This is a genomic window from Rhodococcus sp. C26F, assembly GCF_053345925.1.
On the sequence record NZ_JBKFBA010000003.1, the window covers coordinates 134,724 to 190,695 of the forward strand.

Here is a 55,972-nt window from a genome sequence, read left to right on the forward strand (position 1 = left end):
TTCGTGTACCACTGTCAGTCGCATCACCGTAGGGCCCGGGAGGAGGACGGCCGTGACCACCGCTGCCACCGACTCCGAAGCCCGCGGCGGAGCGCACGCCCGCCGGCGGTTCTGGACCCGGGTGTGGATGCTGATGTTCGGCTCGGCGCTGGCCTACCTGCCCGTCGCGCTCGCGCCGAGTCTGATCCACGCGATCGCCCGCCGCACCGACGAACTGGCCTACGACCGGTCTACGCCGGTGCGCAGCGGCGTGCTCACCACCCTCACGATGGGTGAGGCCGCCGCCGTCCTCGGGGTGCTCGCCGCCCTCGTCATCGCGCTCAATCTCATCGCGTGGTCGCTCGGACCGGCCATCGCCGCCGAGGGTTCGTCCCGATCGACCGAGGCGTTGCGCCTCGAACACCTCGAACTGTGTGGGTCGGTGTTCGGTGTCGGGGCGACGATGACCTTCGTCGCAGCGCTGCTCGACGGTCTCCCGCACTCCGTGGATCTGGCGGCGCTGCTGCTGTTCCCGGCGGTCTTCGTGATCGTGGTACTCAGCCAGGACCTGTTCCTCGCGACCCAACGCGGCGTCGGTGCCCGCCGTCGTCTGCGCCGGGAGGCGTCGCTGCTGCGCCGACGTGAATTGCTCGCCACGGCAGCGAGGCTGCGACCGGGCGACCCGCGGGTCGCCGGCCACCCCTTTGCGGCGCTCGCCGTCGAACTCGCGATCCTGGCCGTCGTCACGGTGGTGACGGGGCTCCTCATGATCGTGGTGTTCGACGACGAGTCGGGTTCCGGGCCCCTCCTGGATTCCTCGGACGTCCTCTTCGTGGTGGTCACGTCCGCGATCACGATGTTCACGGCCGTCGTCCTCGTGCTGTGGACGGTCCGCTGCTGGTTGCTCCGCCGATACGTCGGCGCCGTCCTGGCCGCGGCCCTGGGCGGCACCCTCTACGTCGTGGTCGGCGCGGGAATCGTGTGGGCGGCACTCGACGAGGACGCCGTCGCCGAGGCGATCGCCTCCGCCGCCGTCCTGTATGCCTGGATAATCCTGCCGGCCGCTGTCCTGCTCCTCGGCACCGTCGGGGTGGGCCGTCGGGGTCGCTTCCCGGGTGTCACCGCCGCCCTGCGCGCCGCGGTGCTGCGCGAGCGATACCGGGTGCGGCGCGCCGAGGTCGACGGTGGCCGGAGGAACGGTCGACCGGAGGGTTCCGTCCCGCCGCTCCGTCATCTGATCGTGCGGGCCCGCACCGTCGCCCGCGTCGCTACGGCGGACCGGACATGACGATGGGGACGTCCTCCTCGAAGGACGTCCCCATCGACCCACTCGTCTACCGGTGTGCGCCCACCGGTTCGGGCTCCGTTGCCCGCTGCCGCTCCGTCTGCTCGGTCAGCAGGTGGCCGAACAGACCCCCGGCGCGCAGCCATTCCCACTCGAGGGGAGTGTCGATCCGGCAGATCGCCGTGCCCTCCCACACGATCTCGCCCGCACGGCGGACCCGGACGGTGATCTCGGTGGTCGATCCGAGATCGGCCAGTCCGAGCAGGTCGATCTCCTCACTGCCGTCGAAGGTTTCCGGGGCAGGTCCCTGCCACTGGATCGGCAGGACGCCCATCGCGACCAGATTGGTGCGGTGGATGCGTTCGAAGCTGCGGGCGAGAACGGCGCGGATGCCGAGCAGCCGAGTGACCTTCGCAGCCCAGTCCCGCGCCGATCCGGCGCCGTAGAGTTCACCGGCGACCACCACGACCGGAGTGCCCTGCCGGCGGTGGTACTCGGCGGCCTCGTGGACGGGCACCGGCTCCTCGCCGGGTGCCGTGCGCGTCCAGCCACCCTGCTTCTCGGGCACGAGCAGGTTCGCGAGGCGGGTGTTGGCGAAGCCACCCCGGATCATGACGTCGTGATTGAGTCGCCGGGAGCTGAAGGTGCCCAGCGCCCGGTCGCTCACACCGCGCTCGCGGAGCCAACGCCCCGCTGCGGAGTCGGGCAGGACCCGTGCGACCGGCGAGATGTGGTCGGTGGTGACCGCATCGCCGAGGACCAGCAGGGGGCGGGCGGTCAGATCCCCGGTGAGGGTGGGAGACGTCAACTCCGGGTCGGTGAAGGGTGGCCGGCGGATGCTGCCGGCCTCCCCGTCCCAGCGGTAGTGCTCGCCGCGGGGGTACTCGAGTTCCTGCCAGCGCGCGGTGGTCAACTCCCGGTGCGCGTCGCGCCCGAGTGCGGTGGCCTCGTGCTCGGCCAGCAGCGCGTCGATCTCCTCGTCGGAGGGCCACAGGTCGGCGAGGGTGACGTCGGTGCCGTCCTCGGCCCGCCCGATCGGTTCGCTCGTCACGTCGATGCGGACGTTGCCGGCGAGGGCGTAGGCCACGACCATCGCGGGGGAGGCGAGGTAGGCGTGCGCGACGGCCGGATGGATACGTCCGGTGAAGTTGCGGTTGCCCGACAACACCGCCGCGAGCGCGGTGTCCTTCGCCCGGTCGCTTCCGGACAGGGCCGGGCTGAGCGGCCCGGAATTGCCCATGCACGTGCCGCATCCGAATCCCGCGACCTGGAAGCCGAGCCGGTCGAGGTGCTCCTGCAGACCCGCCGAGGCCAGCAGATCGGCGGNCGGCCGCCCGCGAGCCGGGCGTGAACGACGTCTTCGTCCAGGCCGGTGGACGCAGACCGGCCGCGACGGCGTTGCGCGCCAACAACCCCGCCGCGACCAGCGACCGAGGATTGGATGTGTTGGTGCAGCTGGTGATCGCGGCGATCGCGATGTCGCCGTTCCGTGGGGACACGGTGTCGCCGTCCCGGAGGGACGCAGTGTCGCCGTCCCGGAGGGACACAGTGTCACCGCCGAGCGGTCCGCTCTCGCCGCGGGAGGCCGGAACCTCGGCGGGCGACAAGGCGTCGTGGGGCCGGGACGGGCCGGCGAGGATGGTGGTGATGCTCCCGAGGTCGATCGACAGGCCGGTCTCGAACCGGGGTGCCGGGCTGCTCGGGGTGCGGAACAGGCCCTGGGCCCTCAGATACTGCTCGGCGAGACGGACACGCTCGGGGGAGCGGCCCGTCGCGGCCAGGTACTCGATCGTCCGGCGATCGGCGGGGAACCACGCCATCGTCGCCCCGTATTCGGGTGCCATGTTGGCAACGGTCGCGCGGTCGGGCACCGACAGTGCCTCCAGGCCCGGACCGTGGAACTCGACGACGGCGCCGACGACGTTCAGTGCGCGCAGCTTCTCGGCGAGGGTGAGGGCGAGATCGGAGGCGAACACCCCGGGGGCGAGACGTCCGGTGAGTTCGATGCCGACGACGCGGGGCACGCGGATCATGACCGCCTGCCCGAGAGCCGCGGCGGTGGCCTCGATGCCGCCGACGCCCCAGCCGGTGACGCCGAGTGCGTTGATCATCGTGGTGTGCGAGTCGGTGCCGACCAGGCTGTCCAACGCTGCGACGTGACGGCCCTCGGATTCGGTCGTGGTCACCACCGGCGCGAGGACCTCGAGGTTCAACTGGTGACAGATCCCGAGCCCCGGCGGCACGACCCGAAGACCGGGAAGCCGGTCCTGCGCCCAGCGCAGGAAGCGGTACCGATCGCGGTGACGCTCGTATTCCAGATCGATGTTGCGAAGTGCCGCTTCGGGATTCGCGTACTCGTCCACCTCGAGTGCGTGATCCACGACCAGGTCGAGGGGCAGCGCCGGTTCCAGTGCGGACGTGTCCAGCCCCTCGGCCCGGGCACGTTCGAGCAGGGTGATCATGTCGGCCAGCACCGGGATTCCGGAGGCGTCCTGGAACAGCACGCGACCCGGGAAGAACGGGATCGCGGCCGTCTCGTCGCGGCGGGTGACGGCGTGGACGTGCTCGGACAGCGCCTGCGGATGACCCTGGTGACGCAGGATTCCTTCGACGAGGGTCTTCAGCGACCACGGCAGGTCGGAGATCGATCCGGCGCCGTGCGCTTCGGCCTCGGCCAGGCTGTAGTAGTGCAGGGGAGTGCCGGCCTCGTCCGCGACCGGCAGAGCGGTCAGAGAGCGGAAGGGATCGGTCGTCATACCGCGCCTTCTTCCCGGAAGCGGGTGATCTGCTCGTCACTGAAACCGATCTCGCGGAGGATCTCGTCGGTGTGCTCTCCGAGCGTCGGCGGTGCAGTATCAGGACGGACCGCCTCACCGTCGACGTGCGTGGGCAGACCGAGGACCTGGACCGTGCCGGATCCGGCCGCCACGTCCAGTTCGGAGATCAACCCGCGGTGGCGGATCTGATCCGAGCGCAGCGCTTCCGACACCGGAGCGACGGGCGCAGCGGGAACGCCGGTGTCGAGCAGGATCTCGTCCCACTCGGCCGCCGTCTTCTCCTTGAGGGAGATCTCGAGTTCGTCGCGCAGGATCTCGCGGTTGCGCTTGCGGTCCTCGCGGGTGACGAAACGGGGGTCGGTGACGAGCTCCTCGCGGCCGAGCACCTTGCACAGGATCTCGTACTGTTCCTGCTTGTTCGCAGCGATGTTCAGGACGCCGTCGGCAGTCCGGAACGCGCCCGACGGCGCCGAGGTCATGTTCTCGTTGCCCATCGGCACCGGATCCTTGCCGGTCACCAGATGGTTGGAGACCACCCAGCCCATCGACGTGATGGCCGCGTCGAGCATCGACGTGTCCAGATACGCGCCCTGTCCGGTCTGTCGCTGGCGGACGATGGCGGCGCACACCGTCATGGCCGCGGCCATACCGCCGAAGCTGTCGCAGACGGGATAGCCGACGCGCAGCGGCGCGGATTCGGTGTCGCCGGTGACGCTCATGATGCCGGACAGTCCCTGGACCACCTGGTCGTAGGCGGGTCGGCTGCTCATCGGACCGGTGGCGCCGAATCCCGAGACAGCGCAGTAGATCAGCCGCGGATTGAGTTCGTGCAGACGTTCCCGGTCGAAGCCCAGGCGGGCGAGTACGCCCGGGCGGAAGTTCTCGAACAGCACGTCGGCGTCCGCGAGCAACTGCTCGAAGACCTTCTTGCCGCCCTCGGTCTTGAGGTTGACCGTGACCGAGCGCTTGCCGGCGTTCTGGGCGAGGAAGGACACCCCCATGTACTCGGCGCTGAGGTCGGGGTCGGCGCCGAGCTGGCGGGCCAGATCGCCGCTGCCGGCGGTCTCCACCTTGACGACATCCGCGCCGAGCAGGGCCAGTTGGTAGCCCGCGAAGGGTCCGGCCAGGACGTTGGTCATGTCGAGGACGCGCACGCCCTCGAGAAGGTTGGTGGTCACAGGAAGGCCTCCACGGTTCCGAGCCCGGCAGCACTGATCTGCCGGGCGGTGTCGGTTACGGCATCGACATAGGCGGCGACCCGGTCGGCGGTGAAGCGCGACGTGGGGCCACTGATCGACAGGGCTGCGATGACACGGCCGTCGGCGGACAGGATCGGCGCGGCGACCGCGGAAGCGCCCAGCTCCCGATCGCCGTGGGTGATGGCGTAACCCGCCTCCCGCGCTCCGGCGGCCTCGGACCTCAGGTCTGCCGTGCTCGTCGTGCCCTCCTGCTCGGCGAGAGCCTGAAGGACGTCGTCCGGGCAGCCACCGAGCAGGATCCGGCCGGCGGCGCCGACGACGAGCGGGTACTGCGCGCCCACCTGGACGACGCTGCGGACCGTCGTCGTGCCCTCGACCTGAGCGACGGAGAGTCGGTGCAGGTCCTGGCGGATGTAGATGTTGACGGTCTCTCCGCAGCGATCGCGCAGTTCCGTCATCGATCGCCGTGCCTCGGCACCGATCTCCCACATCGCATCGGCCAGACCGATCCAGCGCAGGAAGGCGGGGCCGACGCTGTAGGTCGTCGAGTCACCGCGGGTGGCGACGATCCCCTGCACGGTGAGGGTGCCCAGCAGGCGCACCACCGTCGACTTGGGGAGCCCGGTGATCCCGGCGAGTTCGCGCAGCGTCCGGATCGGGTGCTCGGCGTCGAATGCGTTGAGCAGATCGAACGCGCGGGCGACGCTCCGCACGCCGCCGTCGGCTCCGGTGACCGTCGATGCCTGTGTCATGCGAGTCACTCTAGGTCCACAGAACGGTTCGAACAATCCGCAGAATGGATCAAATGAGTGTTTTCCCAGGAAGACTCTCGGGACGTTCCGCTGAATGAGAGAAAGTGGTGAATTTGTTCCGTCTTGTGGAACTCCCGGTCGTGGGGTGAGCCACTCTCACGGCAGGCTCCTTCCACGGTGGAGCAGTGGCGTCGCCGGCGTCGGCTACGGTGACCCGGTGCCTCTCGTGATCACCACCGTGAACGTCAACGGCGTGCGCGCAGCCGCAGCCAAGGGTCTCGTCGACTGGCTCGCCTCGTCGGCCGCCGACATCGTGTGCCTGCAGGAGGTGCGGGCCACCGAGAAGCAGTTCCACGCCGCGATCGCCCCGGCACTGGAGGCCGGATGGCACTGTGTCGGCGCGGAGTCCTCGGCCAAGGGCCGCGCTGGGGTGGCGATCCTCTCGCGTGTACCGGCGGACGCCGTCCGCGTCGGATTCGACGTCGACGAGTTCGCCTCGGCCGGCCGCTACATCGAGGCCGACTTCGGCGACGTGACGGTGGGAAGCCTCTATCTGCCGACCGGTGAAGCACAGACGCCGAAGCAGGACGAGAAGGAACACTTCATGAAGAGCTTCGCGACCTACCTCGCCGAGCGGTACGCCGCGGTGGCGGCCGCAGGTCGCGACATGGTGGTGTGCGGCGACTGGAACATCGCCCCTACCGAGCGGGACATCAAGAACTGGAAGGGCAACGTCAAGAAGTCCGGCTTCCTGCCCGAGGAGCGCGCGTGGGTCGGCGACCTCCTCGAGGCCGGTTGGCGCGACGTGGTGCGCGACCTCCACGGCGACGTCGCGGGCCCCTATTCGTGGTGGTCGTACCGCGGCAAGGCATTCGACACCGACGCAGGCTGGCGCATCGACTACCACCTCGTGACCCCGGGCCTGGCGGCCCGCGCGAGCGAGGCCCGCGTCGAACGCGCAGCGAGCTACGACCAGCGCTGGTCCGACCATGCACCGGTGACCGTGACCTTCGATCGCTGACCGCTTCTGCGGATCGGCGCAGAAGTGCCCACCTCGGTCGCAGCGCGGCGTGGCCTGCGTGGAATCATCGACGGCATGTCGAGCACTGCAGAACAGAACGCCACGAAGCCGAAGGCCCGCCCCCGTGTGCTGTCCGGCATCCAGCCCACCTCGGATTCGTTCCACCTCGGGAACTTTCTCGGGGCGCTGGCGCAGTGGGTTCCGGCGCAGGACGAGAACGACGCCTTCTACTTCATCCCCGATCTGCACGCGATCACCGTTCCGCACGAGCCGAAGCTGCTGCGCAAGCGAGTGCTCGTCTCCGTGGCGCAGCTGCTCGCGATCGGTATCGATCCGGAGAAGTCCGTGCTGTTCGTGCAGAGCCAGGTGCCCGAGCACGCCGAGCTCGCCTGGGTCCTGAGCTGCATCACCGGTTTCGGTGAGGCCAGCCGGATGACGCAGTTCAAGGACAAGTCGGCCAAGCAGGGCACCGAGCACGCCGGCGTCGGCCTGTTCACCTATCCGATCCTCATGGCCGCCGACATCCTGCTCTACCGCGCGAGCCACGTGCCGGTGGGGGAGGACCAGCGTCAGCACCTCGAACTCACGCGAGATCTCGCGCAGCGCTTCAACTCCCGCTTCGGCAAGACCTTCGTCGTCCCCGAGCCGACGATCGTGAAGGAGACCGCGAAGATCTACGACCTGCAGGATCCGACGTCGAAGATGAGCAAGTCCGCGGCGACCGACGCGGGCCTGATCAATCTCCTCGACGATCCGAAGGTGTCGGCGAAGAAGATCCGCTCCGCGGTGACCGACAACGAGCGCGAAATCCGTTTCGACCGGGAGAACAAGCCCGGGGTGTCGAACCTGCTCACGATCCAGTCTGCGCTGTCGGGTCGCAGCGTCGACGAACTCGTCGCCGGCTACGAGGGCAAGGGTTACGGCGATCTGAAGGCCGACACCGCAGAGGTCCTCACCGAGTTCGTCACCCCGATCCGCACCAAGGTCGACGAGTACCTGGCCGACCCGGCCGAACTGAACCTCATTCTCGCGGGCGGCGCGGACCGCGCTCGCGAGGTCGCATCCCGCACCTTGGCGCAGGTCTATGACAAGGTGGGTTTCCTGCCGCGGACCTAGACGAAGGAGCACCCGGATGGCCGGCGAACCCGACGAGAAGCCGGGATTTCTCGAGCGTCAACGCGCGGCCCATCCGGTGCTCGACCGCATCCTCCGGGCCGGGGTTCGGTACCAGGAGAACAAGGGCGACTACTACGCGGCCGGTCTGACCTACTTCACGGTGCTGGCGATCGTCCCGATCATCATGGTCGTGTTCTCCCTGGCAGGTTTCGTGCTCGCCGGGCGGCCGGAACTGCTCGACCAGATCCGGCAGGTCATCTCCGAGAACATTCCCGGTCAGCTCGGCGGCACCGTGCAGAGCCTGATCGACTCGGCGATCGAATCCCGCGGCGCGGTCGGCCTGATCGGCCTGCTCACCGCCTCGTATGCCGGTCTGGGCTGGATCACGAATCTCCGCGAAGCCCTCACCGCCATGTGGGAGCACCCGCGCGACAAGGGCAACTTCTTCGTGGTGAAGCTGCGCGACGGGGGCGCACTTCTCAGTCTCGGACTCGCGATGACCGTGTCGTTGGGGCTCTCGGCGCTGAGCAGCGGGCCGATCGCACGCAGGATCGTCGAGCTGCTCAACATGGAGAATCTCGTCGGCATCGGCGTGGGTCTGCGAATTCTGGCTCTGGTGACGGCCACTGCCGCCACCGGTCTGGTGTTCACCTGGGTGATCGCTCGCCTGCCCCGCGAACCCGTTCCGTTCCGCAGCGCGCTCGTCGCGGGTGTGATCGCCGGGATCGGTTTCGAACTGCTCAAGCAGACGGGTTCGATCTACCTCGAACGTGTGCTCAACGGGCCGGCGGGCGTCGCCTTCGGCCCGATCCTCGGCATCCTCGTGTTCGGTAACCTCACGGCACGCCTGGTGCTCTTCTGCACCGCGTTCGCAGCGACGTCCCGAGCGAGCCTCGCACTCGCACACCATCCCGCGCCCACGGGGGCGGTCATCACGCCTCGCCTCGAGGTGCACGAGGGTCTCGACGCGCGCCGCGGCGCCGCACTCCTCGGTGCGGGCGTGGTCGGTGGACTCCTCGCCGGGCTGCGCTTCCGGAGGAAATGAGCGAACTCCCGGGGTGAAAACCCGGTTCGGGGGTGCCGATCGTGCCGCGGACGGGCGACGATGGAGGCGTGGCAAAACAGACGCGATCCGCCGCGCCCCAACGCTCGTTCCGGGTGACTCCGCGCAGAGTGCTCGCGGCCGTCCTGGTCCTGCTCGCTGCGCTGTTCGTTCTCCAGAACCGCAACAGTACGAGCATCGACCTCTTCTGGATCTCGCTGCAGGCACCGCTGTGGCTGGTGCTCGTCATCATCTTCGCGATCGGGTGGGTCGCGGGCTTCCTGTTCGCACGCGGACGCTGATCCGCATCAGTGCGGCCACCGGCAACAGAGCACAGGGGAGTGGGCACAGGGGAGTGGGCACAGACGACAGCAGGCCCGTCCCCGAAGGGACGGACCTGCTGTCGTGCGAGGTGATCAGCGAGCGAACATGAGCGCGCGCTTGACCTCCTGGATCGCCTTCGTCACCTGGATGCCACGGGGGCACGCGTCGGTGCAGTTGAAGGTGGTGCGGCAGCGCCACACGCCTTCCTTGTCGTTGAGGATGTCCAGCCGCTCGGAGGCACCCTCGTCACGCGAATCGAAGATGAACCGGTGCGCGTTGACGATCGCGGCGGGGCCGAAGTAGCTGCCGTCGCTCCAGTACACCGGGCACGAAGTGGTGCAGCACGCGCACAGGATGCACTTGGTGGTGTCGTCGAACCGGGCACGGTCGGCCTGCGACTGGATACGCTCGCGGGTCGGCTCGTTGCCGGAGGCGATGAGGAACGGCTTCACGGCGCGGTAGGCGTCGAAGAAGGGCTCCATGTCGACGACGAGGTCCTTCTCGACCGGAAGGCCACGGATCGGCTCGATCGTGATCGTGACGTCCTTGCCGTTCTTGTCCAGCATGTCCTTCATGAGGATCTTGCAGGCGAGACGGTTGACGCCGTTGACACGCATCGCGTCCGAGCCGCACACGCCGTGGGCGCAGCTGCGACGGAAGGTGAGCGTGCCGTCGAGGTAACCCTTGACGTAGCCCAACAGGTTGAGCAGACGGTCGGACGGCAGCGCCGGCACCTGGAACGAATCCCAGTGCTGACCCTTGTCGTCCTCCGGGTTGAACCGGGCGATCTTGAGGGTGACCATCGTCGCGCCCTCGGGCACGGGTGGCAGTGTCGACGCGCCCGTGTCGGTCTTCTCGATGGTTGTCATCAGTACTTACGCTCCATGGGCTCGTACCGGGTCTGGACCACCGGCTTGTAGTCCAGGCGAATGTCGGAGATCAGTTCCTCGCCCACCTTGTACGCCATGGTGTGCTTGAGGAAGTTCTCGTCGTCGCGCTTCGGGTAGTCCTCGCGGGCGTGTCCGCCACGCGATTCCTTGCGGTTCAGCGCGCCGACGACGGTGACCTCGGCCATCTCGAGGAGGAAGCCGAGCTCCAGCGCCTCGAGCAGGTCGCTGTTGTAGCGCTTGCCCTTGTCGTGGACGGTGATCTCCTTGTAGCGCTTCTTCAGCTCGTGGATGTCGTTGAGCGCCTGCGTCAACGTCTCCTCGGTGCGGAACACCGACGCGTTGTTGTCCATCGTCTGCTGCAGCTCGGTGCGGATGTCGGCCACCCGCTCCTTGCCGCCCTGGTGCAGGATCAGATCGAGCCAGTCGTCGACGTACTTCGTCGGCTGCTCGGGCATCTCGACGTGCTTCGTGCTGTTGGCGTACTCCGCGGCGGCGATGCCGGCGCGACGACCGAAGACGTTGATGTCGAGCAGCGAGTTGGTGCCGAGACGGTTGGCGCCGTGGACGGACACGCACGCGCACTCGCCGGCCGCGTACAGGCCGGGCACGACGTTCTCGTTGTCCCGGAGGACCTCGCCGTCGACGTTGGTCGGGATACCGCCCATGACGTAGTGGCAGGTCGGGAACACCGGCACGAGCTCGGTGACGGGGTCGACACCGAGGTAGGTGCGGGAGAACTCGGTGATGTCCGGGAGCTTCTCCTCGAGGACGTCCTCGCCGAGGTGGGTCACGTCGATGTAGACGTAGTCCTTGTTCGGTCCGGCGCCGCGACCCTCGAGCACCTCGAGCACCATCGAGCGGGCGACGATGTCGCGGGGCGCGAGGTCCTTGATGGTGGGGGCGTAGCGCTCCATGAACCGCTCGCCGTCGGCGTTGCGGAGGATGCCGCCCTCACCACGCACGGCCTCCGAGATGAGGATGCCGAGACCGGCCAGGCCCGTCGGATGGAACTGGTGGAACTCCATGTCCTCGAGCGGCAGGCCCTTGCGGAAGATGATGCCGAGGCCGTCACCTGTGAGGGTGTGGGCGTTCGACGTCGTCTTGTACATACGGCCCGAGCCGCCCGTCGCGAAGACGATGGCCTTGGCGTGGAAGACGTGGATCTCGCCGGTCGCGAGCTCGTACGCGATGACACCCGTCGCGACGGGACCGTTCTCGGTCTCGGTGAGGGTGATGTCGAGCGCGTAGAACTCGTTGAAGAACTCGACGTCGTGCTTGACGCAGTTCTGGTACAGCGTCTGCAGAATCATGTGGCCGGTGCGGTCGGCGGCGTAGCACGCGCGACGGACCGGGGCCTTACCGTGGTCGCGGGTGTGACCACCGAAGCGACGCTGGTCGATCTTGCCCTCGGGCGTCCGGTTGAACGGAAGACCCATCTTCTCGAGGTCGAGAACGGCGTCGATGGCCTCCTTGGCCATGATCTCCGCAGCGTCCTGGTCGACCAGGTAGTCGCCACCCTTGACGGTATCGAAGGTGTGCCACTCCCAGTTGTCCTCTTCGACGTTCGCGAGGGCGGCGCACATGCCACCCTGAGCGGCGCCGGTGTGGCTGCGGGTGGGGTAGAGCTTCGTGAGCACTGCGGTGCGCGCACGCGGGCCGGCTTCGATGGCCGCACGCATGCCGGCGCCGCCGGCGCCGACGATGACTACGTCGTAACGATGTTCCTGCATGAAGGTTCGGCTCCCCTAGCTCGCCGTGATGTTCGGGTCGAAGGTGAAGATCACGTAGGTGCCCAGGCCCATGATCAGGATCATCGACACGACGAGGATCGTGTTGAGCCAGAACCGGGTGGAGTCCTTACGTGCGTAGTCCGCGATGACGGTGCGCAGACCGTTACCGCCGTGGAGCTGTGCGAGCCACAGCATCGACAGGTCCCAGATCTGCCAGAACGGGCTGGACCAGCGGCCTGCGACGAACGCGAAGTTGATGCGGTGCACGCCGTCATCGAGCATCAGCATGATGAAGAGGTGACCGAGGACCAGGATGATCAGGGCCAGGCCGGACAGGCGCATGAACAACCAGGCGTAGAGCTCGAAGTTGTTCTTCGCGGCACGCCGCGGCGTGCGCGGGTTGTCGAGGCCTGCGGGCCGGTCGTATTCCTTACCCAGAGTCTTCGCTTCGGTCATGTCAGTGCCCCGCAAACGTGTTGAAGAGGATGCGAACGGCCGCGGGGATCATCACCACGAACCAGATCGCGAGGATCGTCCAGAGCATCACGCGCTGGTACTTCGGGCCCTTCGACCAGAAGTCCACGAGCATGACCCGCAGGCCGTTGAGTGCGTGGTACAGGACCATCGCGACCAGGCCGAGCTCCATGAGGCCGACGATCGGGTTCTTGTACGTATCGATCACCGCGTCGTAGGTCTCGGGGTTGACCCGGACGAGTGCGGTGTCGAGGACGTGGACGAAAAGGAAGAAGAATGTCGCCACGCCCGTGATCCGGTGCAATACCCAGGACCACATGCCGGGGTCTCCCCGGTAAAGCGACCGTGTGCGCCCCGCCTTTGCGGGGGCGGCTTCAGTCGTGCTGCTCATCGAGTGCTGTGCCTCCAACGTCAATGGTGGACGCGTCGAGCTGCTCCTACCTGTGGGGGATTCCGCAGTACGGGCCCGACGTGAACCTGAACCGACTTGGATCGACTCTAGACCCATCCCAAACTCGGGAACTAATCTCCTGCGCCATTCGTACAGGCCCCAAAAGCGAAGTTAGGTTTGCCTTTCCAACTGTGATCTGGCGCGGTGGGGGTCGCCTACCGTCGTCCACGCCACCGTGACAGGATGGGGAACCATGCCGGACATCGACTGGAAAATGTTGCGCGCCAAAGCACATGAGGTGATGGGTCGAGCCTACGCTCCCTACTCCGGGTTCCCGGTGGGGGCTGCCGGCCTCACCGTCGACGGTCGGATGGTCCTCGGGTGCAATGTGGAAAATGTCTCACACGGACTGGGCCTGTGTGCCGAATGTGTACTCGTCGGTAACTTGTTCGCCCAGGGTGGAGGGCGTCTGCGGGCCGTCGCCGTCTGCGACTCCCGAGGCCACGTCCTGACCCCGTGCGGCCGGTGCCGGCAGGTGCTCCTCGAACACGGCGGCCCCGATCTCGAGGTCGACGCCCAGGGTGGCCCGCGTCGCCTCTCCGAGCTCCTCCCCGACGCGTTCGGCCCCGACGATCTGGCGGCCGTGCGGGAGAACGAGGACCGCCGTGCCTGACATCGTCACCGTCATCCGCCGCAAGCGCGACGGACACGAGCTCTCCGGCGCCGAGATCGACTGGGTCATCGAGGCGTTCACCCACGGGATCGTCTCCGACGCCCAGATGTCGGCCCTGGCGATGGCAGTCTGGTTCCGCGGCATGAGCCGGGCCGAGACGGCACGCTGGACCACCGCCATGATCGACTCCGGTCGTCGTCTCGATTTCTCCGCTCTCGGCCTGCGCACCGTCGACAAACACTCGACAGGCGGTGTGGGGGACAAGATCACCCTGCCGCTCGCACCGCTCGTCGCGGCCTGCGGCGTCGCGGTCCCGCAATTGTCGGGCCGCGGTCTCGGTCACACCGGCGGCACCCTGGACAAGCTCGAGGCGATCCCCGGCTGGAAGGCCGATCTGACCACCGCGGAGATCGCCGAGATCCTCAGCGACCCGGCCGTCGGTGCGGTCGTGTGCGCGGCGAGTGCCGATCTCGCCCCCGCCGACCGCAAGCTCTACGCGCTGCGCGACGTCACCGGGACCGTCGAATCGATCCCGCTCATCGCCAGCTCGATCATGAGCAAGAAGATCGCCGAGGGCACCGGAGCCCTCGTCCTCGATGTGAAGGTCGGCAGCGGTGCCTTCATGAAGGAACTCGGCGAGGCCCGCGAACTGGCACGCACCATGGTCGAGCTCGGCACCGACGAAGGGCTGCCCACGACGGCCCTGCTCACCCGCATGGACAGCCCGCTCGGGCGTACGGCGGGCAACGCGCTGGAGGTCCGGGAGTCCGTCGAGGTGCTCGCCGGCGGCGGACCCGACGACGTCGTCGAGCTGACCCTGGCCCTGGCCCGCGAGATGCTCGAGGCCGCCGGTGTCGACGACGTCGACCCCGCCGACCGGCTGCGCGACGGCACCGCGATGGACCGGTGGAATGCGATGATCGCCGCCCAGGGTGGCGACCCCACAGCGCCGTTGCCGGTCGCGACCCACACCGAGACCTTCCACGCCGACGCGGACGGGGTGCTCTCCGAGCTCGACGCGTACGCGGTGGGTACCGCCGCGTGGCGGCTCGGAGCCGGTCGCGAACGACAGGGCCAGGACGTGCAGCCCGGGGCCGGTATCGAACTGCACGCGGTTCTCGGTGATCGCGTCCGCGCGGGGCAGCCGATCGCGACGCTGCACACCGACACTCCGGGACGTATCCCCGACGCGCTCGCCGCCCTCCGCGGCGGTGTCCGAATCTCCGACACGGCCCCCGATCGGCAGCCGCTCGTGATCGAACGGATCCGGGCGTAGGGGCTCGGCGGCCGGNCCGGCCGCCGCCGACTACCGTCCCGATCATGAACGGCCGTCTGACTCCCGAACTCGTTCGCACCGCACCCAAAGTGGTCCTCCACGACCACCTGGACGGCGGACTCCGTCCCCGGACGGTCCTCGAACTCGCGGACGCGTGCGGGTGGTCGTTGCCCTCGGACACCGAAGCGGATCTCGCCCGCTGGTTCCGCGAATCCGCCGACAGTGGGTCGCTCGAGCGCTATCTCGAGACGTTCGAGCACACCGTCGCCGTGATGCAGACGGCAGAAGGACTCGAACGCGTCGCACGCGAGTGCGTCCTCGACCTCGCCGACGACGGCGTGGTGTACGCCGAGGTGCGGTTCGCGCCCGAGCAGCACCTGGAGAAGGGACTGTCGCTGGACGAGGTCGTCGAGCACGTCCTCGAAGGCTTCCGAGCCGGGGAATCGGAGGTGGCCGCCGGTGGTCGTCGCATCCGGGTGCGCTGCCTGCTCACCGCGATGCGGCACGCTGCACGCTCGTTGGAGATCGCCGAACTCGCCGTGCGCTTCCGGGACCGCGGCGTGGCGGGATTCGACATCGCCGGCGCCGAGGCGGGCAACCCGCCCAGCCGTCATCTCGACGCCTTCGAGTACACCCGCGCGGCCAACGCGCACTTCACGATCCACGCCGGTGAGGCGTTCGGGCTCCCGTCCATCCACGAAGCAGTCGCCTTCTGCGGCACCGATAGACTCGGCCACGGTGTGCGCATCGTCGACGACATCGAAGTGCACGACGACGGAACCGCCACTCTGGGCCGGCTCGCGAACTACATCCGCGACAAGCGCATCCCGCTCGAACTGTGCCCGTCGTCGAACGTGCAGACCGGCGCGGTGCGCACCCTCGCCGAGCATCCCTTCGACCTGCTGGCACGCCTGCGCTTCCGCGTCACCGTCAACACCGACAACCGGTTGATGAGCGACACCACGATGACGCAGGAGATGGCGCGGCTCGTCGAGACCTTCGACTACGGCTGGGTCGACCTCGAACGGTTCACGATCAACGCGATGAAGTCGGCCTTCCTCCCGTTCGACCAGCGGCTGGACCTGATCGACGACGTCATCAAGCCTGGCTACGCCGTCCTCGTCGGGTAGAGACCGCGACCCGCAGATACCTCTATGGGTGCGCGGAGCGGGAAATGGTCATCGGAGCGCGCTACAACGCGCTCTTGTGACCACTTCGCGCGCCGGAGTGCCCGAGTGGAGCTGCCGTCAGTGCCGACCCGACGCGACCCGCGTCAGTGCCGACCCGACGACCCGCGTCAGTGCCGACCCGACGCGACCCGCGTCAGTGCCGACCCGACGCGACCCGCGTCAGTGCCGACCCGACGACCCGCGTCAGTGCCGACCCGACGCGACCCGCGTCAGTGCCGACGCACTCGCGCTTCGAACTCGCGCTCGAGCTCGCGCCAGGCGAGGGATTCGGTGTCGAACGGCGGCTTGGGTGCCGTGCGTCCCGAGTCGGGTTCGATCACGTGGTTGACGAACCAGCCGAGTTCCGTGGACGCGGCGAGCGCGGCCTCCGTCGAGTCGTCGTCCGCGAAGTTCGCTGCGTCGACGAACAACTCGACCGCGAGTTCGAGCTGGTCGGGGTCGACGGCCGCAACGCCCTGAGCGATGTCGTCGGCGATCCCGGTGAGCACGTAGACGTTGTCGTCGGTGACCGTCACGTCGAGCGATCCGTCGACAGCGGCGAGCTGGATCTCCGTGTACGGCTCGAGCGTCGCGAGGTCGTGGTCGTGGTTGTCGGCGAGGTGGCGGGCCAGCGCGCGCTCGGACGGGAAGACGTCGATCGTGCCGTCGTGGCCGAGGAAGACGGCGTCGTCGTTCACGTAGCACCGCAGCGAGTACCAGGTGCCGTCGGTCGTGATGATCCGGATGGGATCGATGCCGACCCGGGCCCAGAACTCGTAGCCGTCGTCCTCGTCGTCCTCGTCGTCCTCGTCATCGGTGTCGATGAACTCGTACTCGTCGTCGGCGTCGACGTCCTCGACCGTGTCGTCGGCCTCGACCTCGTTCTCGTCGACCGCGACGAGCTCGGATTCGATCTCGGCGACCACTGCGGCATCGACGTCGGGAGTGGAGATCACGGCGTCGAGCGCGTCGATCACGCCGTCCCAGTCCTGCGCGACCGCGGTCCCGACGCGATTCCACAGGTCGAGGCCCTCACGCGTGCGGAAGGCCGAGACACCGTGCTGCAACAGGAGGTCGATCTCCTCGCGTTCGAAGAACTTCGTCACGACGTCGAGATCGCAGACGTCGCCGAGGATGCTCACGATGTCGAAGGTGTCCTGCAGCTCGGACACCGACACGGGATCCGGATCGTCGGCCACGAGTTCGGGGACGCCGACGAGGTCGTAGGTGTGCGGTTCGTCGGGTTCGAACTCCGAGGCTGCGAGCTTGGACACGATCGGCCACGCCTCGTGCTCGACGAGGTCGTTGTCGGCACCCGAACGCACGAACGCGACGAGCTCGGGGACCGACGGGAAGGCGTACAGATCGTCGCCGTGGCCGAGGAATGCCTCCCACTCGTCGTCGCCTTCGCGCCAGCGCGGCGCCCAGAGCGTCACGAGGTTGCCGTCGGTGAGACCGAGCTCGATCGGGACGATGTCTCCAGCCATGGCGCGAAGCCTAGCCATGTCGGCGCCGAGAATATAGCCGGGGGCGGCTCGCTATCGGTTTCATCGCGTTACCGGACGGTCGCCGACGGTGACCGGGTGGTGACCGACGGCGACCGGACCGGCGTCGCTCGCGTCGAGGGCCGCGCGGAGCTCGTCCATCGCGGAGACGCGCGCGGCAGCGGCCTGCCGTGCGGCCTCGTGCACGGTCGCGAGGATCACCGCGGCCAGTTCGCGGGGGTCGGTGCCGCCGATCGGCTCGGCCAGCTCGAGTCCTTCGAGCGCTCCCGAACCGTCCACACGGGCGGTCACGCGTCCGTCGGGACTGCTCGCGGTGCCCCGGACCGCGCTGAGCCTCTCCACCGTGCGTTCGAGCGCATCGAGCCGGACGTGGGCCCGGTCGACGATCGCCTCCACCATCCGTTCGCTCATCGAACGAGACCTCCACGACGATCGGTCGGTCCGTCCGCCAGGTCGGCGCGGGACGGCAGCCGCATCCGGTCGAGGATCTCGCGGGGGACACCTTCGGCGGCGAGGCGTTCGCCGCGGACCACCGCGGCCTCGAGAGCGGCCTGCCGGTTCAGGGCGAGGATCTGATCGGCCAGTTGCCGTGCTCCGTAACGCAACTCGCGGGGGTCGATGCGAAGGTCCACCGGCAGTCCACCGTCCGTCGTGCGCACCGAGATCGTCCCGGCCCGGTTGTGGGCGGTGGCCGTGATCGGTTCCGTCGTCGTGCTGTCCATACCGGGTTGGACGCAGCGCGAGCCCGGCCGGTTCCCCTCCGGTGCGGAATTCTCCAGGATCAACCGTCGGTCGGTCGGTAGGCGCCGTGGAAGGCCATTTCGCCGTTGGTGGTGCGCATCGGCGACACGGAGACGGGGTCGCCCGCCTCGACCATGAGGCCGTTGCCCACCACCATCGCCACGTGCCCGTCCCACACGACGAGGTCTCCGGGCAGGGCGGCCGCAGGATCCACCCGCGTGCCGACGTCCTGTTCCTGGGCCAACCGCGGCAGTTCGACGCCGGCCTGCGCGTAGGCGTACTGCGTCAGCCCGCTGCAGTCGAGCCCGGAGCCGGGGCTCGTGCCGCCCCACACGTACGGGGTGCCCTGCTGGGCGAGGGCGTGACGCACCGCTGCCGCCGCGGTCTCGTTCGGCGCCCGGCTGACACTGCCGTCCGGGAGCCGCACCTCCACGCCCGCGGAGAACCCTCCACCGAAGGTGTGCAGCGTGCGTGGCTCGTCACCGGCCGGGTCGGGGCCGCGGTGGTCGCCGGAGCCGATCGGGGGAGCGGAGGGCTCGGACGGGAGGAGCGCGGACGCCCGATCGGTCAGCTCAGCGAGGGTTCCGGTCACCCGTGTCAGCACGTCGAGCCCGGCGACGAGGTGGTCGATCGCCACTGCGAGGAGCGCGAGCTGCCCCTGGGGAAGCGACGTCACGGGTGCGGCCTGCTCGGCGAAGGTGACGAACGAGTCGACGAGACGAGCGATCTCGGCCGCACCGGTGACCACCGTGACGGTCGCCTCGAGCGCGATCCCGGCCAGCGCCACCCCACGATCGGCCGCCGCGAGGACGTCGGTGAGCACCTGCTCGGCACTCGCGATCGCCTGCGAGGCGGCCGGGCCACCCCAGGCCCAGGCGAGCTCGGCGACGGCGTCGCGCCCGGCCGCGTGCACCTCCTCGGCCCACTGCGCACCGATGCGCACCATCTCACCCGGATCGACGCCGGGTGGCACCGCGGTGCCGAACGCGTCGAGCAGGCCGGTCAGCGGCGCGACGAGCGCATCGGCCGGGATCACAGTGACTCCGCGACGGAACCGAGTCGTGCGGCGGTGTCGTCGGTGGTCCGCTCGTAGACGGTCGCAGAGGCCTTGGCAGCGTCTCCCATCCCGCCGAGCAGGTCGCCGAGCCGGCCGAGATCGCGCACGTGCGCGGTGTGGGTCACGGTGAGCGCGGCGAGCAAGGATGCTCCGATCGGACCCAGTGCGGCGCTCAGCACCGAGGGGTCGCCGTGCCGTGTCCGTTCGGCGGCCTCGTGCAGGCGCGCGGCCAGTTCGGCGGCGTCGTCGCCGAACCTGCCGACGGCACTCGTGTCGATCCGTATCGCGTCCCTGCCGGAGTACTCGGTCACCTCGTCGCCTCTCGCGTCGTTCCTGTGGGATTCGGCACCTTCGGACGGTTCCGTCCCTGTCGGGTTCGACGCACCCGACTGTCGATCGGTTCCGTCGTTCTATCCTTCGGACATGGATTCGCTCGTCGTCGACCACCCGCTCGCTGCTTCGCTCCTGACCATCCTTCGCGACGAACGCAGCGACAACGCTGCCTTCCGGCACGCGTTGAGGCGGCTCACCCAGATGCTCGTCTACGAGGCGGTGCGCGATGCACCCACCGAGACGTTCGATGTGAAGACGCCGGTCGCGGTGACGACGGGAGTGCGCTTGCAGCAGCCTCCGCTGCTCGTCCCGGTTCTTCGCGCCGGTCTCGGCATGGTCGAACAGGCCCACGCCCTGATTCCTCAGGCGCAGGTCGGTTTCGTCGGTCTCGCTCGTGACGAGAAGACCTTCGAGCCGGTGCCCTATCTGGAGTCGCTGCCGGAGGACCTGTCGGGTCTTCCCGTCTTCGTGCTCGACCCGATGCTCGCGACCGGGGGGTCGATGGTGCACACCCTCGACATCCTCGCCCAACGCGGTGCCACGGATATCACCGCGATCTGTGTGGTCGCGGCGCCGCAGGGCGTCGAGGCCCTTGCCGCCTCGGGGCATCCGGTCCGGTTGGTCGCGGCGTCGGTCGACGAAGGTCTCAACGAGAACAAGTACATCGTGCCGGGTCTCGGCGATGCGGGGGACAGGCAGTTCGGACCGCGGTAGATCGCGCGTCGCGTGTTACTCGTGTGACTGACGGTACGGATGTGACACCCGACCGCAGTCATCTCGTTATCGAAAAACAACCCGCAGGTCTCGATTTCTTCTTACGCTCGGTGTGCTCCGTGTGAAGTCCACTGCGTAGGTACAGCCAGAGATGGGGTCGGCGGAATGGCAAAAATATTCTCCCGCAAACTGATTCGTGGAAGCGTCAGAGCGGCTTCGGTGGGCGCGGTCGCCGTACTCGCCGCAGTGACGAGTCACGGCACGGCTGCGGCCGCTGTCGACAACTCGCGGATCCTCCCGTTGGACGGAGGGCACGCGATCGAAGTGATCCAGGCCGACACCTCGACACAGTCGGTGCCGCCGCTCGACAGCTCACCGCTGAGTGTCGAGTTCTTCCACGATGAGGTTGCGACCGTTCGGATCACGGGTCCGAACGCGGCGAACTTCGCCGGGACGGCGGTGGAGGTCGGTTTCCAGGTCGGCTACCCGGTCGCGCTGCCGGGGGCGACGGTCACCGTCATCACGCCGAGTCTGTCGTGGGGCGTGGAGAACGGTGCGGTTATCGGCCTCTCTCTCGACAACGAAGGTGGGGCCTCGCTCGATCTCGGCTTGGAGTCGGGTGGTTCGCTCAGTGGCGACATCATCCCGTCCCAGGAGATCGAGATCCCGCTCGAGCCGGGCGGCATCACGTCCGTCCCGATCGTCGAGGACTTCGAGTTCGACGGCAGCTCGACGACCATCCGGATCGCCGGTGTGCACGGTTCGGTCTCGGGAGCCATCGGACCGGTGATGATCCGTCCGTACCTGAAGGCGGTCACCGCCGACCGGAACACCGTCGTCACCTACGGTGTGCCGCAGCAGGTCTGATCGAATCGGCTCNAGCTCTCGTCACCGAGCGAGGTCGCCCATCCGCGCAGGGCGTCGAGTGTCGCCTCCGCGGTCGGGCGGTCTCGCTCCGTGACCACCTCCAGATAGACCTTGAGCTTCGGCTCGGTGCCCGACGGTCGCACCACCACGCGCACCGTCGTTCCGTCCGGGGCGTCCGCGCGACTGACGAAGACGAGCGCATCGGTGCTCATCGGTCCCGGACTTCCGGCGAGATCGGTCGCGGTCACATCCAGACCCGCAAGGGTCGTCGGCGGCTCCGCACGCAACCGCGTCATCACGGCGCCGATGCGCTGCAGGTCGTCGACACGGATCGACACCTGATCGCCGACATGGACACCGAGCTCGCGATGCAGGTCGTCGAGTGCGTCGAGCAGGGTCCGGCCGGACTGCTTCAGATCGGCCGCGTAGTCGGCGACCACCACGGCGGTCGCGATGCCGTCCTTGTCGCGCACGACGTCCGGATCGACGCAGTGCCCGATCGCCTCCTCGTACGCGTAGACGAGGCCGTCACCGGCGCGGGCGAGCCACTTGAAACCCGTGAGCGTCTGCGCATATCGCGCGCCGCGTGCGGTCGCGAGTCGTCCCAACATGGTCGACGAGACGATGGTGGTCGCGACCAGCGAGCCGGGCGGCGACGACGCGAGGATCCGGTCGCCGAGCAGGACCCCGGTCTCGTCGCCGCGCAACATCGTCCACCCCTGCGGGCCCGGGACACCCACGGCGCAACGGTCGGCATCGGGATCGAGCGCCAGCGCGATGTCGGCGTCGACCTCGGCCGCCAGCGCGAGCAGGGCAGCGGTCGCGCCCGGTTCCTCGGGATTGGGGAAGGTGACGGTGGGGAACGCCGGGTCGGGCGCGAACTGGGACGCCACGACGTGGATGTCGTCGAATCCCGCGGCATGCAGGGCCGCGACCGCCGTCTCACCGCCGACACCGTGCAGTGCCGTCAGAGCGATGCGCACGCTGCGGTGCGGGGAGCGGGGAAGCGACGCGACCCGGGCGAGATAACGATCGAGGAGGTCGTCACCCGACGGCGCGACCGGTACCCGGGGCACGTCCGCGGCATCACCGACGGCGTCGATCGCCGTTTCGATCTCCCGATCGGCGGGTGCCGCCAGCTGAGCCCCGTCCGCGAGGTAGACCTTGTACCCGTTGTCGGCGGCGGGATTGTGCGACGCCGTGATCTGCACGCCCGCAACGGCGCCCAGCGCCCGTACCGCGAAGGCGGTCACCGGCGTGGGGAGCGGCTCTCCGAGGGCGACGACCTCGAAACCGGCCGCGGCGAGGACTTCTGCGGCGGCAGGGTGGAATTCCGCCGAGCCCGTGCGGGCGTCGCGGCCGACGACGACGGTGCCACCGCCCTGCCCGTTCGCCTCGAGCCACGCCGCGAGCCCGGCGGTGGTGCGGACGACGACGGGCACGTTCATGCAGTCCGGCCCGTCGCCGACCGGGCCGCGCAGACCCGCGGTGCCGAATCGCAGCGTCACAGCCGGGCCGCCAGATCGCGCAGGAGATCGCCCATCCGGGTCGCGGCCGCGCGACCCGCGGCGAGCACCTCGGTGTGGTCGAGGGGAGCACCGGTGATGCCGGCCGCGGCGTTGGTCACCAGCGAGACCGCGAGCACCCGCGCTCCGGCCGCGCGTGCCGCGATGGTCTCGTGGACCGTGGACATGCCGACGAGGTCGGCGCCGAGGGTGCGCAGCATCCGGATCTCCGCCGGGGTCTCGTAGTGCGGCCCGGGCAGACCGGCGTAGACCCCTTCGCGCAGCGACGGATCGATCTCGCGGGCGAGTGCACGAAGATCCGGCGAGTAGGCGTCGACGAGGTCGACGAACTGGGCACCCACCAGCGGCGAGCGACCGGTGAGATTGAGGTGGTCCGAGATGAGAACCGGTTGTCCCACGGAGAACTCGGGATCGATGCCGCCCGCCGCATTGGTGAGAACGACGGTGCGGGCACCCGCTGCGACTGCCGTGCGCACGGGATGGACGACGCGGGCGAGGTCGTGCCCCTCGTAGGCGTGGATGCGGCCGGCGAGGACGAGGACGGCGTTGTCACCGGCGCGCACGGAGTGGATGTTCCCGGCATGCCCTGCCGCCGTCGGCGGTGCGAAGCCGGGCAGCTCGCTCATCGGGATCGTGGCGACGGGGATGCCGAAACTCTCGACCGCGGCCCGCCAGCCGGACCCGAGGACGACGGCGACGGAGTGTTCGGCGACCCCCGTCCGTTCGGCGAGAGCGTCGGCGGCCGCGGTGGGGTCGAAGACGTGATCGGGTTCTCCCATGGCATCGGACCCTAATCGCTCACAGCATGTTACTCGCGGGTAAGTAGGCGCGGTATGCTGACGCGCATGCCTTACCTCGAACGTGACGGCGACGTCTTCGTCCTGCATCTCGGTGACCGTGACGCGGAGGTCTCCGAGAACCGTTTCCACCCCGACCGTCTGGTCGCGATCCACTCCCTCCTCGACGAGGTGGAGGCACACGACGGACCCGCTGCCCTCGTGACCGCGGCGACCGGCAAGTTCTGGAGCAACGGACTCGACATCGACTGGGTCGGCGCGAACCTGCCGGATCTGCCCCGCTATCTGGACTCCGTCCACGACCTCTACGTGCGGCTGCTCACCTTCCCCGCGGCGACGGTCGCCGCCGTGCAGGGACACGCCTTCGGTGCCGGCGCGATGCTCGCGCTCGTGCACGACTTCCGGGTGATGCGCGCCGACCGCGGCTACTGGTGCCTGCCCGAGGTGCAGCTGAACATGCCGTTCACCGTCGGGATGTCCGCGCTGATCCGTTCCCGCCTGCCGATCCAGACGGCGGTCGAGGCCATCACCACCGGTCGTCGCTACGGCGGTGAGGACGCCGTGGCCGCGGGCATCGCCGAGCAGGCCGTCACCGGTGACGACGTGCTCGCCGCGGCGGTCGAGCGGGCCGCGGCGCTCACCGCCACCCGCGGACCGAATCTGTCGGGCATCAAGCGCGGTCTGCACGCACCGTTGATCTCGGCGCTGGAGATCCGGACCGACGCGTCGAACTTCCGGCTGGGCTGATCGCCCCGCCGCGAAGTCGACGAACCGGTCGCACGCCGATCGATCGGGACGCGGTGAGCATGACAGACTGGACCCCGTGACGACCGACTACGCCACGGCGATCGAGGCTGCTTCCGACACCCTCGTCGGTCTGTCGCATTCCATCCACGCCGAACCGGAACTCGCATTCGAGGAACACCGGAGCGCCGCGAAGATCGTCGAGGTGCTGCGCGCCCACGATTTCGAGGTCACCACCGGCATCGCCGACCTGCCCACCGCCTTCGACGCGCGGTTCGGCAGCGGCGAACTCGTCTTCGCGTTCTGCGCCGAGTACGACGCGCTGCCCGGCATCGGGCACGCGTGCGGCCACAACATCATCGGGGCGTCGGCCGTGGGTGCCGGGATCGGCCTCGCCGCGCTCGCCGACGAACTCGGCGTGACCGTCCGCGTCATCGGAACCCCCGCGGAGGAAACCGGCGGCGGCAAGGTCCTCATGCTCGAACGCGGCGTCTTCGACGGCGTCGGTGCGGCGATGATGGTGCACCCCGGCCCGTTCGACATCACCGGGGCGACCTCGCTCGCCCTCGCCGACATCGCCGTCGAGTACGACGGCCGCGAGGCGCACGCCTCGGCGGCCCCCGAGTACGGGCTCAACGCCGCCGATGCGGCGACCGTCGCCCAGGTCGCGGTCGGACTGCTGCGGCAGCACCTGCATCCCGGGCAACAGATCCACGGCATCGTCGCGCAGGGCGGGACGGCACCGAACATCGTGCCCAGCCACACCGAACTGCTGTACTACCTGCGGGCCGGGACGAGCGAACTCCTCGACGACCTCGTCGAACGCGCACGCAACTGCTTCGCCGCCGGGGCGCTGGCCACCGGATGCAACCACCGGATCCGGACGGTCTCGCCGACCTATACCGAACTCACTCCCGATCCGTGGCTGGTGCAGGCATATCGTGAGGAGATCATCGATCTCGGGCGCCGACCGCTGCCCGTCGAGGAGGAAGGAGCGCGCCCCCTGGGCAGTACCGACATGGGAAACGTGACGAACGTGGTGCCGGGAATCCATCCGGTCATCGGACTCGACTCCGGTGGCGCGGTGACACATCAGGCTGCATTCGCGGCCGCGTGTGTCACCGAGTCCGCCGATCGGGCAGTACTCGACGGAGCGCGTGCGCTCGCAGCGACCGCCGTACGCGCGGCGACCGATCCGGTCCACCGGGCACGGCTCCTCGAACAGGCCGGCCGCCGATGAACCCCTACGTCGAGAAGTGGTTGGACCGCCACACCGAGGACCTCTCGCTCTGGCGCCGTCACATCCATGCGAATCCCGAGCTCGCCCGGCAGGAGTACGCCACCACCGAGTTCGTCGCGAAGCACCTGCGCGCGGCCGGACTGGAGCCGAAGGTCCTGCCTCGCGGCACCGGCCTGATCTGCGATCTCGGTCCGACCGGCGGACCGCGCATCGCTCTGCGTGCCGACATGGACGCCCTGCCGATGCAGGAGGCCACCGGCCTGCCGTTCGAATCCACCGTCCCCGGTGTCTCGCACGCGTGTGGGCACGACGCCCACACCACCGTCGTGCTCGGTGCAGGTCTGGCGCTGGCCTCGCTGCCCGAATTGCCGATCGGTGTCCGGCTGGTCTTCCAGCCCGCGGAGGAGGTCATGCCGGGCGGGGCGCTCGACGTCGTCGCGGCGGGCGGACTCGACGGGGTCGCGCGGATCTTCGCCTTGCACTGCGACCCGCGTCTCGAGGCGGGCAAGGTCGGTATGCGGGTCGGGGCGATCACCTCGGCGGCCGACACCGTCGAACTCGTCCTCGACTCACCCGGTGGGCACACCTCCCGGCCGCACCTGACCGGCGATCTCGTCTACGGCCTCGGTGCCGTCATCACGGGTCTTCCCGGCATGCTCAGCCGTCGCATCGATCCGCGCACCGGCACCGTGATGGTGTGGGGTGCGGTCAGCGCCGGCAAGGCACCGAACGCGATCCCGCGCACCGGCATGCTCGCGGGCACCGTCCGCACCGGCGACCACGACACCTGGGAGCTGCTCGAACCGATGGTCCGCGAGATCGTGCACGGTCTGCTCGCGCCCACCGGTGTCAGCTACGAACTGAACTACCGCCGCGGCGTGCCGCCGGTGGTCAACGACGAGGTGTCGGCGCGCATGTTCGAGGACGCGATCCGCGCGACCGGCCCCGACGCCCTCGCGGACACCCCACAATCCGGTGGGGGAGAAGACTTCTCGTGGTATCTCGAACACGTCCCCGGCGCCATGGGGCGGCTCGGGGTGTGGCCGGGGGTCGGGCCCGAACTCGACATCCACCAGCCCACCTTCGATCTCGACGAGCGGGCGCTCGCCGTGGGCGTACGGGTGATGACGAATCTGGCGCTCGGCGCTCGATGAGAGCGCCCGACTAGTAACTGTCGGGTCGTCCCGGTCCGACGTTGCGGCTGTTGCGGGTCCGCAGATCCCGCACGTAGTCGGCGGGTGCTCCGGCGATCTCGGCCGCGTCGGCCATCACGCCCAGATAGCGTGCCGACGGCAGGCCGCCCTCGTATCCGTCGACGACGTACAGCCACGCGAGGACCGGACCGTCGGCCGTGTCGACGCGCACGCGGATCTTGCGGTGGAAACCGAGTTCGGCTCCCTCCCAGCGGTCGAGGCTGCGCTCGTCGTCCTCCGGCACGTCGTAGAGCACGACGAACACCTTCGCGTCCGAATCCTCGACGACCGTCGCGAGGGCGCCCTCCCAGCCGATGTCGGCGCCGGCGAAGGTCAGTCGCCAACCGTGCAACCACCCGGTTCCCGCCATCGGCGAATGCGGGCAGCGCGTCAGCATCTGCTCCGGATGCATGTTGGACCCGTAGGCGGCGTAGATCGGCACGAGGATAAGGCTAACCCGTCGTCCACCGGAGTCGTCGGAGGGGCGGCGCAGGGACGGACGAGGAGTGTCGGGGGGCCGTTGCGTGCCGGGTCCACCGGTCCCTGTGCGCGAGGTGGGGGCATTGGCATAGCGTTGAGACCACGTGTGTGCCCACCAGGCGCTCACGTGCAGCCCGACCCGGCACCCTTCGGAATCGATACAGAGGAGAACAATGACCCGGATCGTCATCATCGGCGGCGGCCCCGCAGGATACGAGGCGGCGCTGGTGGCATCCCAGTACGGCGCGACGGTGTCACTGATCGATTCGGACGGGATCGGTGGCGCCTGCGTGCTCTTCGACTGCGTCCCCTCCAAGACCTTCATCGCCTCGACCGGCGTGCGCACCGACATGCGCCGCGCCGCCGACCTGGGCATCGAACTCGAACGTGCCGAGGTGTCGTTGCCGCAGGTGCACGGCCGTGTGAAGAGCCTCGCCCGCGCGCAGTCCTCCGACATCCGCACCAAGCTCGAGGCCGCCGGGGTGAAGCTGTTCTCCGGTTACGGCGAACTCGTCGACGCGCAGCCCGGCATGGCCGCCCACCAGGTGCGCGCCAAGCTGCTGACCGGCGAGGAGAAGGTGCTCGACGCCGACGTCGTGCTGATCGCCACCGGCGCGAGCCCGCGTATCCTGCCGGGCGCGGAGCCGGACGGTGAGAGGATCCTCACCTGGCGTCAGCTCTACGACCTCGAGAAGCTGCCCGAGCACCTCGTCGTCGTCGGTTCGGGTGTCACCGGCGCCGAGTTCGTCTCCGCCTACACCGAGGTCGGCGTGCAGGTCACCGTCGTGTCGAGCCGCGACCGGATCCTGCCGCACGAGGACGAGGACGCGGCTCTCGTGCTCGAGGACGTTCTCACCGAGCGCGGTGTGACCCTCGTCAAGCACGCCCGCGCCGACCGGGTCGAACGCACGGAGGACGGCGTCCGCGTGCTCCTCGCCGACGGCCGCATCGTCGAGGGCAGCCACGTGCTGATGACCGTCGGCTCGGTGCCCAACACCCGGGATCTCGGTCTCGACAAGGTCGGGCTCGAACTCGACCGGGGCGGTTACCTTCCCGTCGACCGCGTCTCCCGCACCGCCGTCCCCGGCATCTACGCCGCGGGCGACTGCACCGGACTGCTGCCCCTCGCGTCGGTCGCGGCCATGCAGGGCCGCATCGCGATCTACCACGCGCTCGGCGAAGGCGTGAGCCCCATCAAGCTGAAAACCGTTGCGGCCGCAGTGTTCACGCGTCCCGAGATCGCCGCCGTCGGTGTCAGTCAGGCGACGATCGACAAGGGCGAGGTGCCCGCCCGCACAGTCATGCTCCCGCTCAACACCAACCCGCGCGCCAAGATGTCCGGCCTGCGGCGCGGTTTCGTGAAGATCTTCTGCCGCCCCGCGACCGGTGTGGTCATCGGCGGTGTGGTCGTCGCCCCGACCGCGTCCGAGCTCATCCTTCCCATCGCGTTGGCGGTGCAGAACAACCTGTCGGTCAACGACCTCGCGCAGACCTTCTCGGTCTACCCGTCGCTGAGCGGATCGGTCACCGAGGCCGCCCGCCAGCTGATGCGCCACGACGATCTGGACTAGGCACCGGACGGGGCGGGATCCGCAGCGATCCCGCCCTGCTCAGGCCCAGTCGTAGGTGCGTTCGACCGCCTTGTTCCATTCGCCGAACAGGCGCTCGCGTTCGTCGACCGGCATCGCCGGCTCCCACGTGCGGTCCGCGGTCCAGTTGCGGCGGATGTCCTCCTCGTCCTCCCAGAAGCCGACGGCGAGACCGGCGGCGTAGGCGGCGCCGAGTGCGGTGGTCTCGGAAACGGTGGGTCGTACGACCGGCACACCGAGGATGTCGGACTGGAACTGCATGAGCAGATCGTTGGCGACCATGCCGCCGTCGACCTTGAGGGTGCGCAGGTCGACCCCGGAGTCGGCGTTCATCGCCTCGATGACCTCCCGCGTCTGGTAGGCCGTCGCCTCGAGCGCCGCCCGCGCGAGGTGGCCCTTCTCGACGAAGCGCGTCAGGCCGGCGATGACGCCGCGGGCGTCGGGTCGCCAGCGCGGCGCGAACAATCCCGAGAAGGCCGGCACGAAATACGCCCCGCCGTTGTCGGGGACGCTCGCGGCGAGCGTTTCGATCTCGTCGGCGGACCGGATCAGCCCGAGATTGTCGCGCAGCCACTGCACGAGCGAACCGGTCACGGCCACCGAACCTTCGAGGGCGTAGACCGCGGGGGCGTCACCGATGCGATAACAGACGGTGGTGATCAGGCCGTGCTCGCTGCGCACCGGGGTCGTGCCGGTGTTGAGCAGCAGGAAGTTGCCGGTGCCGTAGGTGTTCTTCGCCTCGCCGGGGGACAGGCAGCCCTGGCCGAAGGTCGCGGCCTGCTGGTCGCCGAGGATGCCGGCGATCGGGACCCCGGCGAGCGGTCCGCGCTCGCGGGCGTGCCCGTACACCTCCGACGAACTGCGGATCTCCGGCAGCATCGACTCCGGGATGCCGAGTTCGGCACAGATCGCCGGATCCCACTGCTGCGTCCCGAGATTCATCAGCAGCGTCCGGGAGGCGTTGGTCACATCGGTGATGTGCAGTCCGGGTGGCTGACCCTCCTCGCCGACACCACCGGTGAGATTCCACAGGATCCAGCTGTCGATGGTGCCGAACGCGAGGTCGCCGGCCTCGGCGCGCTCTCGGGCACCGTCGACGTTGTCGAGGATCCACCGCGCCTTCGGTCCGGCGAAATAGGTCGACAGCGGTAGTCCGGTGATCTCGCGGTAGCGGTCGGGCCCGGCGTCGCCGGCAAGCTCCTCGACGAGCCTGTCGGTGCGGGTGTCCTGCCAGACGATCGCGTTGTACACCGGTTTTCCGGTGGTGCGGTCCCACACCACCGTGGTCTCGCGCTGGTTCGTCAGGCCGATCGCCGCGACGTCGTTGCGTCGCAGATCCGCCTTGGCGAGTGCCGCGGCGCCCACCTCACGGGTGTTGAGCCACAGCTCTTCCGGGTCGTGTTCGACCCATCCCGACCGCGGGAAGAACTGACGGTGTTCCTTCTGCGCGAGCGAGACGATGCGCCCGTCGTGATCGAAGATGATGCACCGGCTGGACGTGGTGCCCTGGTCGATCGCCGCGATGAACTGGTTCACAGGTGGTCCTCGGGTGAAGGGGACGGCTCGGTTCGGCAACGCTTCCGCTGCGCGCTGCGGGTCCGAAGCTACTAGCCTTGATCGGGATACGTCGGCGACTCACGGGAGCGGGTGCGGTGACCAACCAATCGGGTGTGCAACTCCTCGGACCGCAACAGCGCGCCGACGCCTGGCGTCGTCTCGCCACCGAACAGTTCGACGTCGTCGTCATCGGCGGCGGTGTCGTCGGGGCGGGAGCAGCGCTCGACGCCGCGACCCGGGGCCTGCGGGTTGCGCTCGTCGAGGCCCGCGACTTCGCGTCCGGTACGTCGAGCCGGTCGTCGAAGATGTTCCACGGCGGCCTGCGCTATCTCGAACAGCTCGAATTCGGTCTGGTGCGGGAAGCCTTGCGCGAGCGCGAACTCGCGTTGACGACCCTGGCCCCGCACCTGGTCAGGCCGCTGAAGTTCCTCTTCCCGCTCACCCATCGGGTGTGGGAGCGGCCCTACGTCGCGGCGGGGATCTTCCTCTACGACCGTCTCGGCGGCGCGAAGTCCGTTCCGGCGCAGAAGCACCTGACCCGGTCGGGTGCCCTGCGGATGGTTCCCGGTCTCAAGCGCAATTCGCTCGTCGGCGGAATCCGCTACTACGACACGGTCGTCGACGACGCCCGGCACACCATGACCGTCGCGCGGACGGCCGCGCACTACGGTGCGGTGGTGCGTACGTCGACGCAGGTCGTCGGTTTCCTGCGCGAGGCCGACCGCGTGTCGGGTGTGCGGGTGCGCGACAGCGAGGACGGTTCGGTCACCGAGGTGCGAGCGCACGCGGTGATCAACGCGACCGGTGTGTGGACCGACGAGATCCAGTCGTTGTCGCGGCAGCGCGGCCGATTCCGGGTCCGCGCGTCGAAGGGCGTGCACATCGTCGTGCCCCGCGACCGGATCGTCAGCGACTCGGCGATCATCCTGCGCACCGAGAAGTCGGTGCTGTTCGTCATCCCGTGGGGCAACCACTGGATCATCGGCACCACCGACACCGACTGGAATCTCGACCTGGCGCACCCGGCGGCGACGAAGGCCGACATCGACTACATCCTCGACCACGTCAACCGCGTACTCGTCGTCCCGCTCACCCACGACGACATCGACGGTGTCTACGCTGGTCTGCGCCCGCTGCTGGCGGGGGAGAGCGACGAGACGTCCAAGCTCTCGCGTGAACACGCCGTCGCGCGGGTGGCACCCGGGCTCGTGGCCATCGCCGGCGGCAAGTACACGACCTACCGCGTCATGGCCGAGGACGCCGTCGATCTCGCGGCCGAGGACATCCCGGCCCGGATCGCGTCGTCGATCACCGAGAAGGTGCCCCTCGTCGGGGCCGACGGGTACTTCGCGCTGGTCAACCAGACCATGCATCTCGCCGAGCAGTACGGTCTGCATCCCTACCGCGTCAAGCATCTGCTCGACCGCTACGGCTCCCTCGTCGAGGACGTGCTGAGCCTCGCGAGGGGCCGGCCCGAACTGCTCGAACCGCTGACCGATGCCCCGCAGTACCTGCAGGTCGAGGTGGTCTACGGTGCGGCCGCCGAGGGCGCTCTGCATCTCGAGGACCTGCTGGCGCGCCGGACCCGCATCTCGATCGAGTACCCGCACCGGGGCCTGCACTGTGCGGAGCAGACGGCCCGGCTGGTCGCTCCGGTCCTCGGCTGGGACGACGCGACGATCGACCGGGAGGTCGCGACCTACCGGGCGCGCGTCGAGGCGGAGATCGAGTCGCAGAACCGACCCGACGACGAATCCGCGGACGCGCTCAGGGCAGCGGCCCCGGAGGCCCGGCCGGAGATCCTCGAACCGGTGCCCATCACGTAGCCGCGGGCGGTTCGTGACGGGTCTCGGTGCGTGAGCACCGCCTTCTCGGCGGTCGGTACGTGAGCACCGCCTTCTCGGCGGTCAGTGCGTGAGCACGACCTTCACGACGACCACGACCGTCGCGATCAGAGCCACCCCCACCGCGGCCACCACGGTCCGGTGGTTCGGTCTGCGATTCTGTAACCGGCGCACGACGAATACGGTCGAGCCGATACGGATCAGCACGGCGACCTCGGCGAGGATGTGCGCCGTCCGGGGCTCGAGCCAGCCGATCCAGGCCGTGGCGAGCACGAGACAGGGCAATACCGCCGACGACAGGATGGGAACGGAGTCGCGGAGTTCCTCGATGCGTTCGCTGCGCGTGAGTTGTTCACCCGAACGAACGGACTGAGCGACCGACTCCGCGAAGACATGGGCGATGAACGTCGAGAGTGCGGTGCCGACCACGATCGCGATCCCGATGTACTCGGGCGAGGTCGTGATGGGGACGAGCGCGGCCAGCACCAGGATGTTGCCGTAGACGTAGGCGCTGATGCGGGAGGCCGCCGACTCCGGGGACAGAGGGCGGCGCCGTCCGGACGACAGGTACGAGGGCGTGGACACCTCGCTAGCGTGACACAGAACGCCCTCGTCGACGCCGCTACCGGAAGGGTGCGTCAGGGTGAAACAGAAGTGGGACGGTGGCGATCCGTCACCTTCGGGCTGTAGTGCATCGGCGTGTCGCGGCGGTCGAGGGGCGGCAGGTTGCGCCCCGGTGTCTCGAGCAGGCCGGTATCGGCCGGGATCCGCCCGAACGCGCGGTCCCAGCCGGCCCGCGCCCGCGGGTGGTAGCGGTACCGCCACGGCACGAGTTTCGTGCCGAGTCCGATGGCGCGACCGACGAGAGCGTGCAGTGCCGCCTCCGGCCGGCTCCATCGGTAGCCGAGCAGCTCGCGCACCGGCGGGTCGTACAACCCGACGGTGAGCCACAGGAAACCGGCCGTCACCGGTGGGCGGATCAACTTCCACACCTCTTCGGGGAACCACCGCAGGAAGGGCGGACGGTCGAGATTCGACAGGTCGAGCACGTCGCGAGTGGCCTTGTTGTCCTCGAGCACGGTGCGGCACACGCGGTCCCAGTACTCGAGGAAGTCCTCCCAGGATGCGGGGACCGAGTGCATCGGCATGCCGTACAGCCGGTACCACTGCACGTGCTCGTCGAACAGGCGGTGCTTCTGTTCGAGGGTGAGCGGGCCGTCGAACCACTCGATGGAGACGACGAGGCTGTAGAAGAAGGTCGCGTGCGCCCAGTAGAAGGTGTCGGGGTCGAGTGCGTGGTACCTGCGGCCCTTCTTGTCGATCCCCTTGATGGTGTTGTGGTAGCCGCGCACCTTCGCTGCGGTCTCCGGAGCGCGGGGACCGTCGAAGACGACGCCGTAGATCGGGTACAGCGATCGGTAGAGCCGTTCCCACCGTTCGTCGAAGAACTTCGAGTGCTCCTCGACCCCGGCGCCGAGTCCGGGATGCATGTTCTGCATGGACCCCGCCCACGGCCCGAAGAGCATGCCGCGCCAGCCGCCGAAGTATCGCCAGGTCAACGAATCGGGGCCCAGGGGTTCCGGTGGTTCCGGCCGCGCAGGGCGTGGTGCCGCGTGGTGCGACGACTCGGCGGTGTCCGGCCCGACGGAACCCTGACTACGCATGTTGTCAGAGTAGGATTCGGCGGGCATGCAGTCAACGACGGGAAGCGACAAGGTGGACACCACGCGCCGCAGCTGGGCGGGCGTCGGCATCGACGAACGCCGTCGGCTGCGCAGGGAACGCCTCCTCGCGGTGGGCGTCGACCTGCTCGGAGCGCCCGACGGCGCGGCGGCGAACGTCAGGGCCGTGTGCCGGGCCGCCGAACTCACCGAACGGTACTTCTACGAGAGCTTCACCGACCGCGACACCTTCGTCCGCGAGGTCTACGCCCACGTCGCCGACCGCGCCCGCGACGCGCTGACCGAGGCGGTACTGTCCGCGCCCACCCTCGGCCGGGCCGAGGCCGCGGTGCGGGCGTTCGTCGAGCTCATGGTCGACGACCCCGCGAAGGGACGCGTGCTCCTCCTCGCCCCGCTGCGCGAACCCACAATCAGTCGGCGCGGTATCGAACTCGCGCCGGCCTTCGTCGCGCTGGTCCGCGACCAACTACCGCCGGGCGGCGACGAGGGACAGCGCCACATGGTGGCCGTGGGTGTCGTCGGCGCCCTCACCAGCCTGTTCATGGGGTACCTCGAAGGCGACCTCGCCGTGTCGCGAGACACCCTCGTCCGGCACTGCGTCGCGCTCGTCGAGGACGCCGGCAGGGCGGCGTGCCTGCAGGGCGATCAGGCCGGGGATCCTTCCGGGCGCGGCTGACATCGCGGGCACCGGTAGACCACCCGCTCGGGATCGGTCGCGGTGCCGATCTCGCCGAACCGGATCGGGGTATGGCAGCGTCTGCACGGCTTCCCGCGACGCCCGTAGACCCACAGATTGCGGCCCGGACGGCGGTCGCCGGTGGTGATACGGGTCGTCCGGTCGCGGTTCGCGACCAGCAACCGATGCGCGAGGTCGACCCACGCAGCGGGATCCCCGGCCTGCGCGACCGGGGTCCACGGATCGACGCCCCGCAGGAAGCACAGTTCGGAGCGGTACACGTTCCCGACGCCGGCCATGATGCGCTGATCGAGCAGGGCCACCCCGATCGGACGGTCCGGGTCGCGCACGAGATTCGCCGCCGCACGCTCGGGATCCCAATCGGGACCGAGCAGATCCGGCCCGAGATGGCCCACGGCGTCGTCCTCCCGGTCACGGGCGAGCACCTCGACGATGCCGAGTTCGAAACCCACCGCCTGCACGTCCTCGGTGCCGAGCACGATGCGCGCCTTGTATCCGGGCTTGCGCCACCGTGTTCCGCGCGGGTAGACGTGCCATTCGCCTTCCATCTTCAGGTGCGAGTGGATCGAGACGTCGGCGACGCGGACGAGTAGGTGCTTGCCCCGCGAGACCACTTCGTCGACCGTGCACCCGGTGAAATCGGCGGTGGCGAAACGCGGAACGCGGAAGTCCGTCTCGGTGAGCACCTTTCCCTCCAGTGCCGTTCGGAGGCGGTGCGCGGCGCGGAACACGGTGTCTCCCTCGGGCACGTCAGAACCTCAGCCGGTAGCCGCGCGGGGTCGCCGAGAATCCCGCTTCGGCAAGATATCCGGCGAACTCGTGCCCATGGATCGTCTCACCGTCGACCTTCTCGACGACGATCTTGTCGACACCACCGCGTTTGACGGTCGCAGCGAGCGACGCGCATGCGCTGCGCAACCGGCCCGGATCGTCGTCGAAGGTGAGCAGCGTGCGTCCGCCGCGTTCGACGAACAGCACGAGCGCCCCGTCGACGAGCACCACGAGTCCACCGGCCTTGCGGCCCGGCCGGTGCCTCGGCGCGTCGTCGTCGGCCGACGACTTCGGCCACGGCAGTGCCGCACCGTACGGGTTGGCGGGATCGCACGCCGCGAGGGTGACGGCCGCGGTCTCCGAGTGCCGGCCCTCGATCGAATCCGAGAACGACCGCAGACGGTCGACGACCGACGGTGTCGAGAACTGCGCTCCGCCCAGCGAATCGACGAAATAGCCGCGGCGGCACCGGCCCGTCTCCTCGAACCGGCTGAGCACCTTGTACATCGTCGCGAAACCGCCGGGCACACCCTCGCCGACGACGACACCGCGGGTGACCACGCCGTACCGCTCGAGCAGCAGTTCGGCGGTGGTGTGTGCGCGGACCGTCGCGTCGGTCTCGCGTTCGGGCAGCATCGACCAGCGCCCGCTGACGGTCGGGGGCCCGGTGCGGCTCGGCAGCGTGGGCCGGGCCCGGTACATCCGGGCGCGCGGCGCCCGGCGCGGGGTGCGGTGGGCGGGCTTGGCACGGGAGGTGTCGCCGATCAGGGCGCGCAGCGGGGCGAGGGTGTCGCCCGCGATATGCCCGCTCCACACCAGCTCCCACAGGGCGTCGGCGACCGTCGTGTCGCTCGCCGTGGTGTGGAGGGCGGTGACGGCGTCGACGAGTTGCCGGAAGAAGTACGCGCCGCCGCCCGAGAGCGACTCGAGGATCGCCCGGTGCACCGGCCCCAGCTCGATGTCGTCGACCGGAGCGAGGCTCACCGGGGCCAGATCGGCCGGATGCAGTGCCACCCAGCCGTCCTTCCCCGAGATGGACCCGGCACCCGACCACAGGACCTCACCGGTCGTGGTGAGTTCGTCGAGCATCGTCGGGGTGTAGTCGCGCACGCGGGGAGCGAGGATCAGCGGTTCGAGGGCGCTCGCGGGCACCGGTACCCCGGCGAGTTGTTCGACGACGGTGAGGACACCGTCGATGCCGTAGAGCGCACTCGTGCCCGGGCCGGTGCCGAGGTGGTGCCAGTCGGGCAGGAATCGTCCGAGGGTCGTGGTGCTGACGGGTTCGACGTCCTGCCGGGCGGCGGCGAGCGACCGGCGCCGCAGCCTTCGGAGCACCTCCGTGTCGCACCATTCCGATCCGCTCGCACCCGGACGGAATTCGCCTGCCGTGACGCGCTTCTCGGACGCGAGCCGGCCGAGGACGGATTCGACGACCGCCGTGCCCAGTCCGAACCGGGCGGCGGCCTGCGCGGTGGTGAACGGGCCGTGGGTGCGGGCGTGCCGGGCGATCAGATCGCCGAGCGGGTCGGGGACCGGTTCGACGAACACCGTCGGGACCCCGATCGGCAGGGGCACGCCCAGCGCGTCGCGCAGACGTGAGGCGTCCTCGATCGCCGCCCATCGGTGCTCACCCGCGTACGAGACACGCAACGCGCGGCGTTGCGCTTCGAGATCCTCGATCCAGGACGTCGGGTCGTCGGTGGTGCGCTCGCGCAGCTCGGCATCGGTGAGCGGACCGAGCAGACGCAGCAGATCGGCGACGCCCTCGGCGTCGCGTGCGCGTCGCTGCGGGGTCAGGCGTTGCAGTTCGTGCTCGGCCTCGGTGATGACGTCGGCGTCGAGCAGTTCGCGCAGCTCGACCCGGCCGAGAAGTTCGGCGAGCAGCGTCGAGTCGAGCGACAGTGCCGCGGCCCGACGTTCGGCGAGCGGGCTGTCGCCCTCGTACAGGAACTCACCCACATAGGAGAACAGCAGCGACGTCGCGAACGGTGAGGCCGTGGGGGTCTCGACCTCCACCAGCCGGATCTTGCGCTGGGCGATGCTGCCGAGCAGGTCGCGCAGAGCAGGCAGGTCGTAGACGTCCTGCAGGCACTCGCGCACCGTCTCGAGCAGGATCGGGAAGTCGGGATAGCGGCGAGCGACGTCGAGCAGTTGCGCCGATCGTTGGCGCTGCTGCCACAGCGGGGCGCGCTTGCCCGGGTTGCGGCGGGGCAGGAGCAGGGCCCGCGCCGCGCACTCCCGGAAGCGGGACGCGAACAACGCGGAGCCGCCGACCTGTTCGGTGACGATGTCGTCGATCTCCTCGGTGTCGAAGACGAAGATCTCCGAGCCGGGCGGGGCGTCGTCGGTGTCGGGCAGTCGGACGATGATGCCGTCGTCGGACGGGGTGGGGTGCGATTCGATGCCGTAGCGTTCGAGCAGCCGCGCGCCCACCGCAAGCGCCCACGGCGCGTGCACTCGCAACCCGAACGGCGAGTGCAGCACCAGCCGCCAGTCGCCGAGTTCGTCGCGGAACCGTTCGACGACGAGTGTTCGGTCGGTGGGCAGGTGACCGGTGGCGGTGCGTTGCTCGTCGAGCAGACGGATGAGGTTTCCGGTGGCGTAGTCGTCGAGACCACCTTTGCGGCAGCGGGTCTCGGCGTCCTCCGGTGAGGCGTGGCCCATCTCGCGCAGGAATGCGCCGAGCGCGGCACCGAGTTCGGCGGGTCGACCCTGACTGTCGCCGTGCCAGAAGGGCAACCGGCCGGGCCGGCCGTAGGCGGGGGAGACCAGCACCCGGTCGAAGGTGATCTCCTCGATCCGCCAGCTGGTGGCACCGAGCGCGAAGACGTCACCCACTCGCGACTCGTAGACCATCTCCTCGTCGAGTTCGCCCACCCGCGTGTTCTTCTCGCCGACCATGTACACGGTGAACAGGCCGCGGTCGGGGATCGTGCCGCCGGAGGTGACGGCGAGCCGTTGGGCGCCGGGCCTGCCGATGAGGGTGCCGGCCGTGCGGTCCCACACCACCCGGGGACGGAGCTCGGCGAACTCGTCGGACGGATAGCGGCCGGCGAGCAGGTCGAGGACGGATTCGTAGACGCCGCGGGAGAGCGTCGCGAACGATCCGCTGCGCCGCACCGTGTCGAACCAGTCGTCGACGTCGACGGGTTCGAGGGCCGTGGCCGCGACCGTCTGCTGGGCGAGCACGTCCAGTGGATTCGCCGGGACCTGCAGCGCCTCGATGTGTCCCTCGACCATCCGCTCGACGGTCACCGCGCAGTGCACGAGATCGGTGCGGTGCTTGGGTAACAGCACGCCGCGCGAGGTCTCGCCCACCTGGTGCCCGGCGCGGCCGACGCGTTGCAGACCGCTGGCCACCGAGGGCGGAGCCTCGACCTGGATCACGAGATCGACTGCACCCATGTCGATGCCGAGTTCGAGACTCGACGTCGCCACCACGCACCGCAACCGGCCCGACTTGAGATCGTCCTCGATCAGAGCGCGCTGGTCCTTGCTCACCGACCCGTGGTGGGCGCGGGCGAGCACGGGTGCAGCGCCGGCGGTGGTCTCGGTGGGCGATCCGAGCTGCGAAGGCGGTGCGCCCTCGCGGTCCACCTGCTCGCCGAGGCGTTCGGCGTGGATCTCGTTGAGCCGGGCGGTGAGACGTTCGGACAGTCGCCGGGAATTGGCGAACACGATCGTCGACCGGTGCTCGGTGATGAGATCGACGATCTGCTCCTCGACGTGCGGCCAGATCGACCCGGCCTGCGGTGTGGGGGAGAACGATTCCTCGTCGGGCTCGGAAACCCCGAGTTCGGTCATGTCCTCGACCGGTACGCGCACCGCGAGATCCCACGTCTTCGCCGAGGGCGGCGCGACGATCCGGATGGGGGCGGAACCGGCGAGGAACCGGCCGACCTCCTCGTGCGGTCGCACGGTGGCCGACAACCCGATGCGTTGGGCCGGCGCGCGCAGGAGCTGGTCGAGACGCTCGAGCGACAGCGCGAGATGCGCCCCGCGTTTCGTCCCCGCCACCGCGTGGACCTCGTCGACGATCACCGTCTCGACACCGACGAGGTTCTCCCGCGCGGACGAGGTGAGCATGAGGAAGAGCGACTCGGGCGTCGTGATGAGGATGTCCGGTGGCGTGCGCGCCATGGCGCGACGATCGGCCTGGGAGGTGTCGCCGGAACGCACACCGACGGTGATGTCGGGTGGCGTCAGACCGAGCCGTTTCGCGGTCTGCGTGATGCCGACGAGCGGAGACCGCAGATTGCGCTCGACGTCGACCGCGAGGGCCTTGAGCGGCGAGACGTACAGCACGCGGGTGCGGTGCTCGCGCGCGGCGTGCTCGTCGGCCGGGGTGGACGAGAGCCGGTCGAGCGACCACAGGAACGCCGACAGGGTCTTGCCCGAGCCGGTGGGGGCGACGACGAGCGTGTGGGCTCCCGTGGAGATCGAATCCCACGCGCCGAGCTGGGCCGGGGTCGGGGACTCGAACGCCCCGGCGAACCACGCCCGGGTCGGCGCGGAGAAACGATCGAGGATGTCGGTCACCATCCCATCGTCTACCCGCCGACCGACACACTCAGTCGCCGCACGTGAACCCGCTCAGTCGTCGTACGCGAACCGGGCGATCTGCCGGCAGTGATCGTCGGCCCAGGAGTTGCGGCCGCCGCGCATCAGTTCCGTCACGAGCGCCCGCGCCGGGGCCCGCCACGGCAGCGCCTCGAACTGCTCCCGCGCGGCGGGTTCGTCGCTCCACACCACGGACACCACGGAGCCCTCGTCGATGAAGGAGAGGCCGGGGGAGTCCGCCGCGAGCTGCTCGCGGGTCGAACCCGACGCCTTCTCCAGCTCGGCCCCCGACACACGGACGTAGCCGGCGAGGCTCCGCTGCCCGTCGGAGAGGTCGAGGAACACCCCGGCGACCGCCATGTTGCCGGCGTGCACCGACACCAGCGGCTTCCGCGGGTCGTCCGGCTCGCCGGCGGGAAGACACACGACGGACCAGTACTCGCATTCGCTCATGCGGGCGTTGGGCACGATCGACGACACGACGTCGCGGAGCCAGGCCGTGACGGAGCCGAACTCGGGATACTGTTCGAGCTCGCGGTACTTGGTCTCGCGCAGCGGCAGGGCGGCCGTCGACGGGGGCACACGGGTGTTCACGCGACGATTATGACCGCCGCCGATGTGGTGCGGGTCATCAGATCACCACGCCGGGATTCAGGATCGCGTTCGGGTCGAGCGCGGCTTTGATCCGCTCGGTCAACGCCATCACGTCCGGTCCCACCTGATCGGGTAGCCAGGCCTTCTTGAGCCGGCCGACACCGTGTTCACCGGTGATGGTGCCGCCGAGTTCGATCGCGAGATCCATGATCTTCCCGAAGACCGTCTGCGCCCGCGCCGTCATGTCCTCGTCGGCGGGGTCGTAGACGATCAGTGGGTGGGTGTTGCCGTCCCCGGCGTGGGCGATCACGGCGACGGTGACGTCGTGTTCGGTTGCGAGATCGGCGATTCCGCTCACCAGTTCCGGCAGTGCGGGGATCGGCACCCCGACGTCCTCGAGCAACAGGCTGCCGGTGCGCTCGACGGCCGGGATCGCCATGCGGCGGGCGACGGTGAACGCCTCACCCTCCTCGGGGTCGTCGGTCGCGAAGACGTCGTCGGCGCCGGCCTCGCGGCAGGCCCGCACCATGATCTCGATCTCCTCCGCGGCCGCGCTGCCGGGGGCGTCGGAGCGTGCGATGAGCATGGCCTCGGTGGTGCGGTCGAGTCCCATGCGCAGCATGTCCTCCACCGCCCCGATCGACGCCCTGTCCATGAATTCGAGCATCGCCGGTCGCAGGACCGCGGTGATCGCGACGACCGCGTCGGCGGCGGCCTGCACGGTGGCGAAGGTCGCGACCATCGTGGAGGCCGGTGGCGGCGGTGGGACGAGGCGCAGGGTCACCTCGGTGATGACCCCGAGAGTGCCCTCGCTGCCGACGAACAGCTTCGTCAGCGACAGGCCCGCGACGTCCTTGACCCGCGGACCACCGAGCCGCACCGCGGTACCGTCGGCGAGGACCACCTCGAGTCCGAGCACGTAGTCGGTCGTCACCCCGTACTTCACGCAGCACAGCCCACCGGCGTTGGTGGCCGCGTTGCCGCCGATCGTGCAGATCTCGAACGACGACGGATCCGGTGGATACCAGAGTCCGTGTTCGGCCGCGGCCTGCTTCACCTCGACGTTGAGCAGACCGGGCTGGACGACGGCGGTGCGGGTCGCGGTGTCGACGGTGATCGCCCGCATCTTCTCGGTGCTGAGCACGATCCCGTCGGCGAGCCCGCCGGATCCGCCGGACAGGCTCGTGCCGGCACCGCGGGGCACCACCGGCACCCTGTGGGCGTTCGCCCACCGCAGTGTCGCCTGCACGTCCGCGGTGGACGTCGCGCGCACGAGCGCGAGCGGAACCGCGGCATCGGGGTCCTGCGCACGGTCCTGCCGGTAGCCGGCGAGGATGTCGGGATCGGTGACCAGCGCGCCGGCGGGCAGTTGTCCGGCAAGTTCGTCGAGCACCGGGGGCGTGTCGGTGTTCGGGCGGCTCATCCGCGCACCGGCTCCACGTAACGCGCGCGCAGCTTGTGTTTGACGAGCTTGCCCGTGGGGGTGCGCGGGAGGTCGTCGGAGAAATCGATGCTGCGCGGCGCCTTGAAGTGCGACACGCGGTCGCGGACGTAGGCGAGCAGTTCCTGCTCGAGCTCGGGGCTCGGTTCGACTCCGTCGACGAGCTGGACGACGGCCTTGACCTCCTCGCCCATCTCCTCGTTCGGCACGCCGATCACCGCGACGTCGAACACCTTCGGATGCAGCGTGAGGACGTTCTCGGATTCCTGCGGGTAGATGTTGACGCCACCCGAGATGATCGTGAACGCGGCCCGGTCGGTGAGGTAGAGATAGCGTTCCTCGTCCAGATAGCCGATGTCACCGCTGGTCGTCCACGTCGGATGCTCGGGATGCGTCGCCTCCTCGGTCTTCACCGGGTCGTTGTGGTACTCGAACGGACGCTCGTCGCGTTCCCACCACACCGTGCCGATCGAGCCGGTGGGCAGTTCCTGCCCCTGGTCGTCGCAGATGTGGACGGTGCCCAGGGCACCGTCGCGGCCCACCGAGCCGGGATGCGCGAGGGCCTTTGAGGAGTCGATGAACGTCGCGCCGGCGCCCTCGGTGGAGGCGTAGTACTCGTTGATCACCGGCCCCCACCACTCGATCATCGCCCGCTTGATCTCGGGAGGGCACGGCGCCGCGGCGTGGATCGCGACCTTCATGCTCGACACGTCGTACTTCGCGCGGATCTCCTCGGGGAGCTTGAGCATCCGGACGAACATCGTCGGCACCCACTGGCTCGCCGTGACCGAGTAGCGGTCGATGAGCGCGAGCGCCTCCTCGGGATCGAAGCGGTCCATGAGGATCACGGTGCCGCCGACCGACTGGATCGTGCCGCAGAAACGCAGCGGCGCAGCGTGGTACAGCGGTGCGGGGCACAGGTAGACGGTGCTGTCGTCGAATCCGTACATCGGGGCGAAGACCGCGGTGTACGGGTCGGGGATGTCCTGGACCTGCCCGTCCGGAAGCTTCGGCTTGATGCCCTTGGGCCGGCCCGTGGTGCCCGACGAGTACAGCATGTCCTGGCCCCGGGGCTGGTCGTCGAGCGGTGTCGCGTCGAAACCGGCGAGCGCGGCGTCGTACTCCTCGAAGCCCTCCAGCGACTCGCCGAACGCCAACCGGTGGGTGACGCCGGGATACGCGCCGGGGGACAGGTCGACCGCACCGACGGCCTGCGCCGACACGATGAGAGCCTTCGCGCCGCAGTCGTCGACGATGTAGGCGGCCTCGGCCGGGGTCAGGTGCCAGTTGACGACGGTGATGTAGAGGCCCGAGCGCAGCGCTGCCCAGTAGACCTCCATGACCCGCAGGTCGTTGTTCGAGATCAGGGCGATGTGATCGCCGCGCTCGAGGCCGAGGGACTTCAGGTACTTCGCCAGCCGGATCGAGCGTTCGTCGAGTTCGCGATAGGTCAGCGACTCCCCGGTGGCGGGGCGGATGATCGCGGGTTTGTCGGGCGTAGTGGCGACGAAGTTCCCTGGATACATGCCCAAGGTCTACCACAGGATGTGGTGCAGACCACATATCCTCTGATTGGGCGCAGTGTCGTCGGGTACCCGTGCGGAGGGACCACGGAAGGAGAAGACGATGCCGAATCCGTCGATCAAGAACGAGAAGATGTACGAGGAGCTCCGCGAGGACGGCGCCTCGAAGGAGAAGGCGGCCCGGATCTCCAACGCGGCTGCGAACGAGGGCAAGTCGCAGGTCGGGAAGAAGGGCGGCAAGTCCGGCTCCTACGACGACTGGACGGTCGACGACCTGAAGAAGCGTGCGAAGGAACTGGGCATGACCGGTTACTCCGACATGAAGAAGGACGAACTCATCGACGCACTGCGCAACCATTAGCCGCCCGGACCCCCGAGTTCGGGATCAGCCGAACTCGACCCCCTGGGCGAGCGGCAGCTCCGTCGAGTAGTTGACGGTGTTCGTCGCCCGCCGCATGTATGCCTTCCACGCATCCGATCCGGATTCGCGCCCGCCACCGGTGTGCTTCTCCCCACCGAACGCGCCACCGATCTCGGCACCCGAGGTGCCGATGTTGACGTTGGCGATGCCGCAGTCCGATCGGGCGAGGAACAGTTCCGCCTCGCGCTGGTCGAGCGTGAATATCGCCGACGACAGGCCCTGTGGTACACCGTTGTGCAAGGCGATCGCCTCGTCGAGGTCGTCGTAGTCGAGGACGTACAGGATCGGGGCGAAGGTCTCCTCGCACACCACCTCGGTCTGCGCCGGCATCCGGACCAGCGCGGGGGAGACGTACACGCCACCACCGGCGACCTCCACTCGGTCGCCGCCGACGACGAGCGTGCCCCCGTCGGTCTGCGCGCGGTCGAGCGCCGCGGTCATCGCCTCGTAGGACCGTTCGGAGATGAGCGGACCCACGAGGACACCCTCGTCCAGCGGATTCCCCACCCGCAGACGCGAGTACGCCTTCGCGATGCGCTCGACGAACTCGTCGGCGATCGACCGGTGCACGATCAGGCGGCGCAAGGTGGTGCAGCGCTGGCCCGCCGTTCCGGCGGCCGCGAACACGACGCCCCGGACGGCGAGATCCTGATCGGCGGACGGAGCGACGATCGCCGCGTTGTTGCCGCCGAGTTCGAGCAGGCTCCGGCCGAACCGGGCCGCGACGCGCGGCCCGACGATCCGCCCCATCCGGCTGGAGCCGGTCGCACTCACCAGCGCGATACGGGGGTCGTCGACGAGCGCTTCACCCACCGTGTGGTCGCCGAGGAGAAGATGGTGGAGCCCTTCGGGGGCGCCCACCTCAGTGGCGGCGCGGCGCAGCAGCGCGTCGCAGGCGAGCGCGGTGAGCGGGGTGGTCTCCGACGGCTTCCACACCACCGGATCGCCGCACACCAGCGCGATCGCGGTGTTCCACGACCACACCGCCACGGGGAAGTTGAATGCGGAGATCACGCCCACCACACCGAGCGGATGCCAGATCTCCATGAGCCGGTGCCCGGGACGCTCGGACGGCATCGTCCGCCCATACAGCTGCCGCGACACACCGACGGCGAACTCGCAGACGTCGATCATCTCCTGCACCTCGCCCGCGGCCTCCGACGGGATCTTCCCGGCCTCGAGGGTGACGAGTTCGGCGAGATGCGACTTGTGTTCGACGAGAAGTTCGCCGAGCCGCCGCACCACGCGGCCGCGCACCGGAGCGGGGACGTCACGCCATTGTTCGAAGGCCTGTGCCGCCGCCGTGATCGTCGCGTCGACCTCGGCGGCCGAGTGGACCGGGAGGTGCCCGATCACGATGCCGTCGATCGGGCTGGTCACCGCGAGCGCCCCGTCGTCGGGCAGGGCGCCGACACCGCACTGCCTCAGAGCGGTCGCCGCGCGATCGGCGAGATCGGTGGTCGCATTCATCGGTGAGCTCCTTTACTGCTCGGATACCCTGCGCTGGTGCCCGAATCCTCGAGAAACGACTCGTCGAAGGAGTCGCTGGACGACATCGATCGGATGCTGCTGCGCGAACTGGTCGCCGACGGTCGCGCGACGCTCGCGGCGCTCGCCGAGAAGGCAGGATTGTCCGTCTCGGCCGTGCAGTCGCGGGTGCGCCGACTCGAGGCGCGCAACGTGATCCGCGGATACAGTGCGCGCGTCGATCCCGAAGCGCTCGGGCTGATGTTGTCGGCGTTCGTGGCGATCACCCCTCTCGACCCGTCGCAACCCGACGACGCACCGGCCCGCCTCCGGCACATCTCCGCGATCGAATCGTGTCACTCGGTGGCGGGCGACGAAAGCTACATCCTCCTCGTGCGTGTCGAGTCTCCTCGCGCTCTCGAGCGGTTGCTGCAGGAGATCCGGGCGACCGCGAACGTCGCCACCCGCAGTACCGTCGTTATGCAAACATTTTACGAACGATAGGCCCCTGCGCCGTAAGTGTTGCTGTGATACCGGGTTTGTCCCGTTGATTCTCGCGTACGGTGGGGTCATGAGCACTGCATTCCGAAACCCGGACGGTGCCGAGAACCTCGCCCCCGACCGGGTACACAGCATCCTCGGCCGGCACATGCTCGCCGACGGTTTCGACCTCGTCCTCGATCTCGACCGTTCCCGTGGAGTACGCCTCGTCGACGCCCGGGACGGAACCATGTGGCTCGACATGTTCGGGTTCTTCGCGTCGTCCACGCTCGGAATGAATCATCCTGCGCTGACCGATCCGGAGGCAGCGCACGAACTCGCCGCCGTCGCGGCGAACAAGCCCAGCAACTCCGACATCTACACCGTGCCCATGGCGCGTTTCGTCGAGACCTTCGTGCGCGTCCTCGGCGACCCGGCGCTCCCGCACCTGTTCTTCGTCGACGGCGGCGGGCTCGCCGTGGAGAACGCGCTCAAGGTCGCGTTCGACTGGAAGAGCCGTCTCAACGAATCCCGCGGTCTGCCCGCCCACCTGGGCGGATCGGTGCTGCACCTGACCGAGGCCTTCCACGGCCGCACCGGATACACGCTGTCGCTGACCAACACCGATCCGGTCAAGACCGACCGGTTCCCCAAGTTCGACTGGCCGCGGATCGACGCGCCCTATCTCGCCGACGGACGCGACGTCGCCGTGGCCGAGGAGAAGGCCCTCGAGCAGGCCCGCCGAGCCTTCGCCGAACGTCCCCACGACATCGCGTGCTTCATCGCCGAACCGATCCAGGGCGAAGGCGGCGACCACCACTTCCGTCCCGAGTTCTTCCGGGCGATCGCGCAGTTGTGCCGCGAGAACGACGCCCTGCTGATCTTCGACGAGGTGCAGACCGGCGCCGGCACGACCGGCACCGCGTGGGCCTACCAGCAGCTCGGCGTCACCCCCGACATCGTCGCCTTCGGCAAGAAGACGCAGGTGTGCGGGATCATGGCCGGCGAACGCATCGACGAGGTGCCCGACAACGTGTTCGCCGTGAGCTCGCGGATCAACTCGACGTGGGGCGGCAACCTCACCGACATGGTGCGGGCCCGCCGCATCCTCGAGGTCGTCGAGCACGACCGGCTGATCGACCGTGCCCGGTTGAGTGGGGCGCACCTGCTGTCGGGGTTGCAGCAGCTCGCCGCGCGACGACCGGGCGTCACCGAGCCGCGCGGACGCGGACTGATGTGCGCGGTCGACCTCCCGACTCCGGAGATCCGCGACGAGGTGCTGCGACGGCTGTACCGCGACGAACACGTCCTCGTGATCGGGACGGGTACGCGCGGCATCCGCTTCCGGCCGCCGCTCGTCGTCACCACCCACGAGCTCGACGAGGCCGTCGACGCGCTCGACAGGGTGACCTCGCAGTACGAATGAGGGGGTGGGTCCACCTGTTCGCGGCCGGACGGCGGTAGCTTGTCGGACATGGCCGATGCACTGGACGAGACCGTAACCGGCGGCGAATCCTTCGCGATTCCGTCGCTGGTCAACCTGAGGGACATCGGCGGTTGCCGGAGTTCGTTCGGCGGCGTGGTCCGTACCGGAGTGGTCTTCCGCTCGACGGACCTCAGCCGTCTGACCGACACCGACGTCGAGACCCTCGACGCCCTGAGCATCGCGACGGTCTTCGACCTGCGCACGCTCGAGGAACAGCAGCGCCGTCCCGATCGCGTCCCCGACGGTGCCCGGCACCTCGGGCTCGACGTCCTCGCCGACCGGCAGAGTGGATCGATCGCGGCTGCGCTGCCGGAACTCGTGTCCAACCCGGAGCTGGTGGCCCAGACGCTCGGGGACGGTCGTGCCGTCGAGTACCTGCGGCAGAGCTACCGCGAGTTCGTCACGCTGCCGAGTGCCGTGGCGTCGTACCGGACCCTGGCGAGCACCGTCGCGCACGGCGAGATCCCGGCGCTCGTGCACTGCAGTGCCGGCAAGGACCGCACCGGCTGGGCGGCGGCCTCGCTGCTCATGTTCGCCGGCGCCGACCAGGACGCCGTGTTCGCCGACTACCTGCGCACGAACGACGAACTGCTCCCGCATTTCGACGACTTCTTCGCCCGGTTCGCATCGCTCGGCGGCGATCCGGAACTGATCACACCCCTGCTCGGTGTGCGCTGCGAGTACCTCGAGGTGGCGATAGACGAGGCTCTGTCGCGCTACGGAACCATCGAGCAGTACTTCGCTGCCGGACTCGGTCTCGACGACGACACCCTGCAGGCCCTGCGGACCCGGCTCGTCGACCCGAACGTGACCGCCTGACCTGACCCGGGGTCCGGCTCACGGCCTCGACCGCGCGCGAGAACGTGAGCCGACGACGGCCGCGACGGCGAGGCCGATCGCAACGCCGACGAGATCGGCGCACCAGTCCCAGAACGAGCCGGAACGCCGGACAGCGACGGTGGCCTGGAGGATCTCCGTCAGCACGCCGTAGAGGCCCAGCCACACCACCGTGACGACGGGGGAGATCCGTGCGTAGCGGGAGCAGAGCGCGAGGGCCAGGAACATCAGTGCGTGTGTGACCTTGTCGGCGTGCGGCGGGCCGCTCGGCACCGTGCCGCCGGGGGAGAGCAGCATCGCGGTGATGACGACGACCGCGACGATCAGCGGCAGAGCACGGTGCCGGAGGAGCGTGGACGGCACGGTTCAGGCGTTCTTCTTCTCGTCCCGGCGACTGTCGGCGCCCCTGTCGTCGGTGCTGTGCCCGTCCCGGTCGCGACCGGCGAACAGGACGATGCCCACGGCGGGGATCAGCAGGAAGAACAACCACGTGTCGAACGTGAAGAACAACACGAGCGCGACGAGCGGGGTCAGCCCCATCACGACCTCGCGCCAGCGCTCGGGATCCTTCTTCGGGGCGATCACCGGGAGGTCGTCGCGGGTCGTGGTGGGCAGCTCGGTGACGTGGGCGGGCAGGTCGGTGAACAGCACCTGGAGATCACCCCGCGTCGTCGCGGCCGACGCCTTCGCGCTGCGTTCGTCGAACTCCGACAGCGTCAGCCGGCCGAGCGCGAAGTGCTCGCCGAGCAGGTCGAGAGCGTCACTGCGTTCTGCGTTGCCGATCCGGATGTCGGGGTGTTCGGGCATGCCGGCCACACTAACCTGTGCCGTCGGACCGGCAACAGCCACGGGCACCTCTCGAAGAGCTGTGATATCCGCTACAGGATCTCTGCAACAGCAGGAGGACGCGGCCGGGTACCGCGAGGTCAGGACGGCCCGCGGCCCTCGCCGAGGAGCCGGTAGGCCCGGCGACCCGCGACGAACAGCACACCGAAGGCGATGAGCAGCGTAATCGGGTGCCGGAAGACGACGATCACGAGCAGCGCGACCAGGATGAACGGAACCAGCGTGAGCAGCTGTTCCGCCAGATCGCGTGGCCCGGTGGTGGCCATCGCGACCGGCGCCGAGGGCAGGTCGGCGAACAGGGGGATCAGGTCGCCGCGCACCGTCGCCTGCGTGGCGAGTGCGACCCGCTCGTCGAACTCCGCGAGGCTGAGACGGCCCGCGGCGAAGTGCTCGCCGAGCAGCGCTACGGCTTCTTCACGCTCGGCGGTGCCGATGCGAATGTCGGGGCGGTCGGCCATGACTCCAGGCTAGTGGTTTTTCGCGCGGATGAACCGGCCGCCAGGAACCCGATACGGCGAGGTCCCCCCGCATCGNGCGGGGGACCGTCGGGGATCTGCCGTGTACTCGAGCGTCGCTCGAGCGGCGTCCTACTTGATCTCGGTGAGCACGGTGCCCTGGGTGACCGCGGCGCCCGGCTCGACCGCCAGGCCGGTGACGACGCCCGCCTTGTGGGCGTTGACCGGGTTCTCCATCTTCATGGCCTCGAGCACGGCGATGAGCTCGCCCTCGGCGACCTCCTGGCCCTCGGCGACCGCGACCTTGACGACCGTGCCCTGCATGGGTGCGGTCACCGCGTCGCCCGACGCCTTGCCCGCGCCGCCGCCACCGCGCTTGCGGGGCTTCGGCTTCTTGCGGATCGCGCCGGCACCGCCGCCGTTACCGCCGAGCGAGAACTGGCCGGGCAGCGACACCTCGACGCGACGTCCGCCGACCTCGACGACGACGGTCTGACGCGGCAGGGCCTCGTCCTCGTCCTCGATCGGGGCACCACCGGTGTACGGCTCGATGGTGTTCTCCCACTCGTTCTCGATCCACTTGGTGTAGACGTCGAACTTCTCGCCGTCGCCCACGAACGCCGGGTTCTCGACGATGTGGCGGTGGAACGGGATGACCGTGGCCAGGCCCTCGACCTCGAACTCGGCCAGCGCGCGGGCAGCACGCTGCAGCGCCTGCTCGCGGGTCTCACCGGTGACGATCAGCTTGGCGAGCATCGAGTCGAACTGGCCGCCGATGACGTCGCCGGCGACGACACCCGAGTCGACACGCACGCCGGGGCCCGTGGGCTCCTTGTAGACGGTGATCGGGCCGGGAGCGGGGAGGAAGCCGCGACCGGCGTCCTCCCCGTTGATGCGGAACTCGAAGGAGTGGCCGCGCGGGGTCGGGTCCTCGGTGAGCTCGAGCTTCTCGCCGTTGGCGATGCGGAACTGCTGACGCACGAGGTCGATGCCGGCGGTCTCCTCGGTGACCGGGTGCTCGACCTGCAGGCGGGTGTTGACCTCGAGGAAGGAGACGGTGTCGCCCTGCACGAGGTACTCGACCGTGCCGGCGCCGTAGTAACCGGCCTCGCGGCAGATGGCCTTGGCGGAGTCGTGGATGCGCTTGCGCTGCTCGTCGGTCAGGAACGGCGCGGGGGCCTCCTCGACGAGCTTCTGGAAGCGGCGCTGCAGCGAGCAGTCGCGGGTGCCGGCGACGATGACGTTGCCGTGCTGGTCGGCGATGACCTGGGCCTCGACGTGGCGGGCCTTGTCGAGGTACTGCTCGACGAAGCACTCGCCGCGACCGAAGGCAGCGACGGCCTCACGGGTGGCCGACTCGAACAGCTCGGCGATCTCCTCGATGGTCTGCGCGACCTTCATGCCGCGTCCACCACCGCCGAAAGCGGCCTTGATCGCGACCGGCACGCCGTACTTCTCGGCGAACTCGACGACCTCCTCGGCGTTCTTGACCGGGTCCTTGGTGCCGGCCGCCATCGGAGCCTTGGCGCGCTCGGCGATGTGGCGGGCGGTGACCTTGTCGCCGAGGTCGCGGATGGACTGCGGCGAGGGGCCGATCCAGATGAGGCCGGCGTCGATCACGGCCTGGGCGAAGTCGGCGTTCTCGGAGAGGAAGCCGTAGCCGGGGTGGATGGCGTCGGCGCCGGACTTGGCCGCGGCGTCGAGGATCTTGTCGAACACCAGGTAGGACTCGGCCGAGGTGGTGCCGCCCAGTGCGAACGCCTCGTCGGCGAGCTTCACGAACTGTGCGTCTGCGTCCGGTTCGGCGTAGACGGCGACACTGCCGTAGCCCGCGTCCTTGGCGGCTCGGATGACCCGCACAGCGATTTCGCCGCGGTTCGCGACGAGCACCTTCGTGATCTGCGCGCTGGCATGACTGGGCACGGAGCCTCCTGTTGATCGATCGTTAGGTTATTTCCGTCGACGGGCAGTCTAAGCGCCATTCGGATCGACGATGTAACCGGATGCCCATATACATTACGGCGGCCGTTCGAGCGCACAATGCTACTCACCGGTAGGTGGGACTGCCGCCGTTTCCGACCGTGCGATCCACGGTCCACCCACCGCGACCTCGTGCATCAGTTCGCGGGTGCGCGTCAGAAGGCTCGGGACGTTCTCGCCCGCGACCGTATTGTCGGGAAATCGCGCCGACATGTTCACACCCTCGGGCGTGCGGTTGATCCAGACGTAGACGTCGTGGGTGAAGCTGCGGCTGCGCAGCGCCTGAGCGTTCCATTCGGGCCACTGGGCGGCCATCGGCACGAACCGCACGTCCATGTACGAGACGACGAAACGTGGACGGATGGGCACGCCGAGGAGTTCGCCCACCCGTACGAACGGCACTCGTGCGCTCGCGCGGGTGCGGTGCAGTTCGTCGCCGGCCCGCATCGCCAGGGTCTCGAAATCCGTTGTGTCCGTGAGCTTCAGATCGATCGGACGCAGGCCGACGAACCATCCGAGCGAACCCGCCCAGATCGGCCCGGCGCGGGTGTGCGCGGGCGCGACGGTCCGGAACCGATCCGCACCGGTGAGTTCGGCCGTCGCCCGGCCGAAGCACGCCAGCACGCCGGCGAAGAATCCCGTCCCGGCGCGTCGGCAGCATGCGGAGAAGGCGCTCGCCTCGTCGTCGTCGAACCAGCGTTCCGACAGTCGTTGCTGGGGTGTGGCGTGCGCGGGTCGCGCCCCGATCGGGAGGGGGAAGGCGGGCGGTTCGCCGCCGCATTCGGTGAGGGTCCGCCGCCAGATCTGCACGGCCTCGTCGTCGTCGTCGAGATGCGCGGACTCGTCGCGTTCGGCGGCGCCGAAGTCGATGTAGCTGCCCACCGGGAACAGGTCGGCGGCGCGACCGGTGCGCTCCTCCTCGTAGAGCGCCGAGATCTCGTGCGCCACGAGCACCACCGAGTACCCGTCGATGATGGAGTGGTCGGCGCCGAAGAAGACCGTGAACCGCTCGTCGGTGTCCTTCGCGCTTTCTGCGCCGTCGGGATCCCCGTCCGGTGTCCGCTCGAGCGTCGCGAAGACGTAGGACGGCCACAGGTGCGGGGTCGTGTAGTCGTCGAACAGACCGAGCAGGTGCTCGTGGATGGTGTCGGGATCGGCGGGATCGTGCCGGATGGGTCGCACCGACACCCGGCCCGGGGGAGCGGTGCGCCGCACCAGACCGCCGCCGCTCTGTTCCTCGTCGAGGTGCGCGTGGCTGCGCAGCGGTTCGTGCCGATCGATCCAGCGCTGCAGGGCCCGCCGGAACCGCTCGGTGTCGAGCGTCCCGGGGACCTCGAAGGCCGTGCCGAGCCAGGAGTCGCGGCCCCCGCCGTACCGGACCCCCGAGGTACGCCTCAGATGCGCCTCGTGGATGTACGAGGCGGGACGAGGGTCCTCGCGCCAGTCGTCCTCGGCCGCACACGGCAGCCATTCGGTGAGAACGCCCGGGGGGATCCGGTAGTCGGCGAGCTCGGTGAACTCCATGACCGCGTCAGGTTCGGAGATGCCGCTTGATGCGCGTGAGCATCGCGCTCATCCCTCGCAGCCGCAGCGGGCTGACCGCCTCGGCGAGACCGAGCGAGGCATAGAAGTCGTCGGGCACGTCGAGGATCTCCTGTGCGCTGAGACCGTCGAGTCCCTGCTGCAGGATCGATGCGAATCCGCGGGTGGTCGGCGCTTCGGCGGGTGCGCTGAAGTGGAGCTTCACCCGCGACCGGTCGGCCGCGTCGACGGACAGGAACAGCGGCGACTGGCACTCGGGCACCGGTTCCATCGCCGCCTCCTCCAGCTCCGCGGGAAGGGGCGGGAGTTCGCGACTGAACTCCAGCAGCAACTGCAGCTTGTCCTGACCCTCGACGGCGGCGAAGTCGTCGACGATCTCGGCGAGCGGGGCGGGAATGCTCATGCGACCGGCACTTCTCCGGGCTCGTCGCCCTTGACGATGGGCACGCGGACGGCGTTGCCCCACTCGGTCCACGAACCGTCGTAGTTGCGCACGTTCGAGTACCCGAGCAGGTAGGTGAGCACGAACCAGGTGTGGCTCGAGCGCTCGCCGATCCGGCAGTAGGCGATCACGTCGGCGTCCTGGTCGATGTCGCCGTAGATCTCCTCGAGTTCGGGCCGCGCACGGAACCGGCCGTCCGGCGCCGCTGCCTTCGCCCACGGGATCGACACCGCGGTGGGGATGTGGCCACCGCGCAGGGCGCCTTCCTCCGGGTAGTCGGGCATGTGGGTGCGCTCGCCGGTGTACTCCTGCGGCGACCGCACGTCGACCAGGGGGCCCTTGCCCAGGTGCGCGAGGACATCGTCCTTGAACGCGCGGATCAGCGCGTCGTTGCGCTCGACGACCGGGTAACCGCTCGTCGTGGCGATGGGGATGTCGAGGGTGGTGTCGCGGTTCTCGGAGATCCACGCGTCGCGTCCACCGTCGAGCAGGCGGACGTCCTCGTGGCCGAAGAGGGTGAAGACCCACAGTGCGTAGGCGGCCCACCAGTTGGACTTGTCGCCGTAGATGATCACGGTGTCGGTGCGGCGGATGCCCTTGCGATCCATGAGCGCGGCGAACTGCTCGCCGTCGATGTAGTCGCGGGTGACGGGGTCGTTGAGATCGAGATGCCAGTCGATCTTCACCGCACCGGGGATGTGCCCCACGTCGTAGAGCAGGACGTCCTCGTCGGACTCTACGACCTTCACTTCGGGATGGCCGAGATGAGCGGACAACCACTCCGTCGACACGAGACGGTTGGGATCGGCGTATACCGCGAACGAAGGGTTGCTATCGGGTGCGACGGGCACATGGGCTCCTGAGGCTGTGGTGGCAGGTGCGCCGTCGATTCTAGGCGGTACCGTGACGGGACGTGACCCGCAGTGACGCCCACGGCGACCGGCCGGCCCCGGTCGAGCTCGCATCGCGGGAGCACATCGACCTGCTGGTCCGGCGGTTCTACGAACGGGCCCTCGACGATCCCGTGCTCGCGCCGGCCTTCGACGTCCTCGCCGTAATCGGACTCGACGACCATCTGGTGGTGGTCGGCGACTTCTGGGAGCAGATCCTCTTCCGCACCACCCGCTATCGCGGAGCGTTCGTGCCGGTGCACCGGGCGCTGCACGGACACCACGGACTGACCCCCGCCCGGTTCGAGCGGTGGTTGCAGTTGTGGTGCGGGACCGTAGACGAGATGTTCCACGGCGTGGATGCCGAACGTGCGAAGACCAAGGCCGAGGCGATGGTGGGCTCGTTGCAGAAGACCCTGTACGGCGGCACGGCCCGATAGTGCCGGGTACGGCTCAGTTCTCGAGCGCCTCGACGGGGATCGCGGCGTTCTCGGCCCACAACCGTGCGACGGAGATGCCGACCTCGGCGAGGAGGCGCCGCACCAGCGGGAGCCCGATGCCGATCACCGACGACGGATCGCCTTCGATGCCCTCGACGAACCAGCCCCCGTGACCGTCGAGCGTGAAGGCCCCGGCCACCTCGAGCGGCTCACCGCTGTCGAGATACGCCTCGAGCTCCTCGTCCGTGGGGGTGCCGAAGTGCACCACGGTGCCGCTGTGGTCGGCGGCCTCCGCGACGACCTCGTCGTCGCGGATACGGAGCACGGCATGACCGGTGAGCAGCTCGCCGCTGCGGCCGGCCATCGCCCGCCAGCGCTCGTGGGCCGCCTCGACGGTGCCGGGCTTGCCCTGCAGAGCGCCGTCGATCAGCAGCATCGAGTCGCAGCCGATGACGACGGCGTCGCGGAGCTTCTGCTCACGCAGGACGGGCAGGATGTCGGTGGCCTTGGCGCGGGCCAGCTCGGTGACCACCTGCGCCGGCGGCGTGCCGGGGTCGAGGGACGCGATGAGTGCGTCCTCGTCGACCTCCGACACCTGCACCAACGGCTTCACGCCCGCCGCGTGGAGAACCGCGAGGCGGGCGGGTGAAGCCGAGGCCAGAACGAGCCGGGGCATGTCAGCCGCGGTTCGGGTACGAATACGGCGAGAACGGCGCCCACTGCCGGTGCATCCGCGTCGGATCGCCCCAGGTCTCGGGCGGCCGGGTGTCGACCACCTCGTCGCCCGCCGACGCAGCGGCAGCGGCGAGCACGGCGACGAGAGCCGCGATCTCCTCGTCGGCGGGGTTGCCCTTGACGATGCGGATGGCGGCCGCGGTCTCGGCGACCGCGGTGCTCTCCTGGGCGGCTTCGGTCGCGTCGTCGGCGGCCGTGGCCTCGACCGCGGGCGACTGCTCTTCGACCTCGAACTCGGTGATGATCTTGTCCTCTGCCGTCGCTGTCACAGGGCACCCCCCGGGTACGCGTCCACACGGGCATCGGATGCCCACCGGGTCGCTGTCATGTCGATCCCTCTCTCGGGTTCATCGCACGTCGTGGGCGACGTGCTACGCCGTACGGTCGCGGCAGGACCG

General features: G+C 69.2%; 54 protein-coding genes and 1 pseudogene. 21 read left to right on the forward strand and 34 right to left on the reverse strand.

Annotated elements, in window-relative coordinates:
* Positions 1-52: 52 nt before the first annotated feature.
* Entirely contained in the window at positions 53-1,267 is a 1,215-nt protein-coding gene (locus ACLBYD_RS05825) for a hypothetical protein (RefSeq protein WP_447815731.1), read from the forward strand.
* Positions 1,268-1,313: 46 nt separating this feature from the next.
* Here ACLBYD_RS05825 and ACLBYD_RS05830 read toward each other — a convergent pair whose 3' ends face one another.
* The 4 genes and pseudogenes from ACLBYD_RS05830 to ACLBYD_RS05845 all read right to left on the reverse strand — a co-directional run bounded on the left by ACLBYD_RS05830 (position 1,314) and on the right by ACLBYD_RS05845 (position 5,992).
* Positions 1,314-2,702 (reverse strand): aconitase family protein, encoded by a 1,389-nt coding sequence (locus ACLBYD_RS05830; protein ID WP_447815864.1) that lies wholly within the window; start codon positions 2,700-2,702, stop codon positions 1,314-1,316.
* A pseudogene (locus ACLBYD_RS05835) lies at positions 2,650-4,020 on the reverse strand (aconitase family protein); the annotation flags it as partial. The pseudogene ACLBYD_RS05835 and the gene ACLBYD_RS05830, both read right to left, overlap by 53 nt.
* Positions 4,017-5,219 (reverse strand): CaiB/BaiF CoA transferase family protein, encoded by a 1,203-nt coding sequence (locus ACLBYD_RS05840; RefSeq protein ID WP_447815732.1) that lies wholly within the window; start codon positions 5,217-5,219, stop codon positions 4,017-4,019. The pseudogene ACLBYD_RS05835 and the gene ACLBYD_RS05840, both read right to left, overlap by 4 nt.
* Positions 5,216-5,992 carry an IclR family transcriptional regulator gene (locus ACLBYD_RS05845; RefSeq protein ID WP_447815733.1) on the reverse strand — a complete coding sequence of 259 codons (777 nt, stop codon included), beginning with the start codon at positions 5,990-5,992 and terminating at the stop codon, positions 5,216-5,218. The genes ACLBYD_RS05840 and ACLBYD_RS05845 overlap by 4 nt, the downstream gene beginning before the upstream one ends.
* Before the next feature lie 217 nt (positions 5,993-6,209).
* On the opposite strand from ACLBYD_RS05845, the gene ACLBYD_RS05850 reads away from it, so the two are divergent.
* From ACLBYD_RS05850 to ACLBYD_RS05865, 4 genes are all read left to right on the forward strand, one after another.
* Positions 6,210-7,013, forward strand: coding sequence for an exodeoxyribonuclease III (locus ACLBYD_RS05850; protein WP_447815734.1), 804 nt, complete (start codon positions 6,210-6,212; stop codon positions 7,011-7,013).
* A 75-nt stretch (positions 7,014-7,088) separates the two neighbouring features.
* Positions 7,089-8,129, forward strand: coding sequence for a tryptophan--tRNA ligase (gene trpS, locus ACLBYD_RS05855; RefSeq protein ID WP_447815735.1), 1,041 nt, complete (start codon positions 7,089-7,091; stop codon positions 8,127-8,129).
* A 16-nt stretch (positions 8,130-8,145) separates the two neighbouring features.
* Positions 8,146-9,174, forward strand: a complete 1,029-nt coding sequence (locus ACLBYD_RS05860; protein WP_447815736.1) for a YhjD/YihY/BrkB family envelope integrity protein — start codon at positions 8,146-8,148, stop codon at positions 9,172-9,174.
* Positions 9,175-9,242: 68 nt separating this feature from the next.
* The gene (locus ACLBYD_RS05865; RefSeq protein ID WP_447815737.1) at positions 9,243-9,473 is read left to right on the forward strand and encodes a LapA family protein; all 231 of its coding nucleotides are present in this window, start codon (positions 9,243-9,245) and stop codon (positions 9,471-9,473) included.
* Positions 9,474-9,587: 114 nt separating this feature from the next.
* Here ACLBYD_RS05865 and ACLBYD_RS05870 read toward each other — a convergent pair whose 3' ends face one another.
* The 4 genes from ACLBYD_RS05870 to sdhC are packed head-to-tail and all read right to left on the reverse strand — an operon-like array spanning position 9,588 to position 12,980.
* On the reverse strand, positions 9,588-10,364 hold the full coding sequence (locus tag ACLBYD_RS05870; protein WP_006550125.1) for a succinate dehydrogenase iron-sulfur subunit: 777 nt from the start codon (positions 10,362-10,364) through the stop codon (positions 9,588-9,590).
* Positions 10,364-12,115: a succinate dehydrogenase flavoprotein subunit gene (sdhA, locus tag ACLBYD_RS05875; RefSeq protein ID WP_006550126.1), complete on the reverse strand. Its 1,752-nt coding sequence runs from the start codon at positions 12,113-12,115 to the stop codon at positions 10,364-10,366. Before sdhA ends, ACLBYD_RS05870 begins: the two co-directional genes overlap by 1 nt.
* Before the next feature lie 15 nt (positions 12,116-12,130).
* Entirely contained in the window at positions 12,131-12,571 is a 441-nt protein-coding gene (locus tag ACLBYD_RS05880) for a succinate dehydrogenase hydrophobic membrane anchor subunit (RefSeq protein ID WP_016692832.1), read from the reverse strand.
* Between the two features lies 1 nt (position 12,572).
* Positions 12,573-12,980, reverse strand: coding sequence for a succinate dehydrogenase, cytochrome b556 subunit (sdhC, locus tag ACLBYD_RS05885; RefSeq protein WP_071935442.1), 408 nt, complete (start codon positions 12,978-12,980; stop codon positions 12,573-12,575).
* A 253-nt stretch (positions 12,981-13,233) separates the two neighbouring features.
* Between sdhC and ACLBYD_RS05890 the strand changes: the two genes are divergently transcribed.
* The 3 genes from ACLBYD_RS05890 to ACLBYD_RS05900 all read left to right on the forward strand — a co-directional run bounded on the left by ACLBYD_RS05890 (position 13,234) and on the right by ACLBYD_RS05900 (position 16,059).
* Complete coding sequence (locus ACLBYD_RS05890; RefSeq protein WP_088897658.1) at positions 13,234-13,653, forward strand: cytidine deaminase; 420 nt, start codon at positions 13,234-13,236, stop codon at positions 13,651-13,653.
* Positions 13,646-14,929 carry a thymidine phosphorylase gene (locus tag ACLBYD_RS05895; protein ID WP_447815738.1) on the forward strand — a complete coding sequence of 428 codons (1,284 nt, stop codon included), beginning with the start codon at positions 13,646-13,648 and terminating at the stop codon, positions 14,927-14,929. Before ACLBYD_RS05890 ends, ACLBYD_RS05895 begins: the two co-directional genes overlap by 8 nt.
* Positions 14,930-14,973: 44 nt before the next feature.
* Positions 14,974-16,059, forward strand: coding sequence for an adenosine deaminase (locus ACLBYD_RS05900; protein ID WP_447815739.1), 1,086 nt, complete (start codon positions 14,974-14,976; stop codon positions 16,057-16,059).
* Between the two features lie 269 nt (positions 16,060-16,328).
* On the opposite strand, the gene ACLBYD_RS05905 is transcribed toward ACLBYD_RS05900, so the two are convergent.
* Genes ACLBYD_RS05905 through ACLBYD_RS05925 form a run of 5 tightly spaced genes read right to left on the reverse strand, consistent with a single transcriptional unit; the run spans position 16,329 to position 19,712 of the window.
* Positions 16,329-17,585, reverse strand: a complete 1,257-nt coding sequence (locus ACLBYD_RS05905) for a primosomal protein (protein WP_447815740.1) — start codon at positions 17,583-17,585, stop codon at positions 16,329-16,331.
* A 60-nt stretch (positions 17,586-17,645) separates the two neighbouring features.
* Positions 17,646-18,014: a YbaB/EbfC family nucleoid-associated protein gene (locus ACLBYD_RS05910; RefSeq protein WP_447815741.1), complete on the reverse strand. Its 369-nt coding sequence runs from the start codon at positions 18,012-18,014 to the stop codon at positions 17,646-17,648.
* Positions 18,011-18,325, reverse strand: coding sequence for a hypothetical protein (locus ACLBYD_RS05915; protein WP_088897663.1), 315 nt, complete (start codon positions 18,323-18,325; stop codon positions 18,011-18,013). Before ACLBYD_RS05915 ends, ACLBYD_RS05910 begins: the two co-directional genes overlap by 4 nt.
* A 59-nt stretch (positions 18,326-18,384) precedes the next feature.
* Complete coding sequence (locus ACLBYD_RS05920) at positions 18,385-19,380, reverse strand: C40 family peptidase (RefSeq protein ID WP_447815742.1); 996 nt, start codon at positions 19,378-19,380, stop codon at positions 18,385-18,387.
* A complete protein-coding gene (locus ACLBYD_RS05925; protein WP_447815743.1) occupies positions 19,377-19,712 on the reverse strand; it encodes a type VII secretion target in 336 nt (111 codons plus the stop codon). The genes ACLBYD_RS05920 and ACLBYD_RS05925 overlap by 4 nt, the downstream gene beginning before the upstream one ends.
* A gap of 112 nt (positions 19,713-19,824) precedes the next feature.
* Between ACLBYD_RS05925 and upp the strand changes: the two genes are divergently transcribed.
* Both upp and ACLBYD_RS05935 read left to right on the forward strand, forming a co-directional pair.
* Positions 19,825-20,448: a uracil phosphoribosyltransferase gene (upp, locus tag ACLBYD_RS05930; RefSeq protein ID WP_447815744.1), complete on the forward strand. Its 624-nt coding sequence runs from the start codon at positions 19,825-19,827 to the stop codon at positions 20,446-20,448.
* A gap of 219 nt (positions 20,449-20,667) precedes the next feature.
* Positions 20,668-21,315, forward strand: coding sequence for an MspA family porin (locus tag ACLBYD_RS05935; RefSeq protein WP_447815745.1), 648 nt, complete (start codon positions 20,668-20,670; stop codon positions 21,313-21,315).
* On the opposite strand, the gene ACLBYD_RS05940 is transcribed toward ACLBYD_RS05935, so the two are convergent.
* Together ACLBYD_RS05940 and ACLBYD_RS05945 are read right to left on the reverse strand one after the other, a co-directional pair.
* Complete coding sequence (locus tag ACLBYD_RS05940; RefSeq protein ID WP_447815746.1) at positions 21,291-22,823, reverse strand: phospho-sugar mutase; 1,533 nt, start codon at positions 22,821-22,823, stop codon at positions 21,291-21,293. The two genes, ACLBYD_RS05935 and ACLBYD_RS05940, sit on opposite strands and share 25 nt — an antisense overlap.
* Positions 22,820-23,620, reverse strand: a complete 801-nt coding sequence (locus tag ACLBYD_RS05945) for a purine-nucleoside phosphorylase (protein WP_447815747.1) — start codon at positions 23,618-23,620, stop codon at positions 22,820-22,822. The genes ACLBYD_RS05940 and ACLBYD_RS05945 overlap by 4 nt, the downstream gene beginning before the upstream one ends.
* A gap of 66 nt (positions 23,621-23,686) precedes the next feature.
* Here ACLBYD_RS05945 and ACLBYD_RS05950 point away from each other — a divergent pair, with 66 nt between their 5' ends.
* The 3 genes from ACLBYD_RS05950 (at position 23,687) to ACLBYD_RS05960 (ending at position 26,776) form a co-directional block, all read left to right on the forward strand.
* On the forward strand, positions 23,687-24,385 hold the full coding sequence (locus ACLBYD_RS05950) for an enoyl-CoA hydratase/isomerase family protein (RefSeq protein ID WP_447815748.1): 699 nt from the start codon (positions 23,687-23,689) through the stop codon (positions 24,383-24,385).
* 76 nt (positions 24,386-24,461) lie between these two features.
* Complete coding sequence (locus ACLBYD_RS05955; protein ID WP_447815749.1) at positions 24,462-25,622, forward strand: M20 family metallopeptidase; 1,161 nt, start codon at positions 24,462-24,464, stop codon at positions 25,620-25,622.
* Positions 25,619-26,776 (forward strand): M20 family metallopeptidase, encoded by a 1,158-nt coding sequence (locus ACLBYD_RS05960; protein ID WP_447815750.1) that lies wholly within the window; start codon positions 25,619-25,621, stop codon positions 26,774-26,776. Before ACLBYD_RS05955 ends, ACLBYD_RS05960 begins: the two co-directional genes overlap by 4 nt.
* A gap of 10 nt (positions 26,777-26,786) precedes the next feature.
* Here the strand turns inward: ACLBYD_RS05960 and ACLBYD_RS05965 are convergent, their stop codons facing one another.
* The gene (locus ACLBYD_RS05965) at positions 26,787-27,257 is read right to left on the reverse strand and encodes a gamma-glutamylcyclotransferase (RefSeq protein ID WP_447815751.1); all 471 of its coding nucleotides are present in this window, start codon (positions 27,255-27,257) and stop codon (positions 26,787-26,789) included.
* A 211-nt stretch (positions 27,258-27,468) separates the two neighbouring features.
* Here ACLBYD_RS05965 and ACLBYD_RS05970 point away from each other — a divergent pair, with 211 nt between their 5' ends.
* Positions 27,469-28,866: an NAD(P)H-quinone dehydrogenase gene (locus ACLBYD_RS05970; RefSeq protein WP_447815752.1), complete on the forward strand. Its 1,398-nt coding sequence runs from the start codon at positions 27,469-27,471 to the stop codon at positions 28,864-28,866.
* A gap of 39 nt (positions 28,867-28,905) precedes the next feature.
* Here ACLBYD_RS05970 and glpK read toward each other — a convergent pair whose 3' ends face one another.
* On the reverse strand, positions 28,906-30,420 hold the full coding sequence (gene glpK / locus ACLBYD_RS05975) for a glycerol kinase GlpK (protein WP_447815753.1): 1,515 nt from the start codon (positions 30,418-30,420) through the stop codon (positions 28,906-28,908).
* Positions 30,421-30,536: 116 nt separating this feature from the next.
* Here glpK and glpD point away from each other — a divergent pair, with 116 nt between their 5' ends.
* Positions 30,537-32,267 carry a glycerol-3-phosphate dehydrogenase gene (glpD, locus tag ACLBYD_RS05980; RefSeq protein WP_447815754.1) on the forward strand — a complete coding sequence of 577 codons (1,731 nt, stop codon included), beginning with the start codon at positions 30,537-30,539 and terminating at the stop codon, positions 32,265-32,267.
* Between the two features lie 81 nt (positions 32,268-32,348).
* On the opposite strand, the gene ACLBYD_RS05985 is transcribed toward glpD, so the two are convergent.
* Positions 32,349-32,870 (reverse strand): hypothetical protein, encoded by a 522-nt coding sequence (locus ACLBYD_RS05985; RefSeq protein WP_060651294.1) that lies wholly within the window; start codon positions 32,868-32,870, stop codon positions 32,349-32,351.
* 53 nt (positions 32,871-32,923) lie between these two features.
* Positions 32,924-33,949, reverse strand: a complete 1,026-nt coding sequence (locus ACLBYD_RS05990) for an oxygenase MpaB family protein (protein ID WP_447815755.1) — start codon at positions 33,947-33,949, stop codon at positions 32,924-32,926.
* A gap of 25 nt (positions 33,950-33,974) precedes the next feature.
* On the opposite strand from ACLBYD_RS05990, the gene ACLBYD_RS05995 reads away from it, so the two are divergent.
* Positions 33,975-34,643 carry a TetR/AcrR family transcriptional regulator gene (locus tag ACLBYD_RS05995; RefSeq protein ID WP_447815756.1) on the forward strand — a complete coding sequence of 223 codons (669 nt, stop codon included), beginning with the start codon at positions 33,975-33,977 and terminating at the stop codon, positions 34,641-34,643.
* Here the strand turns inward: ACLBYD_RS05995 and ACLBYD_RS06000 are convergent.
* From ACLBYD_RS06000 to ACLBYD_RS06020, 5 genes are read right to left on the reverse strand one after another with little or no spacing between them, the layout of a single operon-like run.
* Positions 34,613-35,413: a DNA-formamidopyrimidine glycosylase family protein gene (locus tag ACLBYD_RS06000; RefSeq protein ID WP_447815757.1), complete on the reverse strand. Its 801-nt coding sequence runs from the start codon at positions 35,411-35,413 to the stop codon at positions 34,613-34,615. The genes ACLBYD_RS05995 and ACLBYD_RS06000 overlap by 31 nt on opposite strands.
* A 1-nt stretch (position 35,414) precedes the next feature.
* Positions 35,415-39,977, reverse strand: a complete 4,563-nt coding sequence (locus ACLBYD_RS06005) for an ATP-dependent helicase (RefSeq protein WP_447815758.1) — start codon at positions 39,975-39,977, stop codon at positions 35,415-35,417.
* A 51-nt stretch (positions 39,978-40,028) separates the two neighbouring features.
* On the reverse strand, positions 40,029-40,589 hold the full coding sequence (locus ACLBYD_RS06010) for a hypothetical protein (RefSeq protein WP_447815759.1): 561 nt from the start codon (positions 40,587-40,589) through the stop codon (positions 40,029-40,031).
* Between the two features lie 37 nt (positions 40,590-40,626).
* Positions 40,627-42,012 carry an FAD-binding oxidoreductase gene (locus ACLBYD_RS06015; RefSeq protein WP_447815760.1) on the reverse strand — a complete coding sequence of 462 codons (1,386 nt, stop codon included), beginning with the start codon at positions 42,010-42,012 and terminating at the stop codon, positions 40,627-40,629.
* Positions 42,009-43,556 carry an AMP-binding protein gene (locus ACLBYD_RS06020; protein ID WP_447815761.1) on the reverse strand — a complete coding sequence of 516 codons (1,548 nt, stop codon included), beginning with the start codon at positions 43,554-43,556 and terminating at the stop codon, positions 42,009-42,011. The genes ACLBYD_RS06015 and ACLBYD_RS06020 overlap by 4 nt, the downstream gene beginning before the upstream one ends.
* Before the next feature lie 100 nt (positions 43,557-43,656).
* On the opposite strand from ACLBYD_RS06020, the gene ACLBYD_RS06025 reads away from it, so the two are divergent.
* On the forward strand, positions 43,657-43,914 hold the full coding sequence (locus tag ACLBYD_RS06025; RefSeq protein ID WP_059382299.1) for a DUF7218 family protein: 258 nt from the start codon (positions 43,657-43,659) through the stop codon (positions 43,912-43,914).
* Between the two features lie 24 nt (positions 43,915-43,938).
* On the opposite strand, the gene amaB is transcribed toward ACLBYD_RS06025, so the two are convergent.
* Positions 43,939-45,444: an L-piperidine-6-carboxylate dehydrogenase gene (gene amaB / locus ACLBYD_RS06030; protein WP_447815762.1), complete on the reverse strand. Its 1,506-nt coding sequence runs from the start codon at positions 45,442-45,444 to the stop codon at positions 43,939-43,941.
* Between the two features lie 36 nt (positions 45,445-45,480).
* Between amaB and ACLBYD_RS06035 the strand changes: the two genes are divergently transcribed.
* The 3 genes from ACLBYD_RS06035 (at position 45,481) to ACLBYD_RS06045 (ending at position 48,226) form a co-directional block, all read left to right on the forward strand.
* Positions 45,481-45,945, forward strand: a complete 465-nt coding sequence (locus ACLBYD_RS06035) for an Lrp/AsnC family transcriptional regulator (protein ID WP_447815763.1) — start codon at positions 45,481-45,483, stop codon at positions 45,943-45,945.
* A 67-nt stretch (positions 45,946-46,012) separates the two neighbouring features.
* Entirely contained in the window at positions 46,013-47,347 is a 1,335-nt protein-coding gene (gene lat, locus ACLBYD_RS06040) for an L-lysine 6-transaminase (RefSeq protein ID WP_447815764.1), read from the forward strand.
* Between the two features lie 48 nt (positions 47,348-47,395).
* Positions 47,396-48,226 carry a tyrosine-protein phosphatase gene (locus ACLBYD_RS06045; protein ID WP_447815765.1) on the forward strand — a complete coding sequence of 277 codons (831 nt, stop codon included), beginning with the start codon at positions 47,396-47,398 and terminating at the stop codon, positions 48,224-48,226.
* Positions 48,227-48,244: 18 nt separating this feature from the next.
* Here ACLBYD_RS06045 and ACLBYD_RS06050 read toward each other — a convergent pair whose 3' ends face one another.
* The 7 genes from ACLBYD_RS06050 to ACLBYD_RS06080 all read right to left on the reverse strand — a co-directional run bounded on the left by ACLBYD_RS06050 (position 48,245) and on the right by ACLBYD_RS06080 (position 54,360).
* Complete coding sequence (locus ACLBYD_RS06050) at positions 48,245-48,607, reverse strand: VanZ family protein (protein WP_447815766.1); 363 nt, start codon at positions 48,605-48,607, stop codon at positions 48,245-48,247.
* A 3-nt stretch (positions 48,608-48,610) separates the two neighbouring features.
* Positions 48,611-49,051, reverse strand: coding sequence for a DUF1707 SHOCT-like domain-containing protein (locus ACLBYD_RS06055; protein WP_447815767.1), 441 nt, complete (start codon positions 49,049-49,051; stop codon positions 48,611-48,613).
* Positions 49,052-49,170: 119 nt separating this feature from the next.
* Positions 49,171-49,548 carry a DUF1707 SHOCT-like domain-containing protein gene (locus ACLBYD_RS06060; RefSeq protein WP_447815768.1) on the reverse strand — a complete coding sequence of 126 codons (378 nt, stop codon included), beginning with the start codon at positions 49,546-49,548 and terminating at the stop codon, positions 49,171-49,173.
* A 129-nt stretch (positions 49,549-49,677) separates the two neighbouring features.
* Positions 49,678-51,468, reverse strand: a complete 1,791-nt coding sequence (locus tag ACLBYD_RS06065) for an acetyl/propionyl/methylcrotonyl-CoA carboxylase subunit alpha (protein ID WP_447815769.1) — start codon at positions 51,466-51,468, stop codon at positions 49,678-49,680.
* A gap of 120 nt (positions 51,469-51,588) precedes the next feature.
* A complete protein-coding gene (locus ACLBYD_RS06070; protein WP_447815770.1) occupies positions 51,589-53,049 on the reverse strand; it encodes a condensation domain-containing protein in 1,461 nt (486 codons plus the stop codon).
* A gap of 7 nt (positions 53,050-53,056) precedes the next feature.
* The gene (locus tag ACLBYD_RS06075; RefSeq protein ID WP_447815771.1) at positions 53,057-53,470 is read right to left on the reverse strand and encodes a SufE family protein; all 414 of its coding nucleotides are present in this window, start codon (positions 53,468-53,470) and stop codon (positions 53,057-53,059) included.
* Positions 53,467-54,360, reverse strand: coding sequence for a sulfurtransferase (locus ACLBYD_RS06080; protein ID WP_447815772.1), 894 nt, complete (start codon positions 54,358-54,360; stop codon positions 53,467-53,469). Before ACLBYD_RS06080 ends, ACLBYD_RS06075 begins: the two co-directional genes overlap by 4 nt.
* A gap of 62 nt (positions 54,361-54,422) precedes the next feature.
* Between ACLBYD_RS06080 and ACLBYD_RS06085 the strand changes: the two genes are divergently transcribed.
* Positions 54,423-54,839, forward strand: a complete 417-nt coding sequence (locus ACLBYD_RS06085; RefSeq protein WP_447815773.1) for a group III truncated hemoglobin — start codon at positions 54,423-54,425, stop codon at positions 54,837-54,839.
* A 13-nt stretch (positions 54,840-54,852) separates the two neighbouring features.
* Here the strand turns inward: ACLBYD_RS06085 and ACLBYD_RS06090 are convergent, their stop codons facing one another.
* Complete coding sequence (locus ACLBYD_RS06090) at positions 54,853-55,515, reverse strand: Maf family protein (protein ID WP_447815774.1); 663 nt, start codon at positions 55,513-55,515, stop codon at positions 54,853-54,855.
* Between the two features lies 1 nt (position 55,516).
* The gene (locus ACLBYD_RS06095; protein ID WP_016696115.1) at positions 55,517-55,843 is read right to left on the reverse strand and encodes an acyl-CoA carboxylase subunit epsilon; all 327 of its coding nucleotides are present in this window, start codon (positions 55,841-55,843) and stop codon (positions 55,517-55,519) included.
* Between the last annotated feature and the right edge of the window lie 129 nt (positions 55,844-55,972).

Bases quoted from the DNA above. Each gene is read 5' to 3' on its own strand.
- ACLBYD_RS05845 (WP_447815733.1), bottom strand. From the start codon at position 5,992: ATGACACAGGCATCGACGGTCACCGGAGCCGACGGCGGCGTGCGGAGC.
- trpS (WP_447815735.1), top strand. From the start codon at position 7,089: ATGTCGAGCACTGCAGAACAGAACGCCACGAAGCCGAAGGCCCGCCCC.
- ACLBYD_RS05860 (WP_447815736.1), top strand. From the start codon at position 8,146: ATGGCCGGCGAACCCGACGAGAAGCCGGGATTTCTCGAGCGTCAACGC.
- ACLBYD_RS05870 (WP_006550125.1), bottom strand. From the start codon at position 10,364: ATGACAACCATCGAGAAGACCGACACGGGCGCGTCGACACTGCCACCC.
- sdhA (WP_006550126.1), bottom strand. From the start codon at position 12,115: ATGCAGGAACATCGTTACGACGTAGTCATCGTCGGCGCCGGCGGCGCC.
- ACLBYD_RS05880 (WP_016692832.1), bottom strand. From the start codon at position 12,571: ATGACCGAAGCGAAGACTCTGGGTAAGGAATACGACCGGCCCGCAGGC.
- sdhC (WP_071935442.1), bottom strand. From the start codon at position 12,980: ATGAGCAGCACGACTGAAGCCGCCCCCGCAAAGGCGGGGCGCACACGG.
- ACLBYD_RS05890 (WP_088897658.1), top strand. From the start codon at position 13,234: ATGCCGGACATCGACTGGAAAATGTTGCGCGCCAAAGCACATGAGGTG.
- ACLBYD_RS05900 (WP_447815739.1), top strand. From the start codon at position 14,974: ATGAACGGCCGTCTGACTCCCGAACTCGTTCGCACCGCACCCAAAGTG.
- ACLBYD_RS05905 (WP_447815740.1), bottom strand. From the start codon at position 17,585: ATGGCTGGAGACATCGTCCCGATCGAGCTCGGTCTCACCGACGGCAAC.
- ACLBYD_RS05910 (WP_447815741.1), bottom strand. From the start codon at position 18,014: ATGAGCGAACGGATGGTGGAGGCGATCGTCGACCGGGCCCACGTCCGG.
- ACLBYD_RS05915 (WP_088897663.1), bottom strand. From the start codon at position 18,325: ATGGACAGCACGACGACGGAACCGATCACGGCCACCGCCCACAACCGG.
- upp (WP_447815744.1), top strand. From the start codon at position 19,825: ATGGATTCGCTCGTCGTCGACCACCCGCTCGCTGCTTCGCTCCTGACC.
- ACLBYD_RS05945 (WP_447815747.1), bottom strand. From the start codon at position 23,620: ATGGGAGAACCCGATCACGTCTTCGACCCCACCGCGGCCGCCGACGCT.
- ACLBYD_RS05950 (WP_447815748.1), top strand. From the start codon at position 23,687: ATGCCTTACCTCGAACGTGACGGCGACGTCTTCGTCCTGCATCTCGGT.
- ACLBYD_RS05960 (WP_447815750.1), top strand. From the start codon at position 25,619: ATGAACCCCTACGTCGAGAAGTGGTTGGACCGCCACACCGAGGACCTC.
- ACLBYD_RS05970 (WP_447815752.1), top strand. From the start codon at position 27,469: ATGACCCGGATCGTCATCATCGGCGGCGGCCCCGCAGGATACGAGGCG.
- ACLBYD_RS05990 (WP_447815755.1), bottom strand. From the start codon at position 33,949: ATGCGTAGTCAGGGTTCCGTCGGGCCGGACACCGCCGAGTCGTCGCAC.
- ACLBYD_RS05995 (WP_447815756.1), top strand. From the start codon at position 33,975: ATGCAGTCAACGACGGGAAGCGACAAGGTGGACACCACGCGCCGCAGC.
- ACLBYD_RS06005 (WP_447815758.1), bottom strand. From the start codon at position 39,977: ATGGTGACCGACATCCTCGATCGTTTCTCCGCGCCGACCCGGGCGTGG.
- ACLBYD_RS06015 (WP_447815760.1), bottom strand. From the start codon at position 42,012: ATGAGCCGCCCGAACACCGACACGCCCCCGGTGCTCGACGAACTTGCC.
- ACLBYD_RS06020 (WP_447815761.1), bottom strand. From the start codon at position 43,556: ATGTATCCAGGGAACTTCGTCGCCACTACGCCCGACAAACCCGCGATC.
- ACLBYD_RS06025 (WP_059382299.1), top strand. From the start codon at position 43,657: ATGCCGAATCCGTCGATCAAGAACGAGAAGATGTACGAGGAGCTCCGC.
- amaB (WP_447815762.1), bottom strand. From the start codon at position 45,444: ATGAATGCGACCACCGATCTCGCCGATCGCGCGGCGACCGCTCTGAGG.
- lat (WP_447815764.1), top strand. From the start codon at position 46,013: ATGAGCACTGCATTCCGAAACCCGGACGGTGCCGAGAACCTCGCCCCC.
- ACLBYD_RS06045 (WP_447815765.1), top strand. From the start codon at position 47,396: ATGGCCGATGCACTGGACGAGACCGTAACCGGCGGCGAATCCTTCGCG.
- ACLBYD_RS06055 (WP_447815767.1), bottom strand. From the start codon at position 49,051: ATGCCCGAACACCCCGACATCCGGATCGGCAACGCAGAACGCAGTGAC.
- ACLBYD_RS06060 (WP_447815768.1), bottom strand. From the start codon at position 49,548: ATGGCCGACCGCCCCGACATTCGCATCGGCACCGCCGAGCGTGAAGAA.
- ACLBYD_RS06070 (WP_447815770.1), bottom strand. From the start codon at position 53,049: ATGGAGTTCACCGAGCTCGCCGACTACCGGATCCCCCCGGGCGTTCTC.
- ACLBYD_RS06075 (WP_447815771.1), bottom strand. From the start codon at position 53,470: ATGAGCATTCCCGCCCCGCTCGCCGAGATCGTCGACGACTTCGCCGCC.
- ACLBYD_RS06090 (WP_447815774.1), bottom strand. From the start codon at position 55,515: ATGCCCCGGCTCGTTCTGGCCTCGGCTTCACCCGCCCGCCTCGCGGTT.